Source organism: Apibacter sp. B3935 (genome assembly GCF_009827705.1).
Classification (GTDB): Bacteria; Bacteroidota; Bacteroidia; order Flavobacteriales; family Weeksellaceae; genus Apibacter.
In genome coordinates this window covers 115,343-173,013 of the sequence record NZ_WINL01000001.1, presented here as the reverse complement: position 1 = coordinate 173,013, position 57,671 = coordinate 115,343, and the positions used below count along the sequence as shown (strand labels likewise).

General features: G+C 30.5%; 53 protein-coding genes (1 of these 53 cut by a window edge). 23 read left to right on the top strand and 30 right to left on the bottom strand.

Annotated features, from left to right (window positions below; translation table 11 throughout):
* Positions 1–10 precede the first annotated feature (10 nt).
* The 6 genes from GFV00_RS00735 to GFV00_RS00710 all read right to left on the bottom strand — a co-directional run bounded on the left by GFV00_RS00735 (position 11) and on the right by GFV00_RS00710 (position 4,605).
* Entirely contained in the window at positions 11–853 is an 843-nt protein-coding gene (locus GFV00_RS00735; RefSeq protein ID WP_160543223.1) for an energy transducer TonB, read from the bottom strand.
* Between the two features lie 15 nt (positions 854–868).
* A complete protein-coding gene (locus GFV00_RS00730; protein ID WP_160543222.1) occupies positions 869–1,405 on the bottom strand; it encodes a biopolymer transporter ExbD in 537 nt (178 codons plus the stop codon).
* A 36-nt stretch (positions 1,406–1,441) separates the two neighbouring features.
* Positions 1,442–2,053 (bottom strand): biopolymer transporter ExbD, encoded by a 612-nt coding sequence (locus GFV00_RS00725; protein WP_105297743.1) that lies wholly within the window; start codon positions 2,051–2,053, stop codon positions 1,442–1,444.
* A gap of 81 nt (positions 2,054–2,134) precedes the next feature.
* Positions 2,135–2,950, bottom strand: a complete 816-nt coding sequence (locus GFV00_RS00720; RefSeq protein ID WP_160556710.1) for a MotA/TolQ/ExbB proton channel family protein — start codon at positions 2,948–2,950, stop codon at positions 2,135–2,137.
* Between the two features lie 210 nt (positions 2,951–3,160).
* The gene (gene coaD / locus GFV00_RS00715) at positions 3,161–3,622 is read right to left on the bottom strand and encodes a pantetheine-phosphate adenylyltransferase (RefSeq protein ID WP_105297745.1); all 462 of its coding nucleotides are present in this window, start codon (positions 3,620–3,622) and stop codon (positions 3,161–3,163) included.
* Between the two features lie 2 nt (positions 3,623–3,624).
* Positions 3,625–4,605, bottom strand: a complete 981-nt coding sequence (locus GFV00_RS00710; protein WP_160556849.1) for a D-alanine--D-alanine ligase — start codon at positions 4,603–4,605, stop codon at positions 3,625–3,627.
* A gap of 137 nt (positions 4,606–4,742) precedes the next feature.
* Here GFV00_RS00710 and GFV00_RS00705 point away from each other — a divergent pair, with 137 nt between their 5' ends.
* The 5 genes from GFV00_RS00705 to hemN all read left to right on the top strand — a co-directional run bounded on the left by GFV00_RS00705 (position 4,743) and on the right by hemN (position 10,626).
* Complete coding sequence (locus GFV00_RS00705) at positions 4,743–5,738, top strand: PASTA domain-containing protein (RefSeq protein ID WP_160556711.1); 996 nt, start codon at positions 4,743–4,745, stop codon at positions 5,736–5,738.
* Between the two features lie 27 nt (positions 5,739–5,765).
* Entirely contained in the window at positions 5,766–6,809 is a 1,044-nt protein-coding gene (locus GFV00_RS00700) for an RluA family pseudouridine synthase (protein ID WP_160556712.1), read from the top strand.
* Between the two features lie 19 nt (positions 6,810–6,828).
* Positions 6,829–8,199 (top strand): hypothetical protein, encoded by a 1,371-nt coding sequence (locus GFV00_RS00695; protein WP_160556713.1) that lies wholly within the window; start codon positions 6,829–6,831, stop codon positions 8,197–8,199.
* A 34-nt stretch (positions 8,200–8,233) separates the two neighbouring features.
* The gene (gene kdsA, locus GFV00_RS00690) at positions 8,234–9,052 is read left to right on the top strand and encodes a 3-deoxy-8-phosphooctulonate synthase (protein WP_160556714.1); all 819 of its coding nucleotides are present in this window, start codon (positions 8,234–8,236) and stop codon (positions 9,050–9,052) included.
* Positions 9,053–9,261: 209 nt separating this feature from the next.
* Positions 9,262–10,626: an oxygen-independent coproporphyrinogen III oxidase gene (gene hemN / locus GFV00_RS00685; RefSeq protein WP_160556715.1), complete on the top strand. Its 1,365-nt coding sequence runs from the start codon at positions 9,262–9,264 to the stop codon at positions 10,624–10,626.
* 538 nt (positions 10,627–11,164) lie between these two features.
* On the opposite strand, the gene GFV00_RS00680 is transcribed toward hemN, so the two are convergent.
* The 9 genes from GFV00_RS00680 to bshC form a co-directional block, all read right to left on the bottom strand.
* On the bottom strand, positions 11,165–11,302 hold the full coding sequence (locus GFV00_RS00680) for a multidrug transporter (RefSeq protein ID WP_160556716.1): 138 nt from the start codon (positions 11,300–11,302) through the stop codon (positions 11,165–11,167).
* A gap of 337 nt (positions 11,303–11,639) precedes the next feature.
* Positions 11,640–12,533, bottom strand: a complete 894-nt coding sequence (locus GFV00_RS00675) for a hypothetical protein (RefSeq protein ID WP_160556717.1) — start codon at positions 12,531–12,533, stop codon at positions 11,640–11,642.
* A gap of 124 nt (positions 12,534–12,657) precedes the next feature.
* On the bottom strand, positions 12,658–15,276 hold the full coding sequence (locus GFV00_RS00670) for a valine--tRNA ligase (protein ID WP_160556718.1): 2,619 nt from the start codon (positions 15,274–15,276) through the stop codon (positions 12,658–12,660).
* 193 nt (positions 15,277–15,469) lie between these two features.
* Positions 15,470–16,720 carry an ABC transporter permease gene (locus GFV00_RS00665; RefSeq protein ID WP_160556719.1) on the bottom strand — a complete coding sequence of 417 codons (1,251 nt, stop codon included), beginning with the start codon at positions 16,718–16,720 and terminating at the stop codon, positions 15,470–15,472.
* 31 nt (positions 16,721–16,751) lie between these two features.
* Positions 16,752–17,981, bottom strand: a complete 1,230-nt coding sequence (locus GFV00_RS00660) for an ABC transporter permease (RefSeq protein ID WP_160556720.1) — start codon at positions 17,979–17,981, stop codon at positions 16,752–16,754.
* A 10-nt stretch (positions 17,982–17,991) separates the two neighbouring features.
* On the bottom strand, positions 17,992–18,687 hold the full coding sequence (locus tag GFV00_RS00655; RefSeq protein WP_105297756.1) for an ABC transporter ATP-binding protein: 696 nt from the start codon (positions 18,685–18,687) through the stop codon (positions 17,992–17,994).
* Positions 18,688–19,057: 370 nt separating this feature from the next.
* On the bottom strand, positions 19,058–19,945 hold the full coding sequence (fabD, locus tag GFV00_RS00650) for an ACP S-malonyltransferase (RefSeq protein ID WP_105297757.1): 888 nt from the start codon (positions 19,943–19,945) through the stop codon (positions 19,058–19,060).
* Between the two features lie 56 nt (positions 19,946–20,001).
* A complete protein-coding gene (locus GFV00_RS00645; protein ID WP_160556721.1) occupies positions 20,002–21,735 on the bottom strand; it encodes a LysM peptidoglycan-binding domain-containing protein in 1,734 nt (577 codons plus the stop codon).
* 36 nt (positions 21,736–21,771) lie between these two features.
* On the bottom strand, positions 21,772–23,370 hold the full coding sequence (gene bshC / locus GFV00_RS00640; protein WP_160556722.1) for a bacillithiol biosynthesis cysteine-adding enzyme BshC: 1,599 nt from the start codon (positions 23,368–23,370) through the stop codon (positions 21,772–21,774).
* Between the two features lie 519 nt (positions 23,371–23,889).
* On the opposite strand from bshC, the gene GFV00_RS00635 reads away from it, so the two are divergent.
* The 8 genes from GFV00_RS00635 to GFV00_RS00600 all read left to right on the top strand — a co-directional run bounded on the left by GFV00_RS00635 (position 23,890) and on the right by GFV00_RS00600 (position 31,130).
* Positions 23,890–26,070, top strand: coding sequence for a type VI secretion system Vgr family protein (locus tag GFV00_RS00635; RefSeq protein ID WP_160556723.1), 2,181 nt, complete (start codon positions 23,890–23,892; stop codon positions 26,068–26,070).
* Positions 26,070–26,921 (top strand): hypothetical protein, encoded by an 852-nt coding sequence (locus GFV00_RS00630; protein WP_160556724.1) that lies wholly within the window; start codon positions 26,070–26,072, stop codon positions 26,919–26,921. The genes GFV00_RS00635 and GFV00_RS00630 overlap by 1 nt, the downstream gene beginning before the upstream one ends.
* Before the next feature lie 10 nt (positions 26,922–26,931).
* The gene (locus tag GFV00_RS00625) at positions 26,932–27,300 is read left to right on the top strand and encodes a hypothetical protein (RefSeq protein WP_160556725.1); all 369 of its coding nucleotides are present in this window, start codon (positions 26,932–26,934) and stop codon (positions 27,298–27,300) included.
* 2 nt (positions 27,301–27,302) lie between these two features.
* Positions 27,303–28,910 (top strand): PAAR-like protein, encoded by a 1,608-nt coding sequence (locus tag GFV00_RS00620; protein ID WP_160556726.1) that lies wholly within the window; start codon positions 27,303–27,305, stop codon positions 28,908–28,910.
* Positions 28,911–28,950: 40 nt separating this feature from the next.
* Positions 28,951–29,697 carry a PoNi-like cognate immunity protein gene (locus GFV00_RS00615; RefSeq protein ID WP_160556727.1) on the top strand — a complete coding sequence of 249 codons (747 nt, stop codon included), beginning with the start codon at positions 28,951–28,953 and terminating at the stop codon, positions 29,695–29,697.
* 21 nt (positions 29,698–29,718) lie between these two features.
* Positions 29,719–29,958 (top strand): PoNe immunity protein domain-containing protein, encoded by a 240-nt coding sequence (locus GFV00_RS00610; RefSeq protein ID WP_160556850.1) that lies wholly within the window; start codon positions 29,719–29,721, stop codon positions 29,956–29,958.
* Between the two features lie 167 nt (positions 29,959–30,125).
* Positions 30,126–30,485: a PoNe immunity protein domain-containing protein gene (locus GFV00_RS00605; RefSeq protein ID WP_160556728.1), complete on the top strand. Its 360-nt coding sequence runs from the start codon at positions 30,126–30,128 to the stop codon at positions 30,483–30,485.
* Between the two features lie 225 nt (positions 30,486–30,710).
* Positions 30,711–31,130: a hypothetical protein gene (locus GFV00_RS00600; protein WP_160556729.1), complete on the top strand. Its 420-nt coding sequence runs from the start codon at positions 30,711–30,713 to the stop codon at positions 31,128–31,130.
* A gap of 79 nt (positions 31,131–31,209) precedes the next feature.
* Here the strand turns inward: GFV00_RS00600 and prmC are convergent, their stop codons facing one another.
* The 11 genes from prmC to GFV00_RS00545 form a co-directional block, all read right to left on the bottom strand.
* Positions 31,210–32,079: a peptide chain release factor N(5)-glutamine methyltransferase gene (gene prmC, locus GFV00_RS00595; protein WP_160556730.1), complete on the bottom strand. Its 870-nt coding sequence runs from the start codon at positions 32,077–32,079 to the stop codon at positions 31,210–31,212.
* Between the two features lie 92 nt (positions 32,080–32,171).
* On the bottom strand, positions 32,172–35,504 hold the full coding sequence (secA, locus tag GFV00_RS00590; protein ID WP_160556731.1) for a preprotein translocase subunit SecA: 3,333 nt from the start codon (positions 35,502–35,504) through the stop codon (positions 32,172–32,174).
* 97 nt (positions 35,505–35,601) lie between these two features.
* A complete protein-coding gene (locus GFV00_RS00585) occupies positions 35,602–35,823 on the bottom strand; it encodes a DUF2795 domain-containing protein (RefSeq protein ID WP_055424695.1) in 222 nt (73 codons plus the stop codon).
* A 604-nt stretch (positions 35,824–36,427) separates the two neighbouring features.
* Entirely contained in the window at positions 36,428–37,009 is a 582-nt protein-coding gene (locus GFV00_RS00580; protein WP_160556732.1) for a porin family protein, read from the bottom strand.
* 37 nt (positions 37,010–37,046) lie between these two features.
* The gene (gene sucD / locus GFV00_RS00575) at positions 37,047–37,919 is read right to left on the bottom strand and encodes a succinate--CoA ligase subunit alpha (RefSeq protein ID WP_160556733.1); all 873 of its coding nucleotides are present in this window, start codon (positions 37,917–37,919) and stop codon (positions 37,047–37,049) included.
* 35 nt (positions 37,920–37,954) lie between these two features.
* Positions 37,955–38,866 (bottom strand): UDP-3-O-(3-hydroxymyristoyl)glucosamine N-acyltransferase, encoded by a 912-nt coding sequence (locus GFV00_RS00570; RefSeq protein ID WP_105297764.1) that lies wholly within the window; start codon positions 38,864–38,866, stop codon positions 37,955–37,957.
* A gap of 49 nt (positions 38,867–38,915) precedes the next feature.
* Positions 38,916–39,482 (bottom strand): elongation factor P, encoded by a 567-nt coding sequence (gene efp, locus GFV00_RS00565; RefSeq protein WP_105297765.1) that lies wholly within the window; start codon positions 39,480–39,482, stop codon positions 38,916–38,918.
* 33 nt (positions 39,483–39,515) lie between these two features.
* Positions 39,516–40,304: an acyl-ACP--UDP-N-acetylglucosamine O-acyltransferase gene (lpxA, locus tag GFV00_RS00560; RefSeq protein ID WP_105297766.1), complete on the bottom strand. Its 789-nt coding sequence runs from the start codon at positions 40,302–40,304 to the stop codon at positions 39,516–39,518.
* Positions 40,305–40,308: 4 nt separating this feature from the next.
* Positions 40,309–41,712, bottom strand: a complete 1,404-nt coding sequence (locus GFV00_RS00555) for a bifunctional UDP-3-O-[3-hydroxymyristoyl] N-acetylglucosamine deacetylase/3-hydroxyacyl-ACP dehydratase (RefSeq protein ID WP_160556734.1) — start codon at positions 41,710–41,712, stop codon at positions 40,309–40,311.
* A gap of 25 nt (positions 41,713–41,737) precedes the next feature.
* On the bottom strand, positions 41,738–42,757 hold the full coding sequence (gene lpxD, locus GFV00_RS00550; protein WP_160556735.1) for a UDP-3-O-(3-hydroxymyristoyl)glucosamine N-acyltransferase: 1,020 nt from the start codon (positions 42,755–42,757) through the stop codon (positions 41,738–41,740).
* A 41-nt stretch (positions 42,758–42,798) separates the two neighbouring features.
* Positions 42,799–44,028, bottom strand: coding sequence for an HD domain-containing protein (locus GFV00_RS00545; protein ID WP_160556736.1), 1,230 nt, complete (start codon positions 44,026–44,028; stop codon positions 42,799–42,801).
* A gap of 57 nt (positions 44,029–44,085) precedes the next feature.
* Between GFV00_RS00545 and GFV00_RS00540 the strand changes: the two genes are divergently transcribed.
* The 3 genes from GFV00_RS00540 (at position 44,086) to GFV00_RS00530 (ending at position 47,217) form a co-directional block, all read left to right on the top strand.
* Positions 44,086–45,630, top strand: coding sequence for a bifunctional response regulator/alkaline phosphatase family protein (locus GFV00_RS00540; RefSeq protein WP_160556737.1), 1,545 nt, complete (start codon positions 44,086–44,088; stop codon positions 45,628–45,630).
* A gap of 274 nt (positions 45,631–45,904) precedes the next feature.
* The gene (locus tag GFV00_RS00535; protein WP_160556738.1) at positions 45,905–46,462 is read left to right on the top strand and encodes a hypothetical protein; all 558 of its coding nucleotides are present in this window, start codon (positions 45,905–45,907) and stop codon (positions 46,460–46,462) included.
* Positions 46,463–46,596: 134 nt separating this feature from the next.
* On the top strand, positions 46,597–47,217 hold the full coding sequence (locus tag GFV00_RS00530; RefSeq protein ID WP_160556739.1) for a DUF4230 domain-containing protein: 621 nt from the start codon (positions 46,597–46,599) through the stop codon (positions 47,215–47,217).
* Between the two features lie 75 nt (positions 47,218–47,292).
* Here GFV00_RS00530 and GFV00_RS00525 read toward each other — a convergent pair whose 3' ends face one another.
* The 4 genes from GFV00_RS00525 to GFV00_RS00510 form a co-directional block, all read right to left on the bottom strand.
* Positions 47,293–48,543 carry a DUF1015 domain-containing protein gene (locus tag GFV00_RS00525; protein ID WP_160556740.1) on the bottom strand — a complete coding sequence of 417 codons (1,251 nt, stop codon included), beginning with the start codon at positions 48,541–48,543 and terminating at the stop codon, positions 47,293–47,295.
* Positions 48,544–48,606: 63 nt separating this feature from the next.
* Positions 48,607–49,560 carry a D-2-hydroxyacid dehydrogenase gene (locus GFV00_RS00520; protein WP_160556741.1) on the bottom strand — a complete coding sequence of 318 codons (954 nt, stop codon included), beginning with the start codon at positions 49,558–49,560 and terminating at the stop codon, positions 48,607–48,609.
* Positions 49,561–49,582: 22 nt separating this feature from the next.
* Positions 49,583–50,647 (bottom strand): 3-phosphoserine/phosphohydroxythreonine transaminase, encoded by a 1,065-nt coding sequence (gene serC, locus GFV00_RS00515; RefSeq protein WP_160556742.1) that lies wholly within the window; start codon positions 50,645–50,647, stop codon positions 49,583–49,585.
* Between the two features lie 61 nt (positions 50,648–50,708).
* Complete coding sequence (locus tag GFV00_RS00510) at positions 50,709–51,059, bottom strand: 4Fe-4S dicluster domain-containing protein (protein ID WP_105297776.1); 351 nt, start codon at positions 51,057–51,059, stop codon at positions 50,709–50,711.
* 65 nt (positions 51,060–51,124) lie between these two features.
* Here GFV00_RS00510 and GFV00_RS00505 point away from each other — a divergent pair, with 65 nt between their 5' ends.
* From GFV00_RS00505 to recN, 7 genes are all read left to right on the top strand, one after another.
* On the top strand, positions 51,125–52,159 hold the full coding sequence (locus GFV00_RS00505; protein WP_160556743.1) for an acyl-CoA reductase: 1,035 nt from the start codon (positions 51,125–51,127) through the stop codon (positions 52,157–52,159).
* A gap of 114 nt (positions 52,160–52,273) precedes the next feature.
* A complete protein-coding gene (gene dapA / locus GFV00_RS00500) occupies positions 52,274–53,161 on the top strand; it encodes a 4-hydroxy-tetrahydrodipicolinate synthase (protein ID WP_160556744.1) in 888 nt (295 codons plus the stop codon).
* Positions 53,162–53,281: 120 nt separating this feature from the next.
* The gene (locus GFV00_RS00495) at positions 53,282–54,163 is read left to right on the top strand and encodes an outer membrane protein assembly factor BamD (protein WP_160556745.1); all 882 of its coding nucleotides are present in this window, start codon (positions 53,282–53,284) and stop codon (positions 54,161–54,163) included.
* Between the two features lie 21 nt (positions 54,164–54,184).
* A complete protein-coding gene (locus GFV00_RS00490; protein ID WP_160543115.1) occupies positions 54,185–54,502 on the top strand; it encodes a DNA-directed RNA polymerase subunit omega in 318 nt (105 codons plus the stop codon).
* 15 nt (positions 54,503–54,517) lie between these two features.
* On the top strand, positions 54,518–55,726 hold the full coding sequence (coaBC, locus tag GFV00_RS00485) for a bifunctional phosphopantothenoylcysteine decarboxylase/phosphopantothenate--cysteine ligase CoaBC (protein WP_160556746.1): 1,209 nt from the start codon (positions 54,518–54,520) through the stop codon (positions 55,724–55,726).
* A gap of 3 nt (positions 55,727–55,729) precedes the next feature.
* Complete coding sequence (locus tag GFV00_RS00480; protein ID WP_160556747.1) at positions 55,730–56,638, top strand: DUF4835 family protein; 909 nt, start codon at positions 55,730–55,732, stop codon at positions 56,636–56,638.
* A gap of 6 nt (positions 56,639–56,644) precedes the next feature.
* Positions 56,645–57,671 carry the 5' portion of a DNA repair protein RecN gene (recN, locus tag GFV00_RS00475; protein WP_160556748.1) on the top strand. 626 nt of this gene lie beyond the right edge of the window, so the window shows 1,027 of its 1,653 coding nt (coding positions 1–1,027); its start codon is at positions 56,645–56,647; its stop codon lies beyond the right edge, outside the window.

Genomic DNA, 57,671 nt, shown 5'->3' with positions numbered 1-57,671 from the left:
AATTATAAAATTATTGTGGCAATCTGAATGCTACGGGTACTCTAAAATAAGATCTTACCGGTTGATTATTTACTTTGGCCGGAGTCCACATTTTACTGGTTTTCTTAATAGCTGCAATAGCTACTTCATCTAACCCGTCACCCAATTTTTTACCGGCAACCTGAACATCGGTTACGCTACCGTCTTTTTCTACCACGAAACGTACGGTTATTTTCCCTTCAGTTCCATTATCTATTGCTCGATCTGTATATTCCATATAACGGGCAATAAATTTACTTACTTCTTTCAATCCTCCTCCTTTAAATTCGGCTTCTTGATCTACTTGAGTAAATACTTTGTTAGGATCTGCTGGAGGGATTGGCGGTGGTGGTGCCGGAGGTACATCATTTTTAGGTCCATGAGATATGGCTGCATCTGTTGTATTTTTTCCCTCTTTATCTTCTAATCCAATTGCCTTGTCTTTGGTATCTTGAACTTTAGGAACGGTTTCTTCTTTAACCACAACCTTTTTAGGTTCAGGGATAACCATTTTTACTTGAGCCACTTCATCTTGCTGTACGGGTGGTGGCGGTGGCGGTTCATCTTTAGGTTCAAAGATTTCTTCTTTTTCCTCTTCAGGAGTTTGTATATCCGTTAATTCAATATTTACCGCCTTTTGTACTTCTCCGCTGTTAGCTTGCCATCTGTTATAAAAATATAATAACAAAACGAATGCAATAAAGATAGCCGTTCCTATAATAAATGCTCTTGTCAGATATTTTCTTTCTGTATTTCTTATCCAATAGGCTCCATAGTCTTTATTTTTATGTTCAAAAACTATGTCGTCTAAGGACTTCATATTATTTTCTGCCATTCTTTTAATTTTTCGTTAGTTATTAACTTTTTCTTTATATACTGCTTTTTCTTTTGAAGAAAGCTCTTTAATTCCGTATCGATCAGAATTAGTAATTTCCATTTCATCTAATATATCCACCAAGTTCTTATAACTTGAATCATCGGTAGGTTTTATAATCACAGTGAATTTATTTTGATCTGCTTGTTTCTGAGCTCGTAATATTTCTTTACGTATTCCTTCTTTTGAATAGTCGGATTCCATCAGAGTGGAAGCATTTAAATCCTGTTGTTCCTGTTGATGCCAATATATTTTATCGTCTTTTCCTAAAATTATAGTTAACGAATTCTTTGTTTTAATTTCAGGAATATTAGAAGGGGGGATTTCAACCTTGGGTGGCATGTTTAAATGCATGATATTCGGTTTACTGAATGTGGTTGTAAACATGAAAAATGTAATTAAAAGGAAACCTAAATCACACATCGGTGCCATATCCACATTAAGGTTCATTTTTTTAGCCCTTACCTTTCCATCCCCTTTTCCACTATTACTTGTATCTACGCCTGCTGACATATTTTTCTTTTTCGTTAATGGGTTAATTTAATTACATTATTCCGGTTTACTTTCGGCTGACGTAATTAATTGAAATTTATTCATATTCTTCTCCTGTAATCTAGATAAAAGATTTTTAAATACAGGATATTGCGTATTAACATCACCTTTGATCCCTAAGTCTAATGAATCGCCATTTTTCTTAGCTATTTCTCTAGCTTCAAAAACCCAATCGGTAATTTCAGGTTTTGCACTGTCTGCAGGTATTCCCTGAACTTTTACAGATTCTCTTTGTCCTTCCGGAATATTTAAATATTGCTTAAGACCGGTTATTGATACCCCGAAATCCGTTAATTTTTTAAATTCGCTTTTTTCTCTATCCGTAAAATTGATGCCATACTTCTTTCCCATTGCATCGAGCAATTGAACTTTGTATTTTTCCTCATCCATTGAGAAATAGTATTTTCCATCTGAAGTTATAGATATTTTCATCATTCCATGATCTCTGACTTTAATTTGAGATATAGATGAAGGCGGATCAATGGTTACCGTTTCTTTAGGCTTAAATTGTGTTGTCAAGATAAAGAACGTTAACAGCAACCACGCCAAATCACTCATTGGCGTCATATCTATGTGTATCCCGTGTCTTTTTGGTTTAACTCTTGCCATATTATTTTTTAAGTTTTTAAAATAATTTTTAATCTTATCTTTTTAATTTTCTTTACTCTTTAAAGAAAATTAGAAACTTAATTAATGGTGAGCAGAAAAAGACTGTTGAATACTTAAACCTATTTCATCAATTTTGAAAGTTAAAGTATCTATTCTTGATGTAAAATAGTTATAAGCAATTATAGCAAGTGCTGAAGTACCAATACCTAATGCAGTATTTACTAAGGCTTCAGATATACCTACTGATAAAGCAGCTGCATCCGGAGACCCACCTCCTTCACCTAATGCAAAGAATGCTTTGATCATACCGATTACGGTTCCCATTAAGGCAACTAATGTACCGATTGATGCTATTGTTGCTAAAATAGTCATATTTTTCTCAAGCATTGGCATTTCCAATGAGGTAGCTTCTTCTAATGTTTTGTTTAATGAAACTAATTTTTGTTCTTTATCTAAAGTTGTATCATTAGCTAATGCTCTATATGAAATTAACCCTTCTTTTACTACATTTCCTATAGAACCTTTTTGTTTATCACATAATGAAATGGCATTATTGATATCGTTTTTATCTAATAATACACGGATATCATTTACAAATTTTGTTAAGCTGTCTGTTCCTTCCGCTTTTCCAATTATAAAAAATCTTTCAATTGAAAATACGATAACCATAAGTAAAAAGGAAATCAAAAAAGGAACAATCACACCCCCTTTATGGATAATACCCATAAATGTTTTAGGGTCGCTATCGGTAGTATCACCTTTAAAATTTGAAGGTGCACCTAGTACAAAGTGATAAATGCATTCTCCTATAGCTATTAAAATAATGATCGTAATAAAAGGATTTAATCCTCCTATTCTAGTCGTTGAATTTGTTTGGGTTAATTGTTGTTTTTCCATCTGATATATAAATTAATTTTTTAACTATTCGTAAAAATATCACGTAAAATAAATACAAAAAAATTAACTAAGCAATAATTTTTATCTAAGTTTTACTAGATATTATTAACATTCTTCCTTCATTAATCGAACTATATTTATTTTAAGAATATTGATTTCACAAAAAATCTTAGCAGCCGTTCTTAGTTATATATTATTTTAATAATAAATTCATATTCTAACTGCTTTTGGCACTAATATTTCATAATCTCCGTTATATCTCATTATTTCTCTTACAATGCTTGAACTTATGAAAGATTTTCCGGATGATGTTAAAAAGAATACGGTTTCTACAGATTTTTTTGCCAATGTGCGATTGGTATGTGCTATTGCTTTTTCAAACTCAAAATCTGCTGGATTTCTAAGACCTCTAATAATATAAGGAGCTTTTCTTTTTGCACAATAATCAATCGTAAGCCCATCAAAAGAGTCAACTTCTACATTAGGAAATATTTTAACTGTCTCACGTATCCATTCCATTCTTTTTTCTAAGGGAAACATATATTGTTTATTGGAATTATTTCCTATGGCAACAATAATTTTATCAAATAATGGGACAGCTCTTTCAATTATATTTGAATGTCCTAAGGTAATTGGATCAAAAGAACCAGGAAATACTGCTACTCTTTCCATGTTTATTTATTTTCAAATCTTTGTAATGCAATTGAAATTTCGTTGTCTAATAATTCCGAAAAATCCAACCCTGCTTGTTTAACTTGTTGTGGAAATATACTGGCCGGTGAGCATCCGGGAGTTGTATTAATTTCTAAAAAATAGGGAGTTCCATTAACTATTATGAAATCTAATCTTGAAAACCCGGTCATATCTAAAGATCTGTATATATGAGCTGCAGCCTCTCTTATTCGTTTATCTTCTTCGTCTGAAAGAGGGGCGGGAGTTATTTCTTCTGATGCTCCCAAATATTTGGCTTCGTAATCAAAAAATTCATTTTTTGAAATTATTTCGGTTGTATTTACTACAACCACTTCTCCTTGATTTTTAAATACTCCTACTTGAACTTCTCTACCTTCTAAATAACTTTCTATCAATACGGCTTTATCTTCTTTAAATGCAAAATCTAAGGCTGTTAAGAAATCTTCCTTTTTTTTCACTTTTGATACTCCTAAACTAGACCCCGACTGATTGGGTTTTACAAAACAAGGCAAACCTACTTCTTCAATAATAGAATCAACATCTATATGATCTCCTTGATTTAAATAAACTGAGTTGGCTACCGATACATTAAATTTCTTAAGCACGGATAAAGTATCTCTTTTGTTAAATGTTAATGCAGAATTATAAAAAGAGCATCCTGAATAGGGAATATTCAGCAATTCCCAATAAGCTTGCATCAATCCGTTTTCACCCGGATTTCCATGTATTGTATTTAACAACACATCAAAATGGATTTTTTTTTCATTTAACTGAAAACTAAAATCTCCTTTATTTATAGGATATGATTGATCATTTATAATGACATTCCATCCGTCTTTTAAAATGGTTATTTTAAAGACAGTATATTTAGATTTATTTATTTGAGAATAAAAATAATCACCGCTTTTTAAAGAAACGTTACTTTCTTCAGAATAGCCTCCCATTACAATTCCGACTGTCATCATAAAATTTCAATTATTATAATAGTAATTAATTATTTATTGTTATTTAGAGTTAGAACGTACAAAATTAAACATATTTTTAACTAATAAACCATAATATTTTTATTATTTATATATTTGCTTTGTAAAATGTAAGTATGAAATTCTTAAAACTGTTAGGATCTTGGCAATTTTGGGTCAGCATTATTCTAGCTATAGTAATATTTTTTGGACTTTTACAAGGAACCTTTCTATGGTTGAATGCTTACACAAATCACGGTGTTCAAGTGGAAGTTCCTAATTTAAATAATTTAACTCTGGATCAAGCAGTAGTTAAGCTTGAAGATAATGACTTGGAATATGAGATTGATACTTCTAAGTATGATCCTAAATATAAATCATATCAAATTTTAGATATATATCCTCTAATAGGTTCGCATGTTAAAAAAGGCAGAAGAATATTTATTCGAGCCAATGCCAAAACATGGAAACCTGTAACAGTACCTAATGTTATCGGAAAATATAAATATTTAGCTTTCAGTCAATTAGACTTAGTCGGATTAAAAGTTACCGATACGATTTATGAACCAAGTTTGGCAACAAATACGGTTCTAAAATTATTATATAAAGGTAAAGAAGTACAACCGGGTTTAACGTTACCCCGTTTTTCTCCTTTAACTATTGTATTGGCAAAAAGCCTTGCCAAAAATGTTTCCGTACCTAATTTTATTGGTTTAAATGAAGAAACAGCCAAGAAACTGATTACAGAAAACCTGTTTTCAATTGGTAATATAACCTATGATGATCCTGCCAAAACAGAAAATAATCATGTTTATTATCAAGTGCCTGCTCCTTTACTTGTTTATGATCAAGGCCAACCCATAGATTTATATCTTAGTAACAAGCCTTTGAGTAGCTTACGTGAAAAAATTAAAGAATTGGATCAAACATTTAACATTCATAAATATTCCGATTCTTTGAACGCTGTTAATTATTCTCATGATTTTAGTAAACCTACTATAAATCATCAAAACATTCCTTCTTCTAACGAAACTACTACTAACAATTCTAATACTCACGAGAATTCGTCTCACCCCATTCAACTTCCTGAAGATAATACTTCGAAAAAACCTAAAAGATTAATATTGGAATAGTATAGTTAGAACAGATTTATAATTTTTATGGAGAAAAAAGATTTATTAGATACTGATCAGAATAATGATGCGGATGAATTATATGAACATTTTAAAATCACTGTAGATAAAGGTCAAGGTTCCGTACGTATTGATAAATATCTTGTAAATTTAATAGAAAATTCTACAAGAAATAAAATTCAAAAGGCTGCTCTTGCCGGTAATGTTTTAGTTAATAATATACCTGTAAAATCTAACTATAAGGTTAAGCCTAATGATATCGTTTCCATTGTTTTAGCACATCCTCCTCGTGATACGAGTATTGTTCCCCAAAATATTCCTATAGATATTATCTATGAAGATGAAGATTTGTTGGTGGTAAATAAGAAAGCCGGCATGGTGGTACATCCCGGATTTGGAAATTTTGAAGGCACCCTAGTTAATGCTTTGGCTTACCATTTTAGTACTCTTCCCTATTTTCAAACAGACTTAGACAAGCGTCCCGGACTAGTTCACAGGATTGATAAAGATACTTCGGGATTATTGGTAATTGCTAAAAATGAATTTGCGATGAATCATTTAGCTAAGCAATTTTTTAATAAGACTACTAAAAGGGTATATAATGCATTAGTTTGGGGTAATTTTGAGGAAGATGAAGGAACTATAAACGGTCATATAGGACGCGATTTGAAAGACCGTATGCAAATGGCTGTTTTCCCTGATGGCTCTCATGGTAAACATGCGGTAACCCATTACAAGGTTTTAGAAAGATTCCGTTATGTAACATTGGTTGAATGTCAACTTGAGACCGGAAGAACTCACCAAATTAGGGCTCACATGAAATACTTAGGGCATATTCTTTTTAATGATGAAAGATACGGAGGTAACATTGTTCTAAAAGGAACTACTTTCACAAAATATAAACAATTTGTTGAAAATTGCTTTCAAGTTCTTCCGCGACAAGCTTTGCATGCTCGTACCTTAGGTTTCGTTCATCCAAGAACAAAAAAAGAAATGTTTTTTGAAACTGAATTACCTGAGGATATGAAACAGGTGATTGAAAAATGGAGAAATTATATTTCCCATAATTAATCTTTATAAACTTTTTAGAATGTATTTATATAAAGAAATTAAAGAAAATTTTCCTTTAAGAACATTTTTATTAATTATAATTATCTGGATTGTTCTGGCTTTACTAAATTATGTGGCTATGCAATCGGGTATTTATACAGGTTTAGGATATTTGTTCCCAATTTCAGTTTTATACCCTTCTCATTTTACTATTACCGGGCCAATATATTTATTAATTTTTTTATGCATTGGATATTATAGTTTTTATAATGCTAGTAAATTTAATGCATTCAGTTGTTACATTTTTTGTACTTTATTAATATTATTCGGAAATTTAGGACAGGGAAATATTCATCTTGCAATGGTTGAATCTTTTTATATTAAAGGATATGAATATTATTCCGATGCAATTTTAATAAATGATTGGAAGTATTGGCTTGATCATTTTAACGAAAATCAACCCAATTTGTTGATCCATACTAAAACTCATCCACCATTTATTACTTTATTTCATTATTTTATTCTATTTCTTTGTAATAATATTCTATTCTTATCAATATGTTTTTCCTTATTATCAACCTTATCATTTATTTTCATAAGAAAAATTCTTTTATTATTTTTAGGTAAAGAGTATTTATATCGTATCAATATTCTAACTTTATTATTTTCCATCATCCCTTCAGTGAATATTTATACAATAGTTTCTGTTGACGGTATAATTTTATCTTTTGCTACTATGTCTTTATGGGGAATAATTAAAACTGCCATAGATAATAAAATTACATTTAAATCCATATTACTTACTTTTGTTGGCTTAGCTGTTATGAGCAGTTTTACTTTTGGATCAACCTTCTTATTAGGTACATTTGGCTTATTCTCTTTTTTTCAACTTTTCAAAAATAAAAGCACTTTAATTTTAAAACTTTTAATAATTACTTGCATTTTATTATTTGTATATTTTGTTGCTTTATACTTTCTATTAAATTATAATCACATAAAAACTTTTCAGATTGCCTCTTATTTAGAAAACAAAAATGGTTTTAGAGGTTTTTACCAACCTAAAGTATATATTAATACAAGAATAGAGGATATATCAGAGGTTTTATTATTTTTATCATTTGGATATGCTGCTGTAATATTGAATGCTAATAGAAAGTATTTAAATATCCTATTATCTCCAAATTCTAATAAAATTAATGTTCAATTATTTTACTCTGCTATCTTCACTTTTTTAGCTATGTTAGTTACGGGTGCATATGCTACCGGTGAAACTGCAAGAGCATGTTTATTTATATACCCTTTTTTCTTAATTATAATCACCAAATGCAATCAAATTACATTAAATATTATTTATTTCCTAGCTCTATTTCAAACATTTGGTATGCAGTTAATAGGTAATTTTCATTGGTAATAAATATATAGTAAATTTGTAAAAAAGATTCCACATGATAAACAGCTTATATTCTATTCCTAAAATAAAAAATACAAATACTAATAATTTTACTTTAATTGCAGGACCTTGTATTATTGAAGGTGAGCAAATGGCTATAGATATTGCCGGAAAAATTATTGAAATAACAGATAAATTAGGTATTCCTTATATTTTTAAAGGTTCTTTTAAAAAAGCAAACCGATCAAGGGTCGACAGCTTCACAACGATTGGAGAGCAAAAATCTTTAGAAATATTAAAAAAAGTTGGTGATACGTTTTCAATACCCACCACTACCGATATTCATGAAAATGAACATGCTCAATGGGCAGCAGAATATGTGGATGTATTACAAATTCCTGCTTTTTTGGTTAGACAAACTGATTTGTTAGTTGCCGCTGCAAAAACCGGTAAGTATATTACCTTAAAAAAAGGTCAATTTTTGTCTCCTGAAGCCATGCAATTTGCCGCTCAAAAAATAAAAGATTCAGGAAATTCCAACTATGCAATTATTGATAGAGGAACTTCTTTTGGATATCATGATTTAATTGTAGATTATAGAGGAATACCTACTATGAGGAACTTTGCTCCTGTAATATTAGATGTTACGCATTCGTTACAACAGCCTAATCAAACAACCGGTGTAACGGGAGGAAGACCCGATATGATTGAAACTATTGCTAAAGCAGGTATCGCCGTTGGTGCTGATGGAATTTTCATTGAAACTCATCCGAATCCTGAAATTGCCCTTTCCGATGGGGCTAATATGTTAAAACTAGATTTACTGGAAAACTTATTGGAAAAATTAGTAAATATAAGAAAAGCTATCAGTTAGTACATTGGTTGAAATGATTTCATTTAATTCAAAATAATCTAAGCGTTTCAAGTTCTTTATTGACTTTTTAATTACTTAATATTTTTATCCAGAGTTTACTATTTTAATAAATCTTTATTGGTTTGATTTATAAACACATAATTCAAAGTAATTGAATTATGTAAGTCATATATTTTGTTATCAATAAATTTGCAGTAACGAAACGAAATATGCAAAATAATACTCTTATACAAAAATATAATGTACCCGGTCCCAGATATACCAGTTATCCTACGGTACCCTATTGGGATGAAAAAAATTTTTCTTCTGAAAAATGGATTCAAACGCTACAAAAATCTTTTTTAGAAAGTAATAAAAGAGAAGGCATTAGCTTGTATATTCACCTTCCTTTTTGTGAAAGTTTATGTACTTTTTGTGCGTGTAATAAGCGTATTACTAAACAGCATAATGTTGAGTTAGTATACATAGAAACTCTTTTAAAAGAATGGCAATTGTATTTAGCTTTACTGCCTGAAAAACCCATTATAAAAGAATTACATTTAGGAGGTGGAACTCCCTCGTTTTTTTCTCCTGAAAATCTAACATATTTATTAGAAAATATTTTCTCAAAAGCAGAAATTCATTCGGATAAAGAATTTAGTTTTGAAGGGCATCCGAATAATACCACCCGTGAACATCTTCAATCCTTATACAATCTCGGATTTAGAAGAGTAAGTTTTGGAGTTCAAGATTACGATCCTAAAGTACAACAAGCGATACACCGTATTCAACCCCTTGAAAACGTTAAAAAAGTAACCGATATAGCTCGAGAAATAGGATATGAAAGTATAAGCCACGATTTAGTCTTTGGGCTGCCTTTTCAAGATTTAAATAAAGTGAAGCACACCATCAAAATGACCGAAGTAATGCAACCCGACAGAATTGCATTTTATTCTTATGCCCATGTTCCGTGGATTAAAGGTGTAGGGCAAAGAGGTTTCAAAGATGAAGATTTGCCAAGCGGTGAGGAAAAAAGAGAATTGTATGAAAAAGGTAAAGAGTTATTGGAAAATATGGGATATTTTGAAATCGGAATGGATCATTTTTCCTTAAAATCAGATTCTTTGTATCAATCCATGCTAAATAGAAAAATACATAGAAATTTTATGGGATATACCTCCTCTTCCACTCAAGTAATGATCGGATTAGGAGTTTCTTCCATTTCAGACAATTGGTATGCTTTTGCTCAAAATGTAAAAACTATAGAAGAATACTACCAAAAAGTTAATAATAAAGAACTTCCTGTTTTTAGAGGGCATATTTTAAGTAAGGAAGATTTATTTATTAGAAGACACATACTGAATTTAATGTGTTTGTTGGAAACCCATTGGGAAGATGGATTTATTCAAAAAAATTATCCTGAAATCATCGAAAGATTACGAGAGTTTGAAGCAGACGGTCTTATAGAATTATCGGAAAATTCTTTAGTTATAAAAGAAAATGGTCGTTCGTTTATTCGTAATATTTGTATGGCTTTTGATCTGAGAATGATGAAAAATGCACCTCAAACCAAATTGTTTTCTATGACAGTTTAAGCTTGAATTTTTTTTGTTTAATTATATCAATAGATTTTTACTGAATTTTTATTGCATTTTATAAATAGTTAATTTACGAAAAATTTATTTTTAAGGCGATCGCTTAACTTATAAATTAAAATTTCATTGATTGAATATAATAAAGTCCAAAACTATAATTATGTAAATAAAATTTGCAAAAAGTATTGTTACATAACAGACCTAATATAAGAAATACTCATTTTTTTATATAATAGTAACAACAACAAAATAACTCACATTAGTAAATGTGAGCTTTAACTGTACTATTACTGGATTTTAAAATTAAAAGGTTATAATATCTGAATATCACTAATTTTTATTTTATCTATTGTTCTGTTATTAAAATTAATGCAAGTTAATTATTAATGAAATTTAAACAATAATCAGATAAAATTAAATAAATAGCTATTGAACTTTTCCCTATTATTACTGAAAACATAAAAATTTTCATTTAATAAATGTGCATGTGTATAATTTATTAATTTAGATAACAACAAAGATAAAGTTTAAATTAACTTTATTTTTTCTTAGTTCTGGGCTTAACCCGATCAGTCTCCCTTACTGTAGTCTTAGGATTTTCTTCAGCATATTTTTTTGTGGTGTAGTGTCCAGTTTCGGCATCTCTGTACCTTACTATTTTTTTTTCTTTAGCCATAGTATTAATTTTTGTGATTTATAAGCAAAGATAAAATAATTTTTAAAAATAAAGTATATATTTTTAATTTTTTATCTTCTCTTACTTCAAAAGTAAAGGTATTTATTTTCACTAAGCATAATATCAGATTCTATTTTTACTATAAAATAAAAAAAATTACAAGGATAAATGCAGATTGAAACATTTATTTTTTTATAAAGTAATAATTTTAAGGATGCTAAATTTGAGCATTAGTAACCTCCTATTTAATCTAAAAGATATAAAATTATGGATTATAAAATGATGTTCAATAAAACTACTACCAATTAAAATTTAGATCAAAAAAATATTACTTAAACTAAAGTTCATCTTTATTGAGAATATAGAGCGTGGGTTTAACATGAAAGAGCGAATAATTCATTTCTTCAGCGGTTATATATATTTTGGAATCTGTTACGGCAATACCTTCTGTTTGACCGATAGCAGCAGTTAAACCGATCAAGGTTTGTTTGGATTTACCATTAAAAAAATTATGATCTTCAAAATCATAAAATTTCCATACATAGGCTGCTTCTTTGGTATATCCTATCAAATATAATGTATCATGGTGTATGTCTGCTCCGGTTATTAAACATTCCGTATTAAAAAATTCTATCTTTTTTGCAATTTTAAATTTTGATTCAGAAGTTAAATCTAATTCGTAGTGAGTAGTATAAAAGTCTCCCCACCGTTTAGTAAATAAATGAAGCTTATTTTTATAATAAATAAATGCTTCGCAATCAAAGTTTGTCTTAAAGTTTCCTTTGTATTCATAATCTCTTTGATCTTCGAACGTAAATTGAAACTGATCGACTATAGTTATTTCTTTTAAATTTGTTGCATTGGTTGGTAAAACTACTTGATATACAGTTAAATCTTTGCGAATGCCTAAATTATTTCCAAAATCACCAATAAAAAGAGTATCTCCTTTACGTGCCAATTCTTCCCAATCAACATTTTTAACTCCTTTGATTTTTATCGTTTCTACTATTTTTCCATCCAGGGTGCTTAATTTATATATTTCGGCTTCTCCTCCGCTGTCGTTACAGGTATATAGGAAATCATTATAAAACTCAAGTGCAGAAGTTTCATTGATTTGAGACGACAATATATATTTTTCGTGATATTCGGATAAGTCTAATATATTTTTCTCTATCTGACCATATAAAACTATTGAAACAAAACAAAAAATAAGTCTAGGTATTTTCATCATACGTTCTCATTATTTAATTGATAGGACTTGTCCTATTTACTTATTAATTCAAATAAATCATTTATAAATGTTTCAATAGTTTTATTTCTTTCTGTAAACTAAAATTTGATAAAAATAGCTAGTCTTATAACTTTTTTAAGCTCTCTTTTAAAATAGTTAATTTTTCCAGTGTATCAGATTGCTTCTTTCTTTCCATTTCGACTACTTTTTGAGGAGCTCCATTCACAAATTTTTCATTAGACAGTTTTGCATTTACGCTTTTTAAAAATCCTTCTAAATAAGCTATATCTTCCAATATTTTTGCTTTTTCTGCTTCTGTATCGATTGTTTGTGTAAAAGGTATGGCAAATTCCAATTTACCAACTAAAAAAGTATAAGATGGCTCATTTTCATTCAATTGATTCTTTATTTGTGAAATATTAGCTAATTTTTTTATGGTAGCAATATTTTCCAATTTATCGGATGATTTAACTATAAGCGTTAACGATTCTTTGGGTGAAAGGCCTTTTTCAGAACGGAAATTTCTAATTCTTGAAATAATTTCTTTGGTTACTTCAAAATTGGATATAATGGATTCATTATATGCGTTTTCAGAGACTGTGGAAGTGATAATAAGACTTTCTTGTATTTCTCTTTTTTTAATTGTTTGCCAAATCTCTTCAGAGATAAATGGCATGAACGGATGCAGCAATTTTAACAGGTCTTCTAAAATCGCTATTGTTTCTATATAAGTTTTTTCATCAATATCTTCACCAAATGGGGGTTTAACAGCTTCTAAATACCAAGAGCAATAGTCGTCCCAAATGAGTTTATAAATATTCATTAAAGCGTCGGAAATTCGATATTTTTCAAAATCTCCATTTATTAAAGTAACTGTTTTAGCTATTTTATTATTTAGCCAAGATATAGCTTCTTTACTTTCAATGGTTTGAGGTTTTGATGAATCTACATTCCAAGATTGTACTAAACGGAAAGAATTCCAAATTTTATTTGAAAAATTTCTCCCTTGTAAACATAAATCTTCATCAAACATAAGATCATTTCCGGCAGACGAACTTAATAATACCCCTACTCGTACACCATCTGCTCCGTATTCTTCAATCAATTTTAAAGGATCCGGAGAATTTCCAAGCTGCTTAGACATTTTCCTTCTTAATTTATCTCGTACAATTCCGGTGAAATAAACGTTAGAAAAAGGTTTTTCATTTCTGAAAGCATATCCTGCCATTACCATTCTGGCAACCCAGAAAAATATAATATCCGGTCCGGTAACTAAATCTTGGGTAGGATAATAATAATTAATTTCCTTATTATCCGGTTCATTGATTCCGTTGAAAACTGAAATAGGCCATAACCAGGAAGAAAACCAGGTATCTAATACGTCTTCTTCTTGTCGTAAGGTTTCGGGTGTGATGGATGAGTTTTTTTCTTGAGCTAACTTTAGAGCCTCTTCTTTTGTTTCTGCAATTACAAAATCATTTTCGCCTTCTCCATAATAATAAGCAGGTATTCTATGTCCCCACCAAAGCTGACGTGAGATATTCCAATCATGAATGTCTTCCAACCAATTTTTGTAAGTAGTAACGAACTTATCCGGATACAGTTTAAGCTCTTCATTTAATACTGCATTAAGAGCCGGTTTAGCAAAATCCTTTATTTTCATAAACCACTGTACTGATATTTTAGGCTCAATAACTGCTCCGGTTCGTTCAGAAGTTCCCACTTTATTTACATAATTTTCTTCTTTTTCAAGAAGATTTTTTTCTTTAAGCTCTTTAGTTATTTCCTTACGAACTATGAATCTGTCTTTTCCTTTATAATGCAATCCATTATCATTTAGTGTTGCATTATCATTAAAAATATCAATGGTAGCTAATTGGTGCTTCTTGCCCAAGTTATAATCATTGACATCATGAGCAGGAGTTATTTTTAAAACTCCCGTTCCAAATTCCATATCTACGTATTCATCCTCAATGACCGGTATTTCTCTGTTACAGATCGGTACTATAACTTTCTTTCCTTTTAAAAATTGATAACGCTCATCATTAGGATTTATACAAAGAGCGGTGTCTCCGAATATAGTTTCCGGCCTTGTGGTAGCTACGATTACATAATGGTCTTCATGAGCTACTTTATACCTCAAAAAATATAGTTTTCCGTTATGTTCTTTATAAATTACTTCTTCATCTGATATATTGGTTTTCGCTTCCGGATCCCAATTAATCATCTTGTTCCCTTTATAAATATATCCTCTATTATAAAGATCCACGAAACATTTAATTACTGAATTATATAGATCGCCGTCAAGGGTAAATTTAGTACGATCCCAATCACAAGAACAACCTAATTTTTTTAATTGTTCTAATATGATACCACCATGTGTGTGAGTCCATTCCCATGCATGTTCTAAAAACTTTTCTCTTCCTATGTCAAATTTACTAATTCCCTGTTCTTTTAGCTTGTTAACTACTTTGGCCTCAGTGGCTATGGAAGCATGATCTGTTCCGGGAACCCAGCAAGCATTATATCCCAACATTCGGGCACGTCTTATTAATACATCCTGAATTGTATTATTAAGCATATGTCCCATGTGTAATACACCGGTTACATTAGGGGGAGGAATTACAATAGTATACGGTTTTTTCTCATTCGGTTCTGAATGAAAAAAGTGGTTATCCATCCAAAATTTATACCATTTATCTTCAACGTTTTTAGGAGAATATTTTGCTGTAATTTCTGACATGTATTGTTATTTTTTGAGAATGACTACAAAGGTAGTATTTTATTAAAATTTTTTAAAAAAATTATATTACTAGATATAAAAATAGGATTTTCAAAATTTGAAAATCCTATTGCATTTGCTTTTGTGTCTTATCACTTATCTGATTTTTTAGATAAAGTCATAATTTCCAAAATTAAACTAATTTATATGACTATTATTCTGTTCGCAAAGCCTCAATCGGTTTTATTTGTACTGCTCTTTGGGCCGGTATAAGTCCAATAAACAAACCTAAACTTACCATTAAAAACAAGGCTGCTAATACATTCCAAATATTTACGGTTGGATTATAGAACGGAAATTTAGGATTGGCATCGCCCATAAATGAACTCATTCCTATTAAAAGTAATACTCCTAATATGAAACCGAGTAGACCGGAAAAGACAGTTAAAAACACACTTTCCATAAGTATTTGTGATCTTATCTCACCCGGTTTAGCTCCTAATGCTCTACGGATACCTATTTCCAAGGTTCTTTCTTTCACTGTTATTAATAAAATATTGGAAATAGCAACTACCCCGGCAAGAATGGTTAATCCTCCCACAAACCAAGTAAGGATTTGCAACCCTTTTAAGAAATTGGTTAATTTTCTAAAGTTCTCAGCAAAATTCCAAGCACCGAAAGCCTTTTCATCTGTAGGAGCTACATCGTATTTTTTTCTTAAAGCTGTTTTGATCTTTTCTTCGACCACATTAACATTGAATTGCGGTTTAATGGAAATTACCATCCAATTTACTTTATTTCCTTGATTGTATATTTTCTGATAGGTATTGAAAGGAATATATACGACATCTTCCTGTAAAAATCCAGAATTTGGATTTCTGTAAACTCCTACTACTTGAAAATAAATTCCGTTAATTTTGATATATTCACCTATAGCATTTTCTTTATTATTGAATAATTGTTCATATACCTCTTTACCGATTATCGCAACCTTTTTTTTCTGAACATCATCTTCTTCATTAAGTAATCTTCCTGTAATCAATTGTTTCTTTTGTACTTTGGATACTGAAGCAAAATCACCAAATACGGTGAAATTTTTACTTTTATTTTTTCTGTTTATAACACTTTGTTCTGAGGAAGCAGCATTTCTAGGTACTACAAAATCAATTTCAGGAACTTGTTTTTTCAAATATTCTACATCATCCAAATGTATGGCTAAGTCCCTTCCTCTTGGGTATCCTTTATAAGGTTCGCCTGTAGATCCTCCCCAAAGAAATATACTGTTGGTTGCATATCCGTCAAATATTTTATAAAAACCATTTTCAGCGCCTTTAGCAGCTCCCAAAAGAAATACATACAAAAACATTCCCCATGCCACACCGATCATTGTTAAAATGGTACGCAACTTATTTTTGCTGAGAGTATGGTAAATTTCAACCCATGTTTCTCTATCTAAAATTTGCATTTGTATAAGATATTAAATTTCAATAAATAGTTTAATCTGAACTTAAGGCTTCTATAGGTTTTATTTTTGCAGCTTTTCTTGCCGGAATAAATCCTGCTACCGTACCAAATGTTATTAAGGATACCGTTGCAAAAATTAATAATTCTTTACTTACCGAAGGATCTACTATAAGATAGGTGGAAAGGTTATTACCTATAAAATAAAGAGCTAGACTACCTAAAATAACACCCGATATTCCGGAAATAACTGTAATGAAAATAGATTCTTGCAATATAAGCCATACAATACTGAATGGTTTTGCTCCTAAGGCTTTTCTAATTCCTATTTCTTTTGTCCTTTCTTTTACAATATAAACCATAATATTACTAATACCGATAATTCCGGCCATAATGGTACCAAATCCTATAAACATAACCAAAGAAGAAATCACTGTGAAAAACGAGTAGGTATCTTCCATATTTTGGGCTCGGTTTCGAATAACCAAACCGGTTTTATCTGTGGGTGAAATTTTAAGTTTGGAGCGTAAAGTTCTTTCAATCTCATCTCCTAATTTAACAGCTACGCTAGGTTTCATGTCCGATAGATAAGCCACATCTATCTGGCTTACATGATCTGTACTTTTTTTGAGACTTTGTAAAGTGGATATAGGGATGTATATTATTCTTTCATCATTATCCCCTCCTTCATCGTAAAATATACCAACCACTTTATAATTGATTCCGCCTATATTTATATATTTACCTAAGGCTTTTTCATTTTTAAAAATATCTTTTTCTACCAATCGGCCTATAACGGCAAATTTAGTTTTGTTTATTATATCTGATTGATTTAAAAAACGTCCTGATGTAATAATGGCTTTTTCAATATATTGCTTATCCGGATAAGTTGCTTGAACTGTATAGATTCCTGAGGATGTTCTGTAAGAAACATTTTCAGGCTGTGTGATGGTTGCCGTTTTAAATTCTAAATTTTCATTAAATTCTTTTTTTACGAGTTCAAGATCTTCATTTTTAAGGGTAACATCCCTGTTTTGTTGTAAACCTAAATATGCTTCGGTTGTTTTTCCCGGAATAATATTAATTGTACTGGAGGAATCCAATATGAAGGCTTGTGAAAAGCCATTTTTTAAACCATTTCCAAAACCGAAAAGTATAATGAAGATAAATAATCCTAATGATATTGTAAAACCCGAAAGAAAAGTTCTTAATTTATTTTGCTTGATGGAATAAAATATTTCCTGCCAGCGATCTATATTAAACATAGTTAATAAATTATACTAAAACTTCTTGATTAATAAATTCATCCCTTTCAATTATACCATCTTTTAAATGAACTACCCTTTTGCATTGTTTCGCCACATCGGGTTCATGTGTAACTATTAAAATAGTTTTTCCTTCGTTATTAATTTTTTGTAAAAATTTTATTACGTCATAAGTGGTTTGACTGTCAAGCGCTCCTGTAGGTTCATCGGCTAAAATAACTTTAGGATGTGTTACTAATGCGCGAGCAATTGCCACCCTTTGTTTTTGTCCACCCGACAATTCATTAGGCATATGATCTGCTCTATCATCCAATCCTACCCTTTTTAAATATTCCATGGCCCTGGAATTTCTTTGAGAACGTTTTACTTTTTGATAATATAAAGGAAGTGCGACATTTTCCATAGCATTTTTAAAGCTTATCAAGTTAAAGGACTGGAAAACAAAGCCTAAAAATTTATTTCTGTAATCTGCTGCTTTTGATTCGCTTAAATCTTTTTCAATTTTAACCCCATCTAATAGATATTCTCCTTCGTCAGCATAATCCAATATTCCAAGAATATTTAATAAGGTAGATTTACCTGATCCGGAAGATCCCATAATAGCAACCATTTCTCCTTCTCCTATTTCCAGATTAATTCCTTTTAATACATGTAATTTATTATGACCTATGTCATAATACTTATGTATGTTTTTCAATGAAATCATGTCGTTTGCAATTGTAGTTACTAATTTGTATAATTTAACTACTAAATGTTACAGATTACCGCAAAATCGAAACAGTTTATTTAATATATGTTTAACATTCTATATAAACTAAAAATGATAGATAAATTAAATTAAATGTTTAATTATAGCTTTTACTAAAGCAAATTAATTATATCCGTATAAACCTCTAATGAATTTTTGTTTAATCTATTTTAAAAATTTTTATAAACATAAATTCTAAATGGTGATATTATATAAAGATTTAAAATCTTTTTGTTTAAAAAAGTTAAAGATTTATCGTTAAAAAATATTCGTCATAAAAAAAGAGATCTTATATAAGATCTCTTCTTTATATTCTATTAAATTTTTTTTAGTTGGAAAGTGAGGAAACTTCAACGGAACTGTCAATTTTTTTAATTAATCCTTGTAAAACCTTTCCGGGACCGGTTTCTGTAAATACCGAACAATTATCCTGTATCATATTACGAATTATTTTTGTCCAGTTTACCGGAGAGGTCAATTGTTTAATAAGATTTTCTTTTATCTCCTCAATATTGGTAACTGCTTTACTGGTATAATTCTGATATATTGGGACACTAGGTGTATTAAATTTAGTTTTAAGAATAACTTCTTCTAATCTTTTTTCGGCACTTTTCATAAGTGGTGAATGGAAAGCCCCGCTAACAGGCAGCAAAATTGCTCTTTTAGCCCCTTTTTCTTTTAAAGTTTCACAAGCTTGTTTAACTGCCTCTGTATGACCTGATATAACCAATTGCCCCGGACAATTATAATTTGCCGGAACTACAATATTATTTTCAGAGGATATCTCCTGACATACCTTTTCGACAGTTTCATCATCTAAACCTATAACCGCTGCCATCGAAGAAGGATTTTCTTCACAAGCTTCTTGCATCGCCAAGGCTCTTTCGTAAACTAATTTTAAACCGTTATCAAAAGACAGGACTCCATTTCCAACTAATGCAGAAAATTCTCCTAAGGAATGCCCTGCTACCATTTCAATTCGGGCATTTTCATTAACTTTAGCAGAAGCTATGGAATAGATAAAAATTGCAGGTTGTGTTACTTTTGTTTGTTTTAGTTGTTCTTCGGTTCCCTTAAACATGATATCAATGATATTAAACCCTAATATATCATTAGCAGAGTTCATCATTTCTTTAATATCAGCTCTGCTCTCATATATTTCTTTTCCCATGCCTGGGAACTGAGAACCCTGTCCGGGAAATACTAATGAATTCATTAATTTTTTTTAATATTAAGTATTTTATTGTTAAATGTAATTTTGTTTGTTCTAAGTTATTTTAATAATTGAATAATTCTAGCTTCTTGATTAACCCAAGCTCCATTTTTATTTATTCTTCTAAAAGAATATTTATTGCTGACTTGTTTACTTTCAGCTTTCATAATTGCGTTAGATAAATTCCCTTTTTCATCAACACGATTTAAAATATCATATGTTACATCAAAACCGGTAATAGCGTATTTATCCGGCATATGACAATATTTGTTCTTATATAAATTCATCATTTTTTGTTCATTAAAACCAAATTCATTCACATAATTAGTATCTAAATATAACAATCCGAAATTTATAAGTTTTTCTTCATATTTTTTATTATCAAATAAAGAAGAGTAAAATAAAGAAATAGGTTGTACTTGATTAGTTTCAAAACTAGTGATCGTATCCAAATATTTATTTATTACCGGATCTTGATTTGAAATTAATAGGGCATAAATTTTATTATATTCTTCAGTAACTAAATTCTGATCCGGTTTAATATCTTCTGCATTTTTAGTTAAAATTACTTCCGCATTAATTTTTCTATCTTTAATTAATGATTGAATAAATTGAGCCGTTTTAAAATGTTCCTCATCATATACTATATATATTTTCTCGTTGGAATATTTTTTTAACATTTCTTCAGTTACTTTCTCAGCTAATATTTGATCTTTTGTATTATATAAAATTAAATTTTCGTGTTTATCTAGGTCGTCGCTGGAAGAAAATGGAGAAATTATCGGAATTTTTTTAATTTTATCTGCTAGAGTCAATAAGTTCGATTTAAATAAAGGTCCTATTATAAGATTGGTATTCGAAAAATCAAAGGTATTAACAATTTCTCTGAATTTATTATCATTACTTGTGTCAAATATCTTTACATGAATTCTTTTTCCTCTATTGGTCAAAGAATCCAGTGCAAGTTTAACACCTGAATAAAATTGGGTTGCTATACGCCTTTCCGCATTAACGGTCGATTCTCCGGTATGGAAAGGTAAAAATAAAACCACATTTACTCCGTCTTTTCTAAATTCACTATCGGCTTGACTTGATGATTGATCTTTAGCATAATTCTGTAAATCATTTTCAGGTAATTTATTTTTACTTAAGATATCTGACTCTTTATCATTCTGATTTTCAATATTTTCTTTTTTATTAGTTTCTATTGGATCATCTTTTACCGAAGTTAACTCTTTTTTATCTTTTATGTTGATTTCTTCTTTTGAATCTGAATTATTTATTTTTAACTCTTCCTGATCCTGTTTATCTTCATTATAAACATGATTATAAGAATTTGAATTTTCCAATGAGGAATTGGCAGGAATTTTTAGAATTTCACCAATCTTGGGACCGTTCTTATCCATAGCCGGATTGAGAGCTTTTATGCTTTTAATTGTTGTATTATACTTTTTGCTTAATCCGTACAACGTTTGTTTAGGCTCAACGGTAATATAAAAATAATCTAAATTTTGTGAATTTTCTATATTTTGTATGTTATTAACAGTGTTGGACGTTAAATATTCTTTCGCTTTAGGTAAAGCTATTTTATCCGGTATAATAAGAATTTCCCCTATCTGAAGCGTACGGCTATTTAATTGAGGATTTACTTTTTTTAAATCATCAATGGAAACATTGTATTTTTTACTTAACCCATAAAGCGTTTCTTTCGCCATAACAGTATGTTTTTGCTGTTGCGAAAGCATCAAGGAACTTATAAATAATAATAGCAGCGTATTAAATTGCTTTTTCATTTCTAAATAACTTTGTTGCAAATGTAATTAAATTATTTATTTCCCTTTTTCTAAATTAAATACTGTTACAATATTTTGAAATTCATTGATTTCATTATATATTCGAGCTAAAAATTCAGATCCCATTGTGGCATAATAAAATGAAAAATTATAGACTCTTTCCTGCCAACTACCTTCAGGAAATAATTCTTCATATAATTTTTCAAAATTGTAAACAATTTCTTTATGTTTTAATCTATTTGCTTTATAAAAACGTTTGTTTATTTTTTCCAACCCATTGAGCTGCTTTTTCTTTTGAGCCATAATCATATTTTCCCAACTAGGATCTGTATTAGCAGATTCTTTCATTAAATCATCGAAAATATCTTTTAAACGATTTTCGTACTTTGCAAAATCAAATATATAGGATGAATTTTGCGTTACTAGGTTATTAATAGTTTGTTCTTTAGGAAGAAATAAATGATTGATATTCAAAGAAAGTCTTTTCATTCTTTTTTCTTGATTGTCATTAATCAATAAAAAGGAATTTCTTGGTACCAATATAGGAAAAGGAATATTTTGTTCAGAAAAATAATCTTTAAGTTCCATCCAATATGCAATTTCTGCATTTCCACCAATATAGGCAACGTTAGGCAATATGACTTCCTGATATACCGGTCTCATTAATGCATTGGGACTAAAATTTTCGGGATGTTTATCTATTTCTTCCAGTATTTCAACTTCACTAAAATTTTTACAGCTTCCTAAAATATAATATTTACCATTGGTTTCATCTATACGGTTTCTTTCTTTATTTTTATGATAAAAAAAATTAATTTTTCTCGGATTTACTTGTATTTTATAATGATTCGATTTTAATTTTTCGATTGTTTTTGAAATGATTCTAAATGATTTTTTTTCCTTGATATCATCTTTAATAAAAGGTATAAACAATTTTTTTAAAGATTCTGTATTTCCATCTATAAACAATAGACCATATTCTTTAAACAATTCATGAACTAAAATTCGAGTGGCATCTGAAAGTTTATCCGCTGTATAATAGGATTTTTCAATAATCTTTCTTAAATCTTTTCCAAAAGGATAATATTTCAATTCTTCATAAAAATCGGATAGGACAGTTTTTAATCCACCGGTTGAAATTTCACCTACATAATCATGATGTTTCTCATTCCAACTTATAAATTCCCTATTAAAATTAAAATGATTTATTTCCTCAAAATCATGATCTTCCGTAGCCATCCAGAAAATTGGAATAAATTTAAATTCCTCTTGTCTTTCATTCATCGTATCACATAATTTTATTACCTGTAAAATTTTATAGATAAAATATAACGGACCGGTCATTAAATTTAGTTGATGACCGGTTGTGATAGTTATTGAATTCGCTAAACTAAGATTTTTTAGATTGATTGTTTGCTTTTCAGACAATTGTAAATTTTTTAGCTGTCTTTGCAATTCATCAACTAACTTTTCCCTGTGTTTATAATTGGTAATTTTTTCTCTAGCCTGTAGAAGTAAAGATTCAGGCGATAAATTTCTTCCATAAAGAGATGCTGTTTTTTCCTCCTTAGTTACATAATCTTTAATTAATTGAGAAATTCCGGGAATATCGGCAATGTTAATCTGATTTTTCACAATTCAAATTTACAATAAATTTTGTCAGATAAAAACTACTCTTTTGTATCTAAATAGTAATGACAAAGATTTAGTTTTTAAACTTATTTATTTACTATAAATAAAATAATTGTGCCAAATAGTTATAATAACAATAGTAACGTATATTAATTATTAACTTAACATTTTTAAATAAAATACAGCTTTATTAATAAAATTAAATCCTATGTTTACGTTGATTCTAAATTAAAGAATCGTATTTACTCTTAAAAACTACATCTCCAATATATTACATTAAAAGTTATTATTTCATCTATGTAATATTTATAGTGTAGATATTAATAAAAAATTCAAAACTCATAAATCGACTCTATTATTTAATTTTATTAGCTTTTATAGATATATATTTATTATTTTATGTATTTATTTAAGATATTTTTTAATATTTAATTATTAATAAATAAATAAAATCATTATATTTACTCCATATTTTATATAAATATTAGTTTTTATTTTTTAACTTAATTAAATTACAATCCCATGAATCCTTTGGATAAAAAGAATTCGGTGAATATTAACACTAAAGATTTGACTAAAAATATAGTTGATTCTTCCAAAATTACCGATAAGGTAAATCAAAAAATTAATTCTTTTACAGCTCCTGTTTCCGATCATTCGGATAAGCTTGATATGCTTAAAAAAAATATAGTTGCCGGTAGTGATAGATCCATTAAACTTGAAGATGCCATTAAACCTCCCGATTGTTTTAGTGTAACTCCTCCGGATGCTCTGGAAAAGAAAATTAAAGATATGGCTTCTAATTTTTTTGCTAAATATGGAGGGGATTTAGCTTCTCAACTTAAAAATTCTCATATTGTTTATGCAGCTATTTCTATTGATGGTAACGAAGTATTACGAGACAGTCATTTTACTCTTACGCTAAACCAAAAAATGGCGGACCATGACCATTTTGAAATTTCTTGTTATGCAGAGGCTTTCGGTGACAGGGATTCTTATCCGATGACCAATTCTCGTGAGCTTTTAGGTAAGAAAATTTCTATTCAACTCAAACAATACGGACAAACCGCTTATATTTTTTCAGGTATTGTTACCGAGCTTTCCAATAAAAAGGTGGATGGTTATAATAAGCTTTTTATCAAGGGCCATGCTCCTACTATTTTATTGGAAAACGGGCTGGATTGCCAAAGTTTTGAAAATCAAAGTTTGGATGCTATTATTCAACAGGCTACTTCAGAATATCAATCGGATTTGCTCAGCTGGGACTTACGTCCTATGTTAAAAGATCCTCTACTTTATACGGTACAATACCGTGAATCGGATTGGGAGTTTATTAAACGTTTGGCTACAAGGTATGGGGAATGGCTCTATTATAACGGGCAACAAATTGTTTTTGGAGGAGCGGGAGGTAAAACCGTGGAATTGGTGGAAGAAAAAGATGTCTACAGTTATGAGCTGAAAATGAGATTAGTTCCTCAAAAATTCAGCTATGTTGGTTATGATGCGAAAAGGGCTCAAAACCATACGGTAGACTCTGACAGTATTCCTCCTAAATGGAGTATTGTTAATCCTTTTCAACAACATGCTATCACCGCTTCGGAAAAAATATACGCTAAGGTGCCTTTGTCCTTATACAATCAATCTTTATTGGAAAAAGGTTCTATTGAGGTAACCCAAGCCGTGGAAAGGCAAAAGCTCAGACGTCAGCATGTACTGTTTTTAGAAGCTAAGACCAATAATCCTAATTTAAGATTGGGAGATATTGTTAAGCTTAAAGGCTGGATGCCTAAGAGCGGACTTTTTAAAGACGGGGAAGTTCCTTTGGAACGATATAAAATTATAGAAATCACGCATTCTCAAGATATTACCGAAGGGTATTATAATGAATTGGTGGGCGTACCTATGGACAATATGGTTCCTGAATATATGGATGAAGATGCAATTCCTTTGTGTGAAGAGCAATCGGCTACGGTTACGGATAATAACGACCCGGAAGGAATGTCTCGAATTCGGGTACAGTTTCCTTGGCAAAAGCCTTTTAACGGTATGACACCCTGGATTCGTTCAATTACCCCGTATGCAGGAAAAGGCAAAGGAATGCATGTAGTGCCTGAGATAGGGGAAGAAGTAATCGTAAGTTTTGAGAACGGAAATGCAGAAAAGCCGGTAAGCTTAGGGGCGATGTTTAATGGAGGAGGTAAATCCGGACACGGGGGAGCAGGTAATTATATGAAAGGTTTGCAAACAGTAAAAGGAAATAAATTATTATTGAATGATAAAGATGGAAGTACCTTATTGACCGATACTCCCGGTTCTGTAAGTATGAATTTTGATGGTAGTGGAAATTCTTCCATAGGCGCTTCCTCTACGCAAGTCATTACGATTGGAGGAAATGAAGAAGTTCCTGATGGAAATGCAAAACTTAAAATGGATAATAACGGTAATATTAATATATCCTGTAATACAAAAATAGAATTTAAAACAGGTAGTAGTTCCATAATTATGGATAAAGATGGAAATATAAATATTAAAGGTAAAAAAATTAAAATTATAGGAAGCGATGATACAGAAATTGGAAAAGAAAAAGCTGAACCTGGTATAAAAATAAATAATGATATTACCATAAAATCTCAAATATTTAAAAGTTCATCAAAAGGTCCAACACAAATAAATGGAGTAGAAGTTGAAATTAATAAAGTTTAATGGAATCAATAATCTTACAACAAAATAATTGGGAAAATAGGAAATATCATTTAATAAGAGAAGAAAAAAATCAATTTAATGCTTTGAAAAATGAAAATCATATAGAGTCATTAATTGAAGTTGAACCCTTAAGATCTTTAGCTAATAAAGAAAAACTATTTAGAATAAAGATGAATTATTACTATCAAAGTAATATAAAAGGAATGTACAAATGGGTGAAGTTGTTACATTCCTTAAAGGAAAACCTTATTATAAGTACAGATGATAATGGAATGATAGCACAAGTAAAAAACATAGATCAAGTAAGAAAACGGTGGAACAAAATCAAAAATCGAATATATGAAGAACAAAAAAAAGAGACAAAATACGCTTTAGCTATGATAAAAGGAATCCAAAAAATAGTAGATGATGCCCAATATTTTGCACGAAATCTAAAATTTACCTATCCTTACCTATATTTATTTCCCCCACTTTATAATAAAACATTATTCGATACCGAAAAGACTTTAGGCTATAGAGAACTACCTCATTTGCTAAACGTAAAAGAAGTCCCTATCATCACAAATGAATATATAAAAGAATTCATAAATGAACACAATCCGGAACAAAACAAAATAATTATTGAAGCAAAAGGAGAGATAGATAAAGATAATTTCGAACAAGATAAATTAACAGAGCTTATAAAAATAGTAAAAAACCGCCCAAGGGTACCGACTATTGCAAAATTAAATTATATGGAAAGATACCTTTACAGCTTTAACTGTCAGTTATCGCAGGGAATGTGTATGAGTTTGTTTGAAGTTACCGGTTCAATCTACCGCGAAGAAAAAACACTTTTACGACAAGTTTGAATAAAAATATATGGAAAAAGAAATAAAATATCAAATTAAAGACGTGGTATATACTGGTAATTATTTGCTTTTATTAAAAGGTAAGGGAATGAATAGCAAACAGTTACAAAATATGTTTTGGGAAATTATTGTTGATGGAGAGATCATAAAAACCGTTAGAGGATTCAAAATAGTACCAATCAATAATAAGCTAAATATTGACGATACCATACTTGAAACCTCTATAAACCTTTCATTCCTAACCCGTATAAAAAATAAAAAAAACAAAATTTTTATTAAAAGAAAAGAACATAAAGACGGAATCTTATTGATGAAAGAATATCTAAAGAAGCAGCAACAACAATCGAGTTTTTTTATAACTGAAAAAACAATAAAATAAAAATGCCAAAATTATATGTACCTAAAGACGTATGGCTTGCCTGTGATAAAGGAACTAGCCCCTCAACCCTAAGAGTAACCAATAATGAGAATACGACCATCTATTCCCAACCAATGGCAACAGAAGCAGATAAGTTACCATATTTTAATATACTACCAATGGGAATATGTAGTGTTGGTTTAATGACTTGCATACCAATAGTTTCAAAATGGGATAACCCCAAAGACGGTGTAAAAATCAACGGTAACCGCATGCTATTGCATGATTCTACATGCCGTTGTATAAAAGGTGGAAAAATAACCATTCACTTTGAAAGAGATTCCGCCGTAGCCTATGGGCTAGGCGAAGGGAAAATGCCCAGCGAATACATCAAAGAAGGGTTCGATTGGATAGCAAGCCTAGCAGAAGAAAACATAAAAGCACGAGATAGCTGGTTACCCGAATTTCTACAACCCGTAGCACACGTAGTCGATTGGTTCAACGATTTAAGAACAGGATTAGCAGAAGGAGCCATTAATGGTGTAGTAGGCTTAGGCGAAGTCTTGTATCAAGTAGGACAAGACCCCATAGGCATGGGTAAAGGCTTAAGCGGCATGGTCGTTGATGCCGCAGGAGCAGTAAAAGACAGAACGGTAAACGCGTGGAATTGGGCAAGTGATTCAGATAACTGGAAAAATGCCGCCGATAGCACATGGAACTGGGCAAGAGATACTAATAACTGGAAAGAAGAAGCCTTAAACACCTGGCAATGGTCTCAAGATAAAGTAAAATGGTATGAAAATAATCCTCGAGATATAGGAACCACCGTTGGTGAATTTATTCCCGATACTATTGCTGCCGGATATACTATGGGAGGGTCTATCGTTGCTAGTACAGCCAGAGTTACCGCCAAAGAAAGCGTTAAAATAGCCAGCAAAAAAGCAGGGACATCAATTAGCGAGAACGTATTAAGACAAACAGAAAAAAAAGTAGCTCAAAATATTGAAAAAGAAACCGCCGAAGCCGTCACTAAGAAAACCGCACGCGAAACAATCGAAGCTATTGTAAAAAATGAAAGTAATGAAATTGCTAGAGTTATTACCAAAGAAGCAAATGAAATCGCCGAAGATGCCTTACAACAAGCTAAGAGAAATTTTGATAACATTAAACAACAATTTGAACACAAAAAAGCTAGTAATAAACAAAAAGGAAATTTTGGCGAAATAGCCTCGAATGATAACTTATTAAACAACAAAGCATTAAAAGATAAAGGTTACAACCTTAAACGCATTGGCGACGATGCCCCAACCGGATTAGATGATAAAATTAGAAAAGGTATCGATGGAATTTACGAAAATACCACCCCACCGCCTAAATACGTAATTGATGAAGCCAAATATGGTTCCTCTAAACTAAATCCTAAAACTTCCGACGGTCCTCAAATGTCTGATGATTGGATTAACGGATTTAGAAGGTTAGAAGAACAAGTTGGTAGAGATAAAGCAAGAGAAATAAGGGAGGCATTATATAATGAGGAAGTAGATAAAGTTTTATCTAAAGTAGATGCAAACGGCAAGGTAACCACCTATCGGGTAAAACCAGATGGAAGTATTGGCAACCCTTGGCCTTAACTAAAAAATAATTAATTTTACAGAAAAAAGAGATAACAATATGGAACTAAGAGATAAATTAAACTCCCTGGAAGGGTATCAAGAAATTATCGAACAAAATATTAAATATATTCAGGAAGATTTTTTAAAAATAAAAAGTTTAGAAGAAGATGAAAAAAAAGGGATCCAAAAATATCCCAAACCAAATAATGAAATTATAAAATCAGTATACAACGGTATTTTCATTTATCAATATGATAATTTAATTGCCAAATATTCAATGGGGCAACCCATATCATCCATTATAGAAGAATATAAAATAACGGTTTCTTATATGGAAAAAGGTTGGAAAGCAATATCCGGCTATATATTCATGGTTTGGATATTATCAATCGGTATAATGTTGGAGGCAGAACCAGATATTTTTGACAAATTAAAATCTTTGGTTGAAAGGGACCGTCTCAATGATTATCTGGTTGACTTCTTTTTACAAAACTGTACCCAATGGAGCAAACAAACAACAAAGTTTGAATTCCCAAGACCTTATAAAGCAACACAAGACATTATTTCATTGGCCCAAACAGATAAAGCCGCAGCGTTAGAGAGATTAAAAAAATACCTGCAAAAAGAGTGGTATAAAGGACATTCAGATACGGGTTGGCATGATGATCATAAAAGCAAATGGAATGTTCATACAGGCTATTGGAGCTTCGAAAGCGGTGCATTGGTCAAAATACTCGGCTTAGACGACTCCACCCTAAAAGACCAACAATACTACCCTTACGATATGGTGCATTGGGAAAAATAACATTATGAAACTAAGAGATAAATTAAACTCCTTGGAGGGTATCAAGAAATTATAATCAAAAAAGAAAAATATATTAAGGAAGATTTGTTAGAAATTAAAAGTTTAGCAGAAGATGAAAAAAAAGGGATACAAAAATACCCAAGAAGTAATAATGAAATAATAAAATCAACAAAAGGTAATATTATAAATTATTATATAGACCTTCTCAAAGCAGAATATTCAATAGGCTTTGGAAAACAAGAAGTAAGTGATCTTTATTAAGATTATTTAAACTTTTTTATCTTAACGGGAGGGGAACTAAATCATCAAATGATTTTCTTTATGGAGAAAATCCTACCCCCTATTACAGCAAAGACAAATATGATATTTTACTTTTCACTTTTAGCCTAGCAATATTACTGAACATTTATGATGAAGATTTTAAAAAATTGGTTAAAATAAGAGATATTGTACATAAACCCGATAAGCTGTTTGACTTTATGATAAATTATGAACTAGACGGAAGAACCACCTCAGTAGAATTGAAGCCAAATGAGTACAAAAGTTATTCTACCATTATAGATATAGCCATAAATTATAAAGAAAAAGGGATTCAAGCCTTAAAACAATATCTATCAAAACAATGGGTTAAAGATTATAAAAAAATGGGTTGGAGCAAATCGCATAAAAGTAAACATAATATCCACAGCGGCTATTGGAGCTTTGAAAGTCCAGAAATTCTTGCGGGTTTAGATTTTTGTTTTCGTTGGATAAATTTGAGTTTTCTTCAGCTTGTCTTTTTTGCATAATAAAAAGTTAATATAAATAAGAGGCAGGTCGCTACAAACAAGTGATTACGAATGGTAAAGATTTGGAACTTTCACTCATACGCCTGCCTAGTTTTTAATAAGAAATTTCATTACTATATTAATTAAGCATTAATACATATTTATAAAAAATAATAAATATAAATTTTTAAATATATATACTTATATTTCAATTAATATGCTTATATTTATAAAAATATAAAAATTATGGAAGATTCTGATTATACATTGGAGAGAAAAATTAAAATTGGCAAAGAGGAATATACTTGTACTTTTGACTTTGATTTTAGAAGTAATCACTTATTTAAAGATGCAACTAAGGATAAAAATTATTTTGATGATCATTACAGCAATAATTCCGAAACCAGCCATACGCTTTTAAATTTATTTGAATTAACTAAAGCATTTGAAAGTGGAAAAATTACCTTTATACCAAACATTTATAAAGATAAAAGATTTTCAATTAATATACCTAATTCACATGATTTTATATATACCTATCGCAGGTCTTTAAATGGAAATGAATCCAGTATATGCGCCCGAAACTGTAGCGGAATTAAATTAGAAGGAACCTATGTTACCGATAAAAAATTAAAATTTTCTCGTTTAGGAAGTATTATTCTATAAAATAAAGCTTATTTTTTATCTTAAAATTTAATTTTTATATTTCTAAAGTAATAATACATTACATAAAAAATTTACTTGTTTAGGATGCAATCTCTTTAGCCTTAATCATCCTAAAATTTCCGGAAATATCTTGTTTTAATTCTACGTAATTAAAGTATTCCAAAAACAGTTGTCTGGTTTTTTCTCCTAAATCTTGATTAATTTCAACATATACTCTTCCTTGTGGTTTCATATTTTTTAGAGAAAAATCTATTATACTCCTGTAAAAAACAAATGGATCATTGTCCGGTACAAACAAGGCCTTGGATGGTTCATAATTGACTACCCTACTCTCCACACCTTTTTTTTCATATTCTCTGATATAAGGAGGATTGGATACAATAATATCATACTTTTCAGTATTCTTTATTAGGTGCCCCGTATTAAGTAAATCAGCCTGTATAAAATCTAATTGTACTTGATTGCTTTCTGCATTTTTTTTGGCCAAATTTATCGCCTTTTCATCAATTTCAAGAGCAGATACCTTTGCTTTTAAGTTTTTAGCTAATGCAATAGCAATACATCCACTTCCGGAACATAAATCGATGATATTCAATTCCTCATTTTTATTTTCAAAGTCATTACAAATCCAAGATACCAATTCTTCTGTTTCCGGTCTGGGAATCAACACATGGGGATTTACAGAAATTTTACAGCCGTAAAATTCCGTATAACCTACCACATACTGATAAGGCATACCGCTAATTAAGTGAAATAAGGCTGTTTGAAAAAGTGTAGGTTTTATTTGAGAATCTTCTTGCATTTCATCCAATCCTAATTTTAAGGTAATTTTATCTTTATGCAAATAAGTTTCTGCCAACGCATAAAAAATAATATCTATTTCTTTAAGAGTATATTGCGAAGAAAGATTTTTAATAAACTCGTTTCTAATTTCTGCTAATGATTTCATGCTAAATGCATTTAGGTTTTAATTTTTTTTATAAAAAACCGGAATAATAATTTTTTATTATTCCGGCTCAAATTTCTAATATTTTTTATAGGTTATTCATCCTCTTGATCAACCAATATCCAACTTCCCTCCTCTATAAGACTTTGCGCTTGTTTAAATTTCAAAGATTTAACTTCTCCGGTTCTCAAGTTACGTACATGTACCATTTCGTTTCTTCCGATCTTGTTTACTCGTAATGGTTCGGAAACCGGCTTTTCTTGAGTCTGTTTTTGATCATTTTCAACAAATTCTCTGCTCTCAACCACTTTTTGTTTTACTTCACGAGCTTGTTCTATTTTTGATTCTTCAGGTTCAGATGGTAAACCTCCTTTGAACAAGAAAGAGATAATTTCTTTATTGGTTTTATCTAACATATCCCTAAATAAAGCAAAGGATTCTTGTTTATAAATAACCAACGGGTCTTTTTGTTCGTAAACGGCTGATTGTACAGACTTTCTTAATTCATCCATCTCTCTTAAATGTTCTTTCCAATTTTCATCTATTAATGCTAAAGTAATTCCTTTTTCAAAGTCTTTTAATAAAGCTTTTCCTTCAGAATTATAAGCATCTTCTAAATTGGTGGTTACATTTAATACTTTTGTGCCGTCAGTAAAAGGAACGGAAATATTTTTAAATGAATTTCCTCTTGCTAAAAAGACGTTAGATATGATAGGATACAACTGTTGTGCCGTATTTTCTAATTTTTCTTTATAATAAGCTTCTGCTTGTTCAAAAACTTTATCAACAAGTTCTTTTTCAGATAATCTGTTAAACACTGCTTCATCTACAGGAGTATCCATAGCAAACACTGTTGCTAACTCAAATTCAAAATTTTTATAGTTTTTATCTTGTTTATTGTCTCTTACTAATAAAGCAGCCGTATCATAAATCATATTAGCGATGTCGATACTTAACTTCTCACCAAATAGAGCATTTTTACGTCTGCTGTAAATTACTTCCCTTTGTTTATTCATTACATCGTCATATTCCAACAATCTTTTACGAATTCCAAAGTTATTTTCTTCAACTTTTTTCTGAGCTCTTTCAATAGAGTTAGTGATCATAGAATGTTGAATTACATCTCCTTCCTTATGCCCTAATCGATCCATCATTTTAGCTATTCGATCAGAACCGAATAAACGCATTAAGTTATCCTCTAGAGAAACATAGAATTGAGAAGATCCCGGATCTCCCTGACGACCGGCACGACCTCTTAACTGTCTGTCTACCCGTCTAGAATCATGTCTTTCCGTACCAATAATAGCCAACCCTCCTGCGGCTTTAACTTCATCCGTTAACTTAATGTCGGTACCCCTTCCTGCCATATTGGTAGCAATAGTTACTACTCCCGGATTTCCCGCTTCTGCAACGATGTCTGCTTCTTTCTTATGTAATTTTGCATTCAATACATTATGCGGTATTTTTCTTAATTTTAAAGCTTTGCTTAATAATTCGGAAATTTCTACAGAAGTAGTTCCCACCAATACAGGTCTTTTATCTTCTTGAGATAAACGTATCACCTCATTTAAAACAGCATTGAATTTTTCTCTATTGGTTTTATAAACTAAATCTTGTTGATCATTTCTAATAACAGGTTTATTGGTAGGAATAACCACAACATCTAATTTATATATTTCCCAAAATTCTCCGGCTTCCGTTTCGGCAGTACCGGTCATACCTGCCAATTTATTATACATTCTAAAGTAATTCTGTAAAGTAATTGTAGCAAACGTTTGTGTTGCTGCTTCCACTTTTACATTTTCTTTAGCTTCTAAAGCTTGATGCAATCCATCAGAATAACGACGGCCTTCCATAATACGTCCGGTCTGTTCGTCAACAATTTTAACTTGCCCGTCAATTACAACATATTCTACATCTTTCTCAAACAAAGTATATGCCTTGAGCAATTGACTTAAAGAATGAATACGTTCGGATTTGATAGCAAAGTATCGTAAGAACTCTTCTTTTTCTTTATGTTCTTCTTCTTTGGATAAGTTTTTATTTTCAATATCGGCAAATACAGTTCCTAAATCTTCTAATACAAAAAAGTTAGGATCGGAATTTCCTTTTGACAAAAATTCAATTCCTTTATCGGTAAGTTCCACCTGATTATTTTTTTCATCAATTGAAAAATATAAATCTTTATCTGCCTCAGGCATCATTCGGTTATTATCCGATATAAAATAAGCTTCTGCTTTTAACAAAATAGCTTTGTTCCCTTCTTCTGAAAGGTATTTAATTAAAGGCTTATGTTTAGGTAATCCTCTATATACTTGATATAATTTATAACCTCCTTCTTTTTTATCTCCTGAAGCTATTAATTGTTTTGCTTCCTGAAATAATTTTGAAATTTCATTTTTTTGAGCCGTAAAAATGGTTTCAACAACCGGTTTTAATTCCTGATATTCTTGTTTATCTCCTTGAGGTACCGGACCGGATATAATCAATGGCGTACGTGCATCATCTACTAGAACGGAATCTACCTCATCGACAATGGCATAATTAAGTTCTCTTTGAACTAAGTCATTTGGAGAATTTGCCATATTGTCACGTAAATAATCGAATCCAAATTCATTATTAGTTCCGTAAGTAATATCAGCAAGATAAGCTTGTCTTCGAGATTCAGAATTGGGTTGATGGTTATCAATACAATCTACTTTTAATCCATGAAATTCAAACAAAGGTGTCATCCATGCGGAGTCCCGTTTTGCTAAATAATCATTAACTGTTACTACATGAACTCCACGTCCCGGTAGAGCATTCAAATACATAGGAAGTGTTCCTACTAACGTTTTTCCCTCACCGGTTGCCATTTCAGCAATTTTTCCTTGATGTAATACCGTTCCCCCTATATACTGAACATCATAATGAATCATGTCCCATTTTACTTCTTTACCCGCCGCATTCCAATAATTTCTCCATACGGCTTTATCTCCTTCAATGGTAACATACTCTTTAGTTAATGCCAATGTTTTATCAAAATCGGTGGCTGTAACGGTAATAGTGTTGTTTTCAGCAAATCTTCGGGCTGTTTCTTTAATTAAAGCATACGCTTGAGGAAGTATTTCTTCTAATATTTTTTCTTCTACTTCGTAGGATTCTTTCTCAATTTTCTCAATCTCACTATATAATCGCTCTTTTTCGTCTATATTATCAACATTTTGAGTTTGTTCTTTTAATTCTGAAATTTTATTTTTAAAATCAAAAGTTGCTTGAGATATTTTTTCTTTAAACTCAATGGTTTTATACCTTAGATCATCAAAAGATAAAGAAGAAATACTTTCCTCTTCCTTTTTAATTTTGTCCAGATATTTATTTAATTGTGCAAGATCTTTTTTATGTTTATCCCCAATAAATAATTTGAGGACTGAATTTAATATATTCATTATATGTAATTAATTTATACCTACAAATGTACTAAAAAAAAGCGTTTTTAGTATGAACTATGAAAAGTAAAGCCCTAAACGAGCTAGGGCTTATAAATTAGTATTCATCTTCGTTCCAGAGGAAATCATCATCAGTCGGATAATCCGCCCATATTTCTTCAATGCTATCGTAAATCTCGCCCTCATCTTCAATTGCCTGTAGATTTTCAACTACTTCCAAAGGGGCGCCGGTTCTGATAGCATAATCAATTAATTCATCTTTTGTGGCGGGCCACGGCGCATCACTTAAATAAGACGCTAATTCTAAGGTCCAATACATAAGGTAAAATTTATATTATGATTAATTTTTCCTTCCACACATCAAACTTCAAGCCAAATTTTTTAATCCCATTTTTTATTTCTATTTAATACAAATAGTTTCAATTTATAATCTAATTATTATAGTATTTGAGATAATTTGTTCACTTAGTTTATTGGATTATTATCGTCAATAATTTTTATCAAGTTGACTATTATATAGGTCAGACAATATATAAAAGTGATAATTATTGTATTTAAAATATAAATTATTGAACTGTTATAAATAAAAATATTAATATTATTTTTATAAAAAGTGTCCTTTAGTTTAAATAATACATATTTTAAAAATAAATGTTGCAAATTAAAAAAAATAATAGCTGAAAATTTTCTGTCACAAATGTCATATATTATAACTGACAATTTTTCATAGATAAAGCTTAAAGCTGTCGGTATTTTAGATAAAATTTTTTAGAATGGTATGAAATTTAATATAGTATATTAATAGTTTTAATTTACTTATACTAAAGCCAATTATATTATAATAGTATTAAAAATCAGAAAGTATAACCATAAAAAATGGGATTAAACAAAATTAATCCCATGAATATATTTTTTTTATTTTGTTAATCAAAAATATAGGCAAAACCTAAAGCAATTACCGATGTATTCTGCCTTTTATAAAATTTATCATAGATATCAATTAAACCATAATTATAACGAATAAAAAATTCTGATTTTCTATTTATACTATACCCCAAACCAATTCCTACAGAAGCATCAAGATTTTTAGGATTGGATCCATATCGTTTTTTTTCTAATTCTTTATCTTTTTGATAAACAAGTATTCCTATTTGTGGTCCAATTTCGCTAAAAAATTCACTTTCGGATTCTGAAAAATATGCTCTAAAATAAACTGGTATATTTATATAATTTTGAAAAAATTTAGCATTGGTTTTGTGACCATACATATCAAACTTATCTTTTTCTCCTTGTAGTGAATATGATATTTCAGGTTGTATATAAAATCTATTATAAACATCTAATGGTATTTGAGCTAAAACCCCTATAGATCCTGCATATCTATTATTGGAATTTATATGTATCTCTGAAATACTTGTATTTTGTAAAGTACCTCTAACCCCAAATCTTAGTTGTGAATAAGATAAAATCGGAATTAATAATAATAAAAGAACACTTTTTCTCATAAAATAATTATTGATTTTATTAATTAAGCTAAAAAATCTAAACGAATATTTTGCCTACCGTTTTTCCTATATCTGCAGGAGAGTTGACTACGTGGATACCGCATTCAGCCATAATTTTCATTTTTGATTGTGCTGTATCATTTTCTCCTCCAACAATAGCCCCGGCATGACCCATAGTTCTTCCTTTAGGAGCAGTAATTCCTGCAATAAATCCGACAATAGGTTTGGTTCTATTATTAGATTTATACCATAATGCCGCTTCTACTTCCAGTTGACCTCCTATTTCCCCTATCATAACAATACATTCTGTATCTTTATCTTCAATAAGTAGTTGCAAGGCATCTTTAATAGATGTTCCTACGATAGGATCTCCACCAATTCCAATTGCGGTTGAAATCCCATACCCGGCTTTAACCACTTGGTCAGCAGCTTCATAGGTTAGCGTACCTGATTTAGAAACTATACCGACTTTTCCTTTTTTAAAAATAAAACCGGGCATGATTCCAACTTTTGCTTCTTCCGCTGAAATAATTCCCGGACAATTAGGGCCTATTAATGTGCAATGGTACGATTTGAGATAATTTTTAACTTGAACCATGTCTTCAACGGGAATACCTTCTGTAATGCATATAATCACTTTTATTCCGGCTTGTGCTGCTTCCATTATCGAATCTGACGCAAACGCAGGGGGAACAAATATGATGGAGGTATTAGCCCCTGTATGGTCGATGGCTTCCTTAACTGTATTGAAAACAGGTCTATCCAAATGGGTAGTTCCTCCTTTTCCCGGAGTTACTCCTCCAACCACTTGGGTTCCGTATTCAATCATTTGTTCTGCATGAAAAGAACCTTCTTTACCTGTAAATCCTTGAACAATTACTTTGGAATTTTTATCAACCAAAACAGACATATCTATAATTTAAAGATGAATAATTAATTCAATTTTTATTTGGCTAATCTTTTGAGTGTAGCCATTTCTTTTAATTTCTTTTTAGCTTCTTCGGCAGGGTAACCAAAATAAGTTTTTCCTGCTTCCAAATTTTTAGAAACTCCCGATTGTGCCAATATCACAGCTTTTTCTCCCACGGTAAGTGATGAGGCAAATCCTGCTTGTCCCCATATGCTCACTTCATCTTGAATATTACAACAACCGGCAATACCTACTTGAGATGCTATTAAACATTTTCTTCCAATAACGGTATCATGTCCCACTTGTATGAGATTATCCAATTTTGAACCTTCACCGATAATGGTAGAAGCCGTAACTCCTCGGTCGATGGTACAATTCGAACCAATTTCAACATTATCTTCTATTATAACATTACCTACAGATTTCAATCGATCATAATAACTTCCGCGATTTTTATAATAAAAGCCATCACCTCCAAGTACCGTTCCTGATTGTATAACGACATTATTACCTATTTCAGTATAATCATGTATGGTAACATTTGGAAAAATTACACAATCATTGCCAATTTTTACATGTTTACCAATGTAAACTCCTGGTTGTATAACGGTGTTTGTACCAATTTGAACGTCATCGGAAATTAACTTATTTTGAGGCGTAAATTTTACAAAATAATCATTGATTTTATTAAAATCTCTGAAAGGATCATCAGATAAAAGGAGTGCTTTATTTTTCGGACATTCAACCTTTTTATTAATCAAAATTACACTTGCTTCGCTGCGTAATGCTTTGTCATAATATTTGGGATGGTCTACAAAAACTATTTCTCCTTCTTTTACGCGGTGAATTTCGTTAGTTCCATAAATTGGAAAGTCATCTTTTCCAATATATTCACATCCTATAATTGATGCAATGTTTTTTAGTGTAAATGATTTTGGAAATTTCATGATATTAAATAAAAATGATAGGTAAATATACGAATATATTTAATCTTTTCTAGTCTTTTACTCTTTCGATATAAGAGCCGTCATCTGTATTAATTTTTATTTTTTCACCGGCCTCAATAAATAGGGGCACTAAAACTTTAGCTCCGGTTTCAATGATTGCATTTTTAAGCGCATTGGTAGCTGTATTTCCTTTAACGCCGGGTTCTGCTTCTATTACTTCCATGATAACACTTGCCGGCAATTCTGCTGACAACGGTGTTTCATCTTCTTCTTTCAAGATAATCATAACCTCCTCTCCTGCCTTCATAAATTGAGCGTTTTCAATCAAATTTTTATCTATATAAATTTGAGAAAAATCGTCGTTGTTCATGAAATGAAAGCCATGATCGTCATCATATAAATATTGATATTTGCGAGTAATAACTTTTACATCTTCTATTTTACTACCTGCTGAAAAGGTATTATCAACAACTTTTCCTGATGTTAACGATTTTAATTTAGTTCTTACAAAAGCAGGGCCTTTACCCGGTTTAACATGTAAAAACTCAATTACTTTATAGATATCATCATTAAAATTGATACAAAGTCCCTTTTTTATATCTCCCATTCCAGCCATATATATATAATTTAAATTTTTTTACTACTATTTTTATAATCCTTGAGCGTTAAATCCTCTCATTACACCTCTCATACTTGATTGTATAAATTGGATGATTTCATCTCTTTCGGGGGTGGCCTCAAATTCAGCTTCTACTACTGATAAGGCCTGTGTGATATTCAATTTGTTTTGAAAAATAACTCGATATATGTTTTGTATTTCCGCAATTTTATCGGAACTAAAACCTCTTCTTCTTAGTCCTACAGAATTAATACCAACATAGGATAATGGATCCCTAGCAACTTTTACAAAAGGGGGAATATCTTTCCTTACAAGTGATCCACCGGTTACAAACGCATGATTACCGATGGAACAAAATTGATGTACGGCTGTCATTCCTGCCATAACAACGTAATCTCCTACAGTTATGTGTCCTGCCAAAGTGGTATTATTAGAGAATATACAGTTATTACCTACTTCGCAATCATGGGCGATATGGGAATAAGCCATAATCAGACAATTTTCACCTATAACGGTTTTCATTTTATCTGAAGTTCCTCTACTTACAGTAACGCATTCTCTCAGTACAGTATTATCACCTATAATCGTTAAAGATTTTTCACCTTTATATTTTAAATCTTGAGGTTCTGCTGAAATTACTGCTCCGGGAAATATTTTACAATTTTTTCCAATTCGAGCTCCCTCCATAATAATGACATTAGAGCCTATCCATGTTCCTTCTCCAATTTCAACATCTTTATAAATAGATGAAAATGGTTCAATAACAACATTCTTTGCAATTTTTGCATCGGAATGTACAAAAGCTAATGGTTGAATCATTTTTCTACTCCTTCTCTTCTTTGGTTTTCGCTACTTGAGCCATCATTTCTGCTTCAACAACCATTTGTCCATTACAGTATCCATATCCTTGCATATGTACAATTCCTCTTCGTATAGGTTCTAATAAGTCAATTTTAAAAATTAAGGTATCTCCGGGTATAACCTTTCTTTTGTGCTTCACATTATCTAATTTAATCAAGTAGGTAGAGTAATTTTGAGGATCGTCTACATTTTCCAGCACAAAAATACCTCCTGTTTGAGCCATAGCTTCAATTTGTAATACTCCCGGCATAACAGGTTCATTAGGAAAGTGACCTACAAAAAAAGGTTCATTGATAGTTACGTTTTTAACTCCGATTATATGTTTATCATCAACTTCCATTATTTTATCCACCAATAAAAATGGAGGACGATGGGGAAGCATTCTCATGATATCTTTTATATCGTATACCGGTTCTTTTTGCAAATCAATTTCGGGTATATTTTTTCTTTTAAATAATTTATATAATTTATTTAATTTTTTTGCGAATTGTGTATTGCAATGATGTCCGGGTTTGGTAGCTATGATTTTAGCTTTTAATCGAACCCCTACTAAGGTTAAATCACCAATAACATCTAATAATTTATGTCTGGCTGCTTCATTAGGATAGTATAAGGTCACGTTATCTAATATTCCGTTAGGTCTTACACTTACTTCCGGCTGATTAAATACAACTTTTAGTTTATCCAGGGTGTTCGGTGAAAGTTCTTTATCTACATAAACAATGGCATTATTAATATCTCCGCCTTTTATTAATCCGGAGTCTAATAAAGTTTCCAATTCATGAAGAAAACTGAAGGTCCTGGCATTGGCAAAATCAGATTTAAAATCTTGAATACTTTTCATGGTAGCATTTTGTGTTCCCAATACTTTCGTACCAAAATCAACCATAGTAGCTACTTCAAAGTGATCGGAAGGTATTGCAGTAATCTCTGAACCTGTTTCCGGATCTGTGTAAGAAATTATTTCTTTTATTGTGAAATATTCCCTATTTGCTTCTTGTTCAACTACACCGGCTTTTTCAATAGCTTCCACAAAAAATTTAGATGAGCCATCCATAATAGGAGGTTCTGAACTATCCATCTCAATGTAAGCATTGTCCAAATCCATTCCGGTTAATGCAGCTAATACATGTTCACAAGTATGTATTTTTACTCCTTTTTTTTCTAAAACGGTACCTCTTTCAGTAGAAGTCACATAGGTTGCATCAGCTTCAATAGTAGGTTGCCCTTCCAAATCCACCCTAACAAAAATAAATCCTGTGTTTACAGGTGCAGGTTTAATTGTCATGACAACTTCTTTACCTGTATGCAAACCTTTTCCTTTTAATGTAAACTCCTGTTTAAGTGTCTTTTGCTTATCTGACATTTTATATAAATTACTAGTTAAAGATTTACTTTTTACCTTTTTCTAACTTCTCTAATCTATTGACTATTTCAGGAAGTTTTTTAAAGTATATAAAACTTTTTTGATATTTTAAATATTGTATTGCAGGAGAACCGAATAGTCTTTGGTCATCTTCTACATCATTAGTTATCCCGCTTTGTGCTTGAACTATAACTCTATTTCCTACATTTAGATGTCCGGAAATTCCTACCTGTCCACCGATCATACTCCATTTTCCTAATTTTGAAGAACCTGCTATACCTGCTTGAGCTGCTATAACTGTATGTTCTCCAATTACTACATTATGTGCTACTTGTATTAAATTATCTAATTTAACTCCTTTTTTGATAATTGTTGATCCTATGGTGGCTCGGTCAATAGAACAATTCGATCCTACTTCTACATTATCTTCAATAATAACATTACCTAATTGGGGTACTTTTTCGTATCCTTCGCTTGTTGGCTGAAATCCAAAACCGTCTCCTCCTATTATAGTTCCTGCATGAATAGAACAATTATTTCCTATTACACAATCATCATAAATTTTAACTCCGGGACCTAAGTAACAATTATCTCCGATACTAACATTTTCACCTATGAATACATGAGGGTAAATTTTAGTATTGTTACCTATTTTTACATGATTTGATATATAAGCAAATGCCCCTACATAAACATCTTCCGATAAATTTGCAGATTGAGATATAAATACAGGACTTTCAATACCCTGTTTTTTTATTTTCATCTCATTATAAATTGTCAATAATTTATTGAAAGCTGAATATGCATTTTCCACAACAATAATAGTTGGTAAATTGGAAATGTCCTTCGGTAATAGTTCTTTTGATATAATAACAATAGAAGCTTTGGTATCTTTTAAATATTCCTGATATTTTTCTCCTCCTAAAAAGGTTATGGTACCGGGCTTACCATCTTCTATTTTAGATATATAAGATACTTTTTCCTGGGGGTTACCTTTTATAACCCCATTTACTAAATTTGCTACTTGTTCAGCGCTAAATTCCATGATTGGCAAATGTAAACATTTTATTATGATTATAAAAATCTTTATTTAACACCACTAATTTCTCTGGGTATACATATATGATAACGAGTTATTTTCTTTCTTAAATCTTTAACTAAGACTTGATTATCTGCTTTTTGTAATTCCAAAATTTCCCCATTTTTTAAAAGTAATTTGATCGGGTCTTTGGTATCGTTGTATGCTAATACACTTAACTCTTTTTGGTGTACAAAATACCCTGCATCTTGTACGGAATATAATTTTTTAACTTCATTTTTTATTTGTTCTACTTTTTCATTTGAAATAGGTTCTGAAATTATAAGTGAAGAGGGTAATTTTCTTTGAATAATGAATTGACTTAATAAACTCAATGTTTTGTCTTCGTGAGACTGCCATAATTTCAAGGCTGAAATTACATCAGAATCATCAAGCTGAGCAAATTTCTCCAAGTCCATTTTATTAATTTCAACAAAGTCAGATTTTTCCAAAAAATATTGCAAAACATCGGAAGAAGGAACATTTTTACCTTTTTTTACCAATTGTTTGGCTCTTTTTAAAGCTTCAATTAAATATATTTCTGCAGTTACCGATGTTTTATGGAAATATACCTGCCAATACATAAACATTCTTGATGTCAAGTATTTCTCTATAGAATAGATTCCTTTACCATCAATTACTAATTCATCATTAACTACATTCATCATAGTTATAATCCTTTCTGAATTTACATTACCTTCAGAAACTCCGGTGAAGAAACTATCTCTTTTTAGATAATCCAATCGATCTAAATCTATTTGACTTGAAATTAACTGATGAAAAAATTTACGAGGATATTTATTTAAAAAAATATCAATTGCCAATGATAATTCATTATTAAATTCCTCATTTAATAATTTCATAAAAATGATTGAAAGTTTTTCGTGATGTATTCCTTCCAATAATGTTGATTCTAGTGCATGGGAAAAAGGTCCATGTCCTATGTCATGTAATAATATAGCTATTAAAGAGGCTCTTTCTTCTTCTTTAGAAATTTTAACGCCTTTATCTTTAAGGACTTTATGGGTAATTTGCATTAAATTGATACACCCTAAGGCATGTAGGAATCTCGAATGTGTAGAACCGGGATAAACATAATAGCTTAAGCCTGTTTGAGATATCCGTCGTAACCTCTGAAAATAGGGATGTTCAATGATATCAAATAGTAAATCATCGGATATGGAAACAAATCCTAATACCGGATCATTAAAAATTTTCCTCTTATTTATTTTTTCCAATAGGCATATTTTTTGTACATTAATGCAAAATTAATGTAAATAAATAACTATATAGGCATGGGTAAAAAAATATTATGGATTGATGACGAAATAGAACTATTGGAACCTCATATAATTTTTTTAAAAAACAAAGGATATGAGGTTATTTATGTCAACAATGCAGCTGAGGCCTTAGAACTGATTCCCATAAACAATTTTGACGCAGTTCTGCTTGATGAAAATATGCCCGGTATTGGCGGTTTAGAAGCTCTACAAAAGATTAAGGAAATAAAATCGAATTTACCTGTAATTATGGTAACGAAAAATGAAGCTGAAGATATTATGGAAGAAGCTATTGGCGAAAAAATCACAGATTATATCCTTAAGCCTGTTAATCCCAATCAAGTATTGATAAGTTTAAAGAAAATACTTAAAAGCGATGAGATAATCGAGAAAAAAACGGTTCAAAATTATCAACAAGAATTTCGAAAGATTTCAATGGACTTAATGTATGCTCAATCGTATGAAGATTGGATACAACTTTATTTAAAACTTATTCAATGGGATATTAGTTTTGATAAACTTTCCGATGTTGAAATGAGTGCTATTTTAAGTAATCAAAAGGATGAAGCAAACAGTTTGTTTGCAAAATTCATAGAAAATAATTATCATGATTGGTTGCATTCTGAACAAAAACCGATTATGACTCATACTGCATTCAATGATGTCGTTAGACCGGTGATTAATAATCATCAAAAGGTTTTGCTTCTAATGATTGATAATTTGCGTTATGATCAATGGAAAATTATTGAACCTTTATTTTCTAAGTATTATAATTCTATAACTGAGAAATCCTATTTCAGCATTCTTCCTTCAGCTACCCAATATGCAAGAAATTCTTTTTTTGCCGGTTTACTACCTTTAGAGATTGAAAAAAAATTTCCTCAATATTGGATAGGCGAGAATGATGAAGAACATAAGAATCAATATGAGAGTGAATTATTAACCGCTCAGCTTCAGCGTTTAGGACTAAAAAATATCAGAAATAAATATTTTAAAATTTTAAATGCAGAATTTGAGAAAAAAATTTCTGATGAATTTAAACATCACAGCAGTAATGCTGATTTTATCACTATCGTTTATAACTTTATAGATATTCTTTCTCACGCAAAAACCAATAATAATATTGTCAATGAATTAATCAGGGATGACAAAACGTTCCGATCATTAACTTATACCTGGTTTGAAAATTCAAGTTTATTAAAAATTATTCAATCCGCCGCTGAGGAAGGATTTAAATTGATCATTACCACCGATCATGGGACCATTTATGTGAAAAAGCCTAGTAAAGTAATCGGAGATAAAGAATCATCCACTAACCTTAGATATAAATTAGGAAAAAACTTACAATACGATGAAAAAGATGTTTTTGCTGTGAATGATCCGGAAGATTATTTTTTACCAAAAGTTAACCTAAATTCAAAATATATTTTTGCTAAAGAAAATAAGTTTTTTGCTTATCCTAAAAATTATAATCATTATGTTAATTATTATAAGGATACTTACCAGCATGGTGGAATTTCACTTGAAGAAATGATAATTCCTATAGCTGTTTTGGAATAAACATCTATTAATACCCTATCTAAACGGGAAAGCATGAATTTACAGCACATAGCATAAGAACAATATATTAGATTATTTACGATAAACTAGCAAGCATTATCTTTTATTATTTATTTTAATGCTTAAGAATAAATAATTTAATACTTAAATAATATATTTTATATTATTGATATTCTTAAATTAAATTTTGTGGAATAATGATATATTAAATGTTTGAACTATTCTTTTTAAGATAATAGATGGAGATTTGTATATTTACCAAAATTATATTTATATGAAGTTAAAACAATCCCTTATTTTTATATTTATTTTAACTATACTTATAAGTTGTAGAACATCCGATAAAATGATTGTTAATAAAAAACTAACTGATTCCGAGGGCGAAACTATTTTATTTGGTCAAATAACTCGAGATGCTTTGAAACAATCCGATTTCAGTACATGGTATACGGACGAATATAATTCTTATGTTCCTGATCGTAATGTTATAAATAAAATAAAAAATAAAATAAAAATTTATAACATTGAAATATATTTTGGTACTTGGTGCAGTGACACTCATGAGCAACTTCCTCGATTTTTAAAAATCCTGGATGTAACCAATTATCCTCAAAGAAAATTAAAACTTTATGCTTTAAATCGTAAAAAAGAGAGTTTGTATGGCGAACAAAATCAAAAAAATATAGTTAGTATACCGACTTTTATACTCTATAAAGCCAATCACAACCCTAAACGTCGCGATATAGAAATTGGTAGAATAGTTGAATCTCCAAATGAATCCCTGGAATTAGATTTATACAAAATTCTTACAGGAAAAGAATTTAAACAATAGTATATTAATATACTATTGTTTAAATCGAACAAAAATTCTACATAAAAATTATTCCATTCATGCCTTAAATTGTTTTTTATTTTATTATCTTTTTGCATGATTTATGCACTATTATTAACACTAAAAAATATATAATGATAATCCTTAAATTTTTAAAAAAATATTTTATATCCATAGTATTTTTAATCTTAGGTTTATTACTATTTATATTTATTTTAAGACAATCGGGTAAAGAAAATGTAAAATCTGAAACCAGAATTATAAATCATGAAATTCAGCGTTTGAATAAAATGATTGTTATTGAACAAAATTATTCTTCATTTAAGACTAAAAAGTATAATAATTTTAATCCTAAATATTTTGATTTTCTAAATAAAAATATTGTATTGTACATTACTGCCATGGCTCAAGTAACGTATGATATGAAAAAGATGAAAATTGAGGTAGACTCAGCTCATAAAACAGTACATATTTTGTCAATACCCGATCCCGAATTACATGTATATCCCGATGTTGAAATTTATAATATGGAAACCGGTTTTTTAAATGATTTTTCAAAATCTGAACTTAATGAAGTAATGGAAGAAGGGAAAAAAGATATAACTAAAGAAGTTCAAAAATCTAATATACAATCTTTAGCTAAAAAACAGTTAATTTCCAATCTGAAAGAATTGTATAACATGGTAAAACTTAATAATTGGAAAATTATTGATGACTCCCCTTATGCCGGTCAAATACAATCAATGAAAGATTAATTGAGTTTGGATAATTACAAAATTTTATCCATCGACTCATGGATATGAATTTTGATTATAATAATTTATTATTATTTATTTCATGTTTACCATAATCATACCCGTAGGAAATTTAGGTTCAATATAGGTGATTTTATCGGGTAATTTTTCTCCTAATTCCAATACTTTTTGTAAGTCGGAAAATGAAGGAGGATAAAAACCAAATCCTATAGTAAAATCACCCTTATCTACTTCTTCTTTTATTTTTTTTATCCCTTCAATACCGTTGGAACCTTTTATATAAGATACTAAATTCATTTCTTGCTTGGAATCCTTTATATTAAAGATCTTTTCTAAGATAAAGGTATTAAATAAATACGTATCAATAGTACCTAATCCTTCCTTCATTCCCCTAAATTCGTGTTTAATGTATAAACCAAAAAACTCTCCGTCCATATACATGCTTATATGATGTTTATGTGAGGGAAAATAGGGTTCTTTGCCTTTATGATTAACAGTAAAATGTTCTTCCAGTTTTGAGAAAATATCTTTTTTTGATAAGCCGTTTAGTGATTTTATTAATCTATTATATTCTATAATTTTTAAGTTTTGACCTGAAACTAATAAAGATAATACTTGATGGTTTTGGTCAAATAAGAAATTTTTAGTTTTACTCTTATCTTTAATCTTTTCTGAGTGTTTTATAGCTCCCATCAACCGGTAATATCCATCGGCTAAATATAAAGAAGGCAAATTGGAAACAACGTCTTTAAATTGTGATAATTTTAATCGGTTATCTATTCTCCATAATCTATGTGAAACCTCCATTTCATCCTCAAAATGGATAAATGGTTTACTTTTCATTTCTAAATCCATTAATATCTCTATTTTGGAATTGGATTCATAACAAAGTAATATCGGATTAGTTTGCAAATAGGTGGTATCTAAAAATTGGGTAAATCCATTGACTTTTGTTTCATTAGTAGGCGAAGGTACTTTTATATTTTTTCCTTTAAAATCATCCACAGAGATTAATCCTATAACTCCTCTAAAGGTTTCTCCGGATTTTTTTTTCTGCTCATAAATATAAAATGAGGCAGGATCATGATCAAGCAAATTGTCTTTCACATAATCCTCATACCTTTTTCTTATCTTTTTTAAACGATTTTCCAAAGGACTTTCTCCTTTGAAAAAAATCGGTTTAATAAGATCGATATAAGAAGGAGTTTTGCCTCTTAGTTTCATTCTTATTTGCTCATCAGAATATATATCCGGCGAATACATGGGAAAATCTTTGATATCTTCCTCTTTAGCATGTATTCCTTTAAAAGGTTTAAAACTTAACATATAAGACCATTTAAGAACAATGTAAGAACTAAATAAAATTTTTAATGTATATTGTTTACAATACTATTTTTTTGCTAATTCAATAATTTGATCAGCTAATTCCATACCTACCCTTTCTTGAGCTTCTTTGGTATTTCCTCCTATATGTGGAGATAAAGATAGTTTAGGGTTCATTAATAAAGTAATTTCGGGTTTAGGTTCTTTTTCAAAAACATCTAATGCCGCTCCGAATATTTTATCTTCATTTAAGGCATTAATTAAGGCTACTTCATCGATAATCCCCCCTCTTGAAGCATTTACAATAATTGCATTTGGCTTCATTTTATTTAGTTCTGCTTCTCCAATTATATATTTATTTTGTTTAGGAATATGTACAGAAATAACATCAGAATTTTTAATGACTTCTTCCATAGGAACTGTGGATATTTCAAAATGAACTTGTTGACCGTCAAAGAAATCCAATGTAATTGTTTTAGTGATGTCATTTACATCAGAAACCAATATTTTCATTCCTAAACTCAATCCTATTTTGATAACTTCCACCCCGATTCGTCCGAAACCGATAACTCCTAAAGTTTTACCTCCAAGCTCCATAGCTCCTGAATAAGACTTTTTTAATGCTGCAAAATTCGTGTCTCCTTCTAAAGGCATGTTACGATTAGAATCTTGCAAATATCTGTATAGGCTAAACATATGTGCAAACACCAATTCTGCGACAGATCTGGAAGATGCAGCCGGAGTATTAATTACATGAATTCTTTTTTCTTTGGCATATTGTACATCTATATTGTCCATGCCTACTCCTCCTCTACCAATAATTTTTATTGACGGACACTGATCTATCAGTTCTTTTCGTACCTGAGTAGCACTTCTAACTAATAATACATCAATGTTGTTATCATTTATAAAGTTAGCTAATTGTTCTTGAGCTACTTTATGGTTTAAAACTTCATGTCCTTCTTTTTCTAAAAATTCGATCGCAGATAAAGAAATGCCATCGTTAGGTAATATTTTCATTGTAATACTATTAAATTAATTTTTAAGCGGTTTTTTCAAGTTCTTTCATAACATTAACTAACACTTGCACCCCCTCTAAAGGCATGGCATTGTAAATGCTGGCTCTGTATCCTCCTACTGTTCTGTATCCTCCCACACCTACAATATTTGCATCTTTCCACATTTGATCAAATCGGGCTTTATGTTTTTCTTCATCGTTCAAAAAGAAACATACATTCATAGGCGATCTGTCTTCTTTCACACAAACACCTCTAAATAACGGATTTCGATCGATTTCATTATATAACAATTCCGCCTTTTCTTTATTTTTTTTCTCAATGCCTCCTGTTCCTCCTTGTTTCTCCAACCAGCGTAAATTTAATAAGGTGGTGTACACTGCAAAAACGGGTGGAGTATTAGCCATGCTTTCTTTGGCAATATGAACTTCATAATCTAAATAAGAAGGTAAATTTCTTCCTGTTTTTCCCAATAATCTTTTATCTACAACAACCAGGGTAACTCCTGCCGGACCAAGATTTTTTTGAGCACCTGCATACAATACAGCAAATTTATTGTAATCGATATTCCTGCTTAAAATATCCGATGACATATCACATACTAAAGGTATATCAGTATCAGGAAATGTTTTTATTTCTGTTCCGTAAACCGTATTATTAGTGGTTATATGTAAATAATCAGCATCAGAGGGTACCACATAATCTTTAGGAATATAGGTATATTTATCTTGTTTAGATGAAGCAATAACTTCTATATTACCGATTTTTTCTGCTTCTTTAATTGCCATAGATGCAAAATTTCCGCTGTCAACATAAGCCGCTTTCGACTTAAGCAGATTATAGGGAACCATAGAAAATTGCAAACTGGCTCCTCCTTGTAAATATAAAACTTCATGATTATCATCCAACTTCATTAATTTCTTAGCTAGCGATCTAGCTTCTTCCATGATAGCTATAAAATCTTTACTTCTATGAGATATTTCAATTAAAGAGATCCCGTTATTATTAAAATCCAATACAGCCTGAGAGGCTTGTTGAATAACTTCTTCCGGTAAAGTAGAAGGTCCTGCACTAAAGTTATATTTTTTCATTATTTAATAAATATAATGTTTTTATCTTATTGAGAAATAAAGTAAATGCGTACAACTTCTTTTAAGAAGGATGTAAAAAATCTTTTTTAGCGTGTAGTTCTTCATTACTTTCAACATGAGCATCATCCGGAACACAACAATCGACAGGACATACAGCAGCACACTGGGGTTCTTCATGAAACCCTACGCATTCTGTACATTTGTCAGCAACTATATAATAAATATCGTCAGATATAGGTTTTTGAGGAGCATCCGCATCAATTGAAAGACCACTTTTCGTAACTACCATACCGGTTAAACCTGTTCCTTCAGACAGTTTCCAGTCTACAGCTCCTTCATATATTGCATTATTAGGACATTCCGGCTCACAAGCTCCACAATTTATACATTCATCCGTAATTTTTATAGCCATTATTTAATTTTAATTTACTTTTGTGCAAAATTATACAATTTTTTTCACATTTATCATAAGTAAAAATGAGTTTAAATCAAAGAATAAAGTCGTTAGCTGCCGTAAGAAATATTTTAGATCAATTTCTTACTAAAAACCGGGCGGAATCCCCAACATATTCCGAATTTAAAAATAGTATCTCTCTTGCTGAGATAAAAAACCCTTGGTTTACTGAAAACAGCATTCTTTCGGTTTTGACTTATTGGAATAATGTTCTTACTGAAGAAATACTAACCCAATGGTTATCTAACTATACAATAAAATCCGAAGAATCTAAAACAGTTGGATTGGTATTAGCGGGTAATATACCTATGGTTGGATTTCACGACTGTATCAGTACTTTGCTGGCAGGGCATCAGGCAAAAATAAAATTATCATCTAAAGACTCTGTTCTTATCCCTTTTATACTTAACTTATGGAAAGAATTTTGTGAAGAATTGGAATTTGAATGGGTAGATAAACTTCCTCCTTGTGATGCGGTTATTACTACCGGTACTACCAATACTGCCAGATATTTTGAATATTATTTTAAAGATATACCGCATATAATACGTAAAAATAGAACATCAATCGCTATACTTAATGGGAATGAATCGAAAGAAGATTTGCACGGCCTGGCTGATGATGTATTTTCTTATTTTGGTTTAGGATGCAGAAGTGTTACTCAACTTTTCATTCCTGAAAATTATGATATTAATAAACTCTTCAAAGTTTTTATTTCCTATCAAGATTGTATTAATCATACCAAATATTCGAATAATTACGATTATAACAAAGCGATTTATCTAATGAATCAAGAACTGTTTTGGGATAATAACTTTATACTATTGAAAGAATCTCGAAATTTATTTAGTCCTATAGGCACTCTATATTACAGTACGTATTCGGATGACTCAGAACTTGAAAAATTTATCTCTCAGCATGCCGATTCTCTACAATGCGTAGTGAGTGCCCAACCTTATCAACAATTTAAAACAGTAGCTCCCGGACAGGCTCAAAATCCTAAAATAGATGATTATGCAGATGGCGTTGATACTTTAGACTTCTTATCGAATTTGTAAGATGCTTATTTTTAAGGCCATAAAATAGTTATATCTATCATTCATTTTTTTACATATTTCAATAATTAATAGTATTTTTACTTTTTATAGTATAAAGACAAAAATGTTACTCTTATGAAATCATTACAAGGATTAGGTGTGGCTTTGATTACACCTTTTTGCGAAGATGGGACGGTTGATTTTCCATCCTTAGAAAAATTAGTAAATTACAATATTGAAGGCGGCACCAACTACCTAGTAATTTTGGGTACTACTGCCGAAAATGCTACTTTAAACTCAGAAGAAAAAAAACAGGTAATTGATTGCGTAAAAAAGAGTAACAACAAGAGATTACCTTTGGTTTTGGGTATAGGTGGAAATAATACGGCAGATATATTACATCAAGTTCGTACAACCGATCTGGAAGATTTTACGGCAATACTTTCCGTTTCTCCTTATTACAATAAACCTTCCCAAGAAGGAATTTACCTTCACTATAAAAGCATAGCAGAAAACAGCAACAAACCTATACTACTATATAATGTTCCCGGGAGAACCGGCTCTAACATTGAAGCTGGAACAACCCTACGATTAGCTCAAGACTGCTCAAATATTTTGGGAATTAAAGAAGCAAGCCCAAACTTTTTACAGTCCACACAAATTATTAAAGATAAACCATCTGATTTTATGGTGATTTCCGGAGATGATGAATTGGCTTTACCTATGGTATTAGCAGGAGGTTTGGGAGTTATATCTGTTTTAGGTCAAGCTCTTCCTCATGAAGTTTCTCAAATGATGCAACTGGCATTAGAAAGGAAAGTCGATGATGCGTATAAAATTCATTATAAAATTAAAAAACTGTTTGAACTTATCTTTGCTGAAGGTAACCCTTCCGGTATAAAAGCATTATTATCTCTTAAAGGAATTTGTAAACCCTATACACGTTTACCATTGACTCCTGCGTCTTCTAATCTCATTGAAAAAATAGAAAAAGAATTAGAAAACCTATCCATCTTAGCTTAAATTTTATTGCAATAAGGGTTTATCGACCTATTTATTAGCTGTTTACTTTTAGGTATCATTTATATCAATAAATGTTATTTATTTGTTTTAAATTATAAAAAGATGTAATTTTGTAGTTAGATGAAAAAAATACCTCTACTAGGTTTGTCATTTCTCCTTTTAATTAGTTGTGAGAGAAGATTAAATCAAGCTTTGAAAAGTACTGATAAAGACTTGATATTAAAGGTTGCTGAAGAATATGAACAAAGAAAAAAATATTCTCAAGCCATTAGCTTATACGAGTATGCAAACAAATTTATAGTAGGAACAGATGAAGCTCCTGAAGTTTCTTATCGAACAGCTTATTTGAATTACCTGGATAAAAACTACAGACTTGCGGCTCATCAGTTTAAAAATTTTGTAATGTCGTATCCTAAAGATACTAGAGCAGATGAAGCTGCATTTATGGCTGCTTATTGTTATTATGCAGACTCTCCTGATTATAATTTGGATCAAACGAATACTCGTGATGCGTTAAAAGAATTACAACTCTATATTGATACGTATCCAAACTCGGATAAGATTGCAGAATGCAACCGAATGATGGACGATTTGACAAGAAAGTTGGAAAAGAAAGCCTTTGAAAATGCTAAAACTTTATATAAAGTAACAGAATATAAAGCCGCAATTATTTCTTTTGATAATGTATTAAGCGATTTTCCGGATACTAAATTGCGTGAAGATATCTTAATTTATTCTTTAAGAGCAAAAACTGAATTAGCAGTTAATTCCATTCATAGATTGCAAAATGAACGAATCAATGATGCGGTTAATTCATATAACAACTTTTGCAAATTATTTCCAAAATCTGAATATTTGGACGAAGCTAAAAGATTGAATAATCGATTGGAAAATGCCAGAATTGTATATCAGAACAAAGAAAAAAGCATTAATGAAGCAAAAGATCAATCGGAAGATAAATTAAAATCAGCAGAAAAAGAGCGAAAAAATAAAATAAGTTAACTAATTATACACCATCAAAATATGAATTTAAAAGAATTAAATGCACCCAACACAACCATTACTTTCAACAGACAACAAATTGAGAGTAAAGTAGGTAACATTTATGAAGCCATAGTAATCATAGGTAAAAGAGCTGAACAAATCAATACCTTTATTAAAAATGATTTAAACCAAAAATTAGATGAATTTGCTTCTAATAGCGATTCTCTAGATGAAGTATTCGAAAACAGAGAACAAATCGAAGTTTCAAAATATTACGAAAGATTACCTAAACCAACGTTAATTGCCATTCAAGAATGGTTAGATAACGAAGTTTATTTTAGAAAAACAGACGCCTAATATCCATTTTTACAAATGTCGGTTTTAGAAGGGAAAAAGATCGTTTTAATTATTACAGGTGGCATAGCTGCTTATAAAACTGCTTCCCTTGTAAGGCTTTTCATGAAAAGAGGTTGTGAAGTGCAGGTAATTATGACCCCTAAGGCCCATAATTTTATTACTCCCTTAACTTTATCTACTCTTTCCAAAAAACCGGTATATACTCAATTTTTTGAAGGAAACACCGGAGAATGGAACAACCATGTAGATTTAGCTTTACATGCCGATTATTTAGTAGTAGCACCTGCTACCTCTAATACATTATCTAAAATGGCCAGTGCCGAAGCTGATAATCTGGCTTTAGCAACTTATTTGTCTGCAAAAAACACAGTCTTTTTTGCTCCTGCAATGGATTTGGATATGTACAAAAATCCATACAATCAGGAAAACATTAAGAAACTTCAACAAAAAGGAGATATTTTAATACCTCCAAATAAGGGCGAACTTGCCAGTGGATTGGAAGGTGAAGGAAGAATGGCAGAGCCGGAAGAAATTTTAGACTTTATTGAAAATTATATACGAAAAGAGTTAATTTTTTATAAAAAGAAACTATTGATTACTGCCGGTCCTACCTATGAACCTATTGATCCGGTACGTTTTATAGGCAATCATTCTTCAGGTAAAATGGGTTTTGAAATAGCTAAAGCAGCCGAGAAATTAGGGGCTGAAGTTACCTTAGTATCCGGTCCTACTTGTCAAAAACTTTCGCATTATTCTTCCATTAAAAGAATAGATGTTATGTCTTCTGAAGAAATGTATCAAAAAGTAACGGAACATTATCAGAATACAGATATTGTTATTATGGCCGCAGCTGTAGCCGATTATAGACCTGAAACTGTATCTAAAACGAAAATTAAGAAAAATGAAGAATCATTTTCTTTACCCTTATTAAAAAATAAAGATATACTTTTAGAGTTAGGTAAAACCAAAAGTAACCAATTTTTAGTGGGATTTGCTCTTGAAACGAATAATGAAGAAGAAAATGCTCTTACTAAATTGAACAAAAAGAATTTAAATATGATTGTTTTAAATTCTTTACAGGATAAAGGCGCAGGCTTTTCTTACGATACCAATAAAATAACTATTTTAGATAACAAGGGAGGTATAGAGTATTTTGATCTTCAAACCAAAGAAAAAGTTGCTGAAAATATTTTAAAATCTATTCATGAAAGAATTAAAACCTGATTTATGAAACATATATCTTTAATTACTCTATTGCTGTTTTTACCTTTGTTTGCTACTTGCCAACAATTATTGGCTGATGTTAATATTGATTACAGTAAAGTTCAAGGATCAAACAATCAAGTTTTTACTACCTTGAAAAAAGATTTAAAAGAATTTATCAACAATACGGATTGGGTTCAGGGTAAAAAATTATCTATGCAGGAACGAATTAAATGTTCGTTCGGAATCATTATTGAGGAAAGAATTTCAACAGATAAATTTAAAGCTACCTTATTAATTCAATCCAACAGACCGGTTTATAATTCTTCTTATATCACACCGGTGTTAAATTATCAAGATACCGATTTTACCTTTAATTATCTAGAATCCGAAAATTTAGTATTTAATGAATCCCGATTCAGCGGAAAAAATTTAACTGATGTTATTGCCTATTATATTTATATGATCTTAGGATATGACGCAGACACATTTTCACGATACGGAGGAAATGAATACTTTGATAAAGCTCAAAAAATTGCAGATAATTCCATCAATCAAGGATACAACGGGTGGAATACTTTTGACGGTCCTAGAACCCGAGGATCTCTTATTTCCGATCTTATAAATGATAAAGCAAAAATGTTAAGAAATATTTCTTATAATTATCATCGTTTAGGATTAGATGTAATGTCTTCTAATGAATTACAAGCTAAAACTCACATTGCTACTTATTTAATGAAATTAAATGAATATTCTTCCAATTATCAGTTTTATCCTTTAGATCTTTTCTTAACTGCAAAACGTGAAGAAATAGCCAATATATTTTCAGGCGGAACTCCGGTTACTTCAATAAACATTTCAGAATTGAAAACTCTGTTACAAAAAATCAATCCAATCAACAGTAACGAATACTGGAATAAAATTAAAAATTAGAAATTTATGCTATCTCATTTATCAATTCGTAATTATGCGTTGATAGATATCCTGGATATTGACTTTCCTTCCGGTATGATAACTGTTACAGGCGAAACCGGTGCCGGTAAATCCATAATTCTGGGAGCATTAAAATTAGTTTTAGGCGAGCGGGCAGATTACAAATCTTTGAAAAATGCTGATGAAAAATGCTTTGTTGAAGCGGAATTCACTCTTGATCGCGAACTATTTTCTGACTTTTTTATTCAAAATGAATTGGATTTCGATTCTATTACTATTATTAGAAGAGAAATTTTACCTTCAGGTAAATCTAGAGCATTTATTAATGATACTCCGGTTACCCTATCTGTATTACATTCGCTAACTGAAAAACTCATCGATATTCATTCTCAATTTGATACTTCGGATCTGATGAATGAAAAATATCAATTACATATATTGGATAATTATTCCGATGCAATTTCAGATTTGAAAGAGTATCAAAAAGCTTATCAAAAATACGTATTTGAAAATTCAAGGCTTACCTCGCTAAAGAAAAAATTACTTTCAGGTAATGAAGAAGTTGATTATAAAAACTATTTATTAGAAGAGTTAATTACGGCCCAGTTAGATTCCATCAATTTTGTTGAAATGGAAAATGAACTGAATTTGTTGAAAAATTCAGAATATTTAGCTCAAATCTTAACTGAAGTTAAACAAATCTTAGATAATGATGAAATAGGGATTTTAAATCAATTACGAGAAGTATCTTCGCGCATGGATAAAGGGTCGCAGTATTCAACGGATTTAATGAAATTATCTGAAAGAATCAGCAGCGTTAAGTTGGAATTACAAGATATATCAGCAGAATCCGAGTTTTTCCTTGAAAAATTAGACTTTAGTCCGCTGCGTTATGAAGAACTTACTCAAAAAGTTGATTTAATTCATTCTTTATATGCGAAGCATAAAGTAACCACTATAGAGGAATTAAAACAAATTAGAGAGTCTTTATCTAAAGATACCTCTGATTTGATGAATTTGGAAAATCAAATCC

Coding starts and splice junctions, on each gene's coding strand:
- GFV00_RS00735 (WP_160543223.1), bottom strand. CDS start 853: ATGGCAGAAAATAATATGAAGTCCTTAGACGACATAGTTTTTGAACAT.
- GFV00_RS00730 (WP_160543222.1), bottom strand. CDS start 1,405: ATGTCAGCAGGCGTAGATACAAGTAATAGTGGAAAAGGGGATGGAAAG.
- GFV00_RS00725 (WP_105297743.1), bottom strand. CDS start 2,053: ATGGCAAGAGTTAAACCAAAAAGACACGGGATACACATAGATATGACG.
- GFV00_RS00720 (WP_160556710.1), bottom strand. CDS start 2,950: ATGGAAAAACAACAATTAACCCAAACAAATTCAACGACTAGAATAGGA.
- coaD (WP_105297745.1), bottom strand. CDS start 3,622: ATGGAAAGAGTAGCAGTATTTCCTGGTTCTTTTGATCCAATTACCTTA.
- GFV00_RS00710 (WP_160556849.1), bottom strand. CDS start 4,605: ATGACAGTCGGAATTGTAATGGGAGGCTATTCTGAAGAAAGTAACGTT.
- GFV00_RS00705 (WP_160556711.1), top strand. CDS start 4,743: ATGAAATTCTTAAAACTGTTAGGATCTTGGCAATTTTGGGTCAGCATT.
- GFV00_RS00700 (WP_160556712.1), top strand. CDS start 5,766: ATGGAGAAAAAAGATTTATTAGATACTGATCAGAATAATGATGCGGAT.
- GFV00_RS00695 (WP_160556713.1), top strand. CDS start 6,829: ATGTATTTATATAAAGAAATTAAAGAAAATTTTCCTTTAAGAACATTT.
- kdsA (WP_160556714.1), top strand. CDS start 8,234: ATGATAAACAGCTTATATTCTATTCCTAAAATAAAAAATACAAATACT.
- hemN (WP_160556715.1), top strand. CDS start 9,262: ATGCAAAATAATACTCTTATACAAAAATATAATGTACCCGGTCCCAGA.
- GFV00_RS00680 (WP_160556716.1), bottom strand. CDS start 11,302: ATGGCTAAAGAAAAAAAAATAGTAAGGTACAGAGATGCCGAAACTGGA.
- GFV00_RS00675 (WP_160556717.1), bottom strand. CDS start 12,533: ATGATGAAAATACCTAGACTTATTTTTTGTTTTGTTTCAATAGTTTTA.
- GFV00_RS00670 (WP_160556718.1), bottom strand. CDS start 15,276: ATGTCAGAAATTACAGCAAAATATTCTCCTAAAAACGTTGAAGATAAA.
- GFV00_RS00665 (WP_160556719.1), bottom strand. CDS start 16,720: ATGCAAATTTTAGATAGAGAAACATGGGTTGAAATTTACCATACTCTC.
- GFV00_RS00660 (WP_160556720.1), bottom strand. CDS start 17,981: ATGTTTAATATAGATCGCTGGCAGGAAATATTTTATTCCATCAAGCAA.
- GFV00_RS00655 (WP_105297756.1), bottom strand. CDS start 18,687: ATGATTTCATTGAAAAACATACATAAGTATTATGACATAGGTCATAAT.
- fabD (WP_105297757.1), bottom strand. CDS start 19,945: ATGAATTCATTAGTATTTCCCGGACAGGGTTCTCAGTTCCCAGGCATG.
- GFV00_RS00645 (WP_160556721.1), bottom strand. CDS start 21,735: ATGAAAAAGCAATTTAATACGCTGCTATTATTATTTATAAGTTCCTTG.
- GFV00_RS00635 (WP_160556723.1), top strand. CDS start 23,890: ATGAATCCTTTGGATAAAAAGAATTCGGTGAATATTAACACTAAAGAT.
- GFV00_RS00630 (WP_160556724.1), top strand. CDS start 26,070: ATGGAATCAATAATCTTACAACAAAATAATTGGGAAAATAGGAAATAT.
- GFV00_RS00625 (WP_160556725.1), top strand. CDS start 26,932: ATGGAAAAAGAAATAAAATATCAAATTAAAGACGTGGTATATACTGGT.
- GFV00_RS00620 (WP_160556726.1), top strand. CDS start 27,303: ATGCCAAAATTATATGTACCTAAAGACGTATGGCTTGCCTGTGATAAA.
- GFV00_RS00615 (WP_160556727.1), top strand. CDS start 28,951: ATGGAACTAAGAGATAAATTAAACTCCCTGGAAGGGTATCAAGAAATT.
- GFV00_RS00600 (WP_160556729.1), top strand. CDS start 30,711: ATGGAAGATTCTGATTATACATTGGAGAGAAAAATTAAAATTGGCAAA.
- prmC (WP_160556730.1), bottom strand. CDS start 32,079: ATGAAATCATTAGCAGAAATTAGAAACGAGTTTATTAAAAATCTTTCT.
- secA (WP_160556731.1), bottom strand. CDS start 35,504: ATGAATATATTAAATTCAGTCCTCAAATTATTTATTGGGGATAAACAT.
- GFV00_RS00585 (WP_055424695.1), bottom strand. CDS start 35,823: ATGTATTGGACCTTAGAATTAGCGTCTTATTTAAGTGATGCGCCGTGG.
- GFV00_RS00580 (WP_160556732.1), bottom strand. CDS start 37,009: ATGAGAAAAAGTGTTCTTTTATTATTATTAATTCCGATTTTATCTTAT.
- sucD (WP_160556733.1), bottom strand. CDS start 37,919: ATGTCTGTTTTGGTTGATAAAAATTCCAAAGTAATTGTTCAAGGATTT.
- GFV00_RS00570 (WP_105297764.1), bottom strand. CDS start 38,866: ATGAAATTTCCAAAATCATTTACACTAAAAAACATTGCATCAATTATA.
- efp (WP_105297765.1), bottom strand. CDS start 39,482: ATGGCTGGAATGGGAGATATAAAAAAGGGACTTTGTATCAATTTTAAT.
- lpxA (WP_105297766.1), bottom strand. CDS start 40,304: ATGATTCAACCATTAGCTTTTGTACATTCCGATGCAAAAATTGCAAAG.
- GFV00_RS00555 (WP_160556734.1), bottom strand. CDS start 41,712: ATGTCAGATAAGCAAAAGACACTTAAACAGGAGTTTACATTAAAAGGA.
- lpxD (WP_160556735.1), bottom strand. CDS start 42,757: ATGGAATTTAGCGCTGAACAAGTAGCAAATTTAGTAAATGGGGTTATA.
- GFV00_RS00540 (WP_160556737.1), top strand. CDS start 44,086: ATGGGTAAAAAAATATTATGGATTGATGACGAAATAGAACTATTGGAA.
- GFV00_RS00535 (WP_160556738.1), top strand. CDS start 45,905: ATGAAGTTAAAACAATCCCTTATTTTTATATTTATTTTAACTATACTT.
- GFV00_RS00530 (WP_160556739.1), top strand. CDS start 46,597: ATGATAATCCTTAAATTTTTAAAAAAATATTTTATATCCATAGTATTT.
- GFV00_RS00525 (WP_160556740.1), bottom strand. CDS start 48,543: ATGTTAAGTTTTAAACCTTTTAAAGGAATACATGCTAAAGAGGAAGAT.
- GFV00_RS00520 (WP_160556741.1), bottom strand. CDS start 49,560: ATGAAAATATTACCTAACGATGGCATTTCTTTATCTGCGATCGAATTT.
- serC (WP_160556742.1), bottom strand. CDS start 50,647: ATGAAAAAATATAACTTTAGTGCAGGACCTTCTACTTTACCGGAAGAA.
- GFV00_RS00510 (WP_105297776.1), bottom strand. CDS start 51,059: ATGGCTATAAAAATTACGGATGAATGTATAAATTGTGGAGCTTGTGAG.
- GFV00_RS00505 (WP_160556743.1), top strand. CDS start 51,125: ATGAGTTTAAATCAAAGAATAAAGTCGTTAGCTGCCGTAAGAAATATT.
- dapA (WP_160556744.1), top strand. CDS start 52,274: ATGAAATCATTACAAGGATTAGGTGTGGCTTTGATTACACCTTTTTGC.
- GFV00_RS00495 (WP_160556745.1), top strand. CDS start 53,282: ATGAAAAAAATACCTCTACTAGGTTTGTCATTTCTCCTTTTAATTAGT.
- GFV00_RS00490 (WP_160543115.1), top strand. CDS start 54,185: ATGAATTTAAAAGAATTAAATGCACCCAACACAACCATTACTTTCAAC.
- coaBC (WP_160556746.1), top strand. CDS start 54,518: ATGTCGGTTTTAGAAGGGAAAAAGATCGTTTTAATTATTACAGGTGGC.
- GFV00_RS00480 (WP_160556747.1), top strand. CDS start 55,730: ATGAAACATATATCTTTAATTACTCTATTGCTGTTTTTACCTTTGTTT.